We start from the raw sequence: 42,382 nt of genomic DNA, 5'->3' as shown, positions 1-42,382 counted from the left end.
CACTAAGGCACTACCAGACACAGTTAACTCTGCTAGTTTCTCAATATGCAATGATTCATTCATTACTGATTTATTCGAAGTCAAATTTGTAATACTCAAAATAATCAACAGTAATACCGGTGGAGCAAGCATTAATAAAAATTTATAGGTGATGGGTAAACGACGAAGTAGAGAGAATTGCGTCCCTGACATATACATTCCTTTTTAAAAACAAATAGCATAGAGGCTATCGGCTAGTTTATAAACTTATGTAGGGCTAAGCCAACTATTTTTAGTCAAATTCATTCAGTTATTACCGAATATAAGTGAATAAAATCATACTACTTATAACAAAACCTGAATGTATACAGTCCTAAAACTAAAAAACCACAAAGTGTTCCTCTGTGGTTTTTTCAATACAAATTAATTGTAAATCGATTTTAGCTTAAAGCTCTGTTAAATCTTTATTAAGTACTGCCTTCGAAATAACGTTTAGGCTCTGAGTATCACCTTCAAAATGATAAGTCTTATGTAGGTGTTTGATCGAACCGCCAGGCTGTAATTCTTCAGTGTGAGACGATGACTCCAACTCATAAAATGGACCTAACTGTTCACCATTACCTAGCGGGCCATCATTATATGAGTTAATTACATCACCTTTATAGCCCCCTTCCTCGTGGTATCTCCACTCTGAATTGACATAGTCTGGCTTGCCATCAAACGTATAACTCACTATCGTCAGCATGTTTTTATCTGCATCAAAACTGCCAATATAAGGTTCAACATTTTTGGGGGGTAATCCTAATTTGAATCGTGCGGTTCCATTACCTTTAAACATAATATGTTTATCGGTAGTAGTTAATCGACCAGCCGGCACTTCACCAAAATATGAAGTATTAAGTGTTAACTCATCTTTGTATGGGATAATGACAGTGGTGTTTTCAGATGGAATATACATACCTAGTATCCAAATGGATAACAGCCCTGTTTCTTTATTCCAAGCCTGAGAGCCTGTATTAACAATTTCGTTATCAGATTGATACGCAACAAAATCAATTTTATCATTTAGGGTCAAACCTAAATCTTGTTCTATGGTGGCTTTATCAAATATGCTAACAATGCGGTTAACCTTAATATCAAACTCGAAACCTTGATAATTAACCAACTGCATACTTTTTTCGAAGGTCACCTGAGTTGATGACTGTGAAACCACATCGAAAGCTTCAGTATCCAATGCCGCTGGCGTGTACCAATCTTCAAACACAAAATCAGTGCCTTCTTTGAAAAATATTGAATACTGCCCTCCTTCAGGCCCTATCCAAAAACGGTCTTCCCCGCCAAATGGGTTGATATGTTCTTCAAATTTTCCTGAGGCCAACAAGTCATAGTGCATCCAGCCGTAACTATTTCCAGTTAACCCCGTTGAGGTACTTGTCATTACCCTGCCCTGTAACTCTGGCAAAACCACGATTTGACTGCTGCCATTGTTTTCTTTTAGGGTAATAACTTGTTGATACTTTTCTAGATAATCTAGATCGTAACCAAACGTTCCTTTTTCAGGAGTTGGATCAACTGTTTGAGAAACAGGAGCCTCTGAACAACTTGCCAACGTAATCACTCCACCAATACATAATATTTTCTTTAGATAATTCATTTTTATTGCTCTTAGTTAATTAATCCAAACTTTTAGAAGTTACTCCCAAACCAAACGATCCACACTCACGCCCCTGTTTGGCCACTCAACACTCGATATATACCAGTCACCATCTTCATCTTGGAATATTTCTGGTGCATGGCCTTCGAGGGTCGTAATTTGTTGCTCATCACCTACCCCAAAATTCATTGGATCATTTGAATTAAGTACATAAGTAGTATGCTGATAGGCACCTTGTATATCTTTACCGTCCCATATGCCATTCCAAGAACATACGAATAAATAGAAGGTATTATTATGAAAGACTAAAGTTGGCGACTCAGGATCATAAGTGTTGGCTGTAAATATAATCTTTGGTTCACTCCAATTAACTAAGTCTTTTGATGTTCTAAGGGCAACACTCTTTTCAGTGCAATACACTATGTAATAGGTACCATTGTGAAAAAGTAAACTTGGGTCTCGGGCTCCGTTTTCTTCAGAGAACAAATTTCCTTTAAGCTGCCATTTATAAAGATCAGAAGAGACCGCCAAGCGGATTGGGCTTGGCCCATAAATCATATGAAACAAACCATCTTTTTTAACTATGGTTGGTGCATGATTAGATAACGGCTCACCCGGACGTTCATGGGGTGGTAGTACTTTAGCTTTATCTAAATAATGATCAGTTTTGATTGTTTGTTTAAAGTGCTTAGCAGTTGATACAGCATGAAAAGACGCCATTTCCCCCTCATGCACACCGCTTTTGGGTAGGGGGGGAACATAAGGATGAGTAATACCGAATATGTGCCATTCGCCGCTATCTCCCTTAATAAAAGTGTGATCGTTGGGCACCCAATTATCATACCACTCACCTTTTTTTAAACGCTGTGTATCAGGACCAAAAAACGTGTCGCCTTTGGGTTTATATATCCAAACAAATTCATTAGCTTGTTTAGGTATTAATACTTTTTGCGGCTTATCAGTTTGTTCTTTTTCTTGAGAAGCGTTATTACAGCCCAATAAAAACATCGACAGACATAAGCTCACTAAAATTTTTATCTTCATTATTATTCTCTTTTTTATCAATCGTTATTGGCGAATAAGCAAATTGCTTATTCGCTGAACAATCAATTATTTTTGTTTTATAGATACGAGCAGAGAGTCATTACGTTTCATCATCAACTTGTTACTTAACACTATGACAACTTTGCCGTCAGTTAGCTCAAATTGTGAAGAAATCGTTTTACTATTCAACTGAACCAATACCTTTTTAGGCGAAGAGTTATCTTCTAAAGTAAATGCGAGTTTGTTTAAACTAAGACTACCTTGTTTAACTAAAATGCTTTCAGTTTGCACTGACTTGTTACGTTTTTGCTCAAAGGTCAACCAAGCATCAGCGGTAACTGCTGGCGCTTTAAATTTCTCAGGGGTGATTTTTGGTGAAAAAGCTAAATATCCTTTAGGGCCGTGATATTCAAATCCGCTTACCCCTGTGAAATGTCCATAACTTGCCATCGAACGAGCGTAGTGTATGCCCCACTCTACTTCAGCCCAAGGATTACGTTTACTACCATGATATCGTTGATTATGCATATACCAAACGTGCGCTAAAGAACGATGAGGCATGCCATGCCACATCATTAAAGACGATAAGGCATATTCGTAACCATTTTGAGACTCATTGTTATAAGCGGCAAAACGCGCTTCACCTTTATCTAATACTTCTGAACCACCTCTAGGCCAAGTTGCTGCTATTAACGCACCTTCACCCGGCATAGCGTACCAACGACCAGCGGGCTTTTCTTTACGATAAGGGCCCACGTCAGTAGTAAAATTGTATTTCCAAACAGAATCTAAAGCGGTAGTAATTTTATCTTGGTCGATAATACTGCCTAATCCAACATGGTAAGCCCAACTTTGACCTAACATTTGGCTGTATTCATTACCGGTATAAATTCCGGGCGAATTCTCGTGAGCAGGATCACCAATATGGAAGAAATATTCGCCATTAAAAAGATCCGTCTCAATAAAAGACTTACCTTTGTTTGCAATGTTACGATTGAAATCGGCGTATTGCTGATCTCCCATTTCTTCAGCCATTTCAACCATAGCTCTTAGCGCTGCATTGTATTGCATACTTAACCAAGCGACTTTTCCATACCAATCTGCATCGAGTGTATTGTGCTGAGCGCCAGTTAAAATGCCGTCATGATCCGGATCATTAACTTTAGTTAAACCGGCCATGGCATTTTTTAAACCTTGGTAGTTTTTCTTTAAAAAACTGTCATCTTCAGACATTTGGTGAGCCAGATAACTTCTTAGAATAATGGCAGCTTGACCATCCACGGCGCCATCATTTTCCATCCAGCGAAACTTGATCACACCATTATCCATCATTGCCCCACCTTCACTTTGTGGCACAAGATCTGTTTTTTCTCTTAAGTTAATTTCTAGCTCCGGAAATAACCGGCCTAAGGCTTTTGAATAACCCCACACATGCGTACAAGTGCCTGTGCCTTGGTAACCTCCTTCATAACCATAAAACCGATTACCTTCTAAGATATGAGAGGTACCTGAAGCCAAAATTGAAATATTTAAAAAGGTGCGATCTAAAAACCAATACGGCAAAGTAGAGTCATACCAAGTTTCTTGCCATAACCTAGTTTGGTTTTCTAACTTGGCTAAGTTACTTATCAATTGGTCCGACACATCAGCAGCATCTTCAAATCGAGATGCATAATGGCGCTTCATATTTTGCGAAAACGCCACTTTGGTATTTGGGAAATGCCAGGTTAATAAAAACTTAACGGTTTTCTCTTCACCCGGTTGTAAAGATTCATGGGCATTTAAGCCACCAACTATTTGTGCAGTAGGGCTAATCTTAGTACTTGAACTAGTTTTTGTTGTTTTAGCTAACCTGGATACAGGTAAACCGATATCTGCGCTACCAGTAGCACTGCTATTAAGTAACGCCAGCGACATAGAGCCATAATCCTGCATATCAGCCGGTTGTAACCCTTTATCAGTCAGGACAATTTGATCAATCATCACATATCCGGCCCAACCATCTTTAGACAAATCAAATATTTCTATTTGTGCTTGTTGGCCCTGATAAGCAGTTAAATCGATTTGTTTACGTGTAACAAATTCGCTTCTTTCACCATGGATCGACGCAATGGCTTTACCATTAACTAATACCCTTAATCCCGTTTCACTCACACCATTGGTTTTATAATCACCACCACCAATCAGAGCGGTTAAATAAGCTCGGTTTATGTTAAAAGGCTTCGAGGTTAATGTGCCAAGTAGGCTCATGTTAGCTTCTGGACTAGATTTGTCTTTTGCAAATCTGGAGTCTGCTAGTTTGTTACCTGCTTTTTGTGATGGCTGGTTTTTAAAGGCATTGTCATAAGGTGAACCTTGTTCGATAAATGCTCTGCCTGTAGCTGACCATTTACCCAGACCGTTCTCAAAATCATCATAAATGATGTCAGTTCGAGAGCTCATTTCATTATTAAATGAAGCAGTACTGTTTAATCTCAGTCCGCCATTTTTTAACTTAGTCACATTATTTAATAATTTGCCGTTTTGTATATTTCGAAACGTTTTAGATTCGGTAAAAACAGCATTTTCCAACCAGCCTGTTAAATCAAATGATACTGTAGCGTTTGAGGTGTTCTTAACCGAAAAATTTAAAATAGTTGCAGGGTAAGAGGAATCAGCAACATTTAAAGGCATAAAAGGAGAGAACGCTTCTAGTTTAACATCTACGGGTAACGCTTCGTCTTTATAAGACACCCGCCCTATGGGGTATTGCCCTTTAAACTGAATATTTTGAATATTGTTTCTATCTAAAACTTTACTAATTGTTTTACCTTGAGAAGTCGTCGTTAAGACAAATCCATGCTCAATTTCTCTGGCACCTTTATCATTGCCCTTGCTACGTTCATAAGGAAACTCATAAGCTTCTTCACCTTTAAAACTTTTGAGAATGTTGTAATTTAAATTAAATATATCCCAAAACCATAACTTGCCATCACCACCTAAATACAATTGGCCTGCGCCAATTCCACCAACCGGCATACCAATATATTCAAAATTGTTTGAATTAGTTTTGGTATAAACAATAGGCTCTCCTCTGTCGGTTAACACTTGCGGAAAGCTAGCCGGAAAGTTTTTTACTGTTGGCGTTTTTCCTTCGCTACTAAGGGTTAAACTTTTCATAATTTCATCTGATGAAGATGCTGCGTTCGTTTGAATACTGGCAATAGTTAACCAAGCTAATAATGAAAATTTTCTCAAAGGACACCCTATTCTGTTTACACTATTGTTTAACTACATTGCAACGTCTTACCGCCATGAGCATGCAATCAATCATATTGTATTATTTTATTATGTGTAATTATTTGGATATTAAGTATCATTGTCAACAGGTCAAGATAGAGCTAATGACTAATTCCAATCAACACTCTAAGTAACATTATAGTTTTCAAAAGGTTAGGGAATAAAAACCAAAGTTATGAAATTTAACTTTTGCATTACTTTAATTTAGTACCAAGGAGCCAACACGCCTCAATCGGTCATCTATTGTCACTAAAAAAGGTTCGCAGGATGGATCTTGAAATGTTAAATACTAGAGTAAATGACGCTAACCATTGCAGTTAGCGCCTTTTTAATTATTGAAGTTAAAATACAGAATGTATGCACTTAAGCACAATGCCTGGATCAACTATTAATCTTTCCTAATAAAACTCACTGAATAAATATGCGCTACCGCTGTCTCTGGTTTCGTGTCTGGGGTTTTGACGACCACTACTAAGGGTGTTTTGTTACGCATTAGCTCGATGCCCAATTCAAGTTGAACGTCTTGCCAATTTTCCAATTTGTTGTAATCAAACTGACCTTTAGCTAGTAGTTTTCCATTCGCTTTACCCACTCTTATTTCAAAAACAGATTCAGCGGGTAACCAATCTAAGTATTTTTGCTCGATTTTAATTGCGCGAACACCTGTTAAATCAAACTCACCTAAAGGTAACGAAACCCGTTCACCAGACATCACGACAGATTTAGTGTCAGCGCCTGAAAGTACCAAGCCTTTAGCGCCGTTAGCGTTGGCAAACAGCGATTCTGCAAGCAGCACGGGTTCACGTAAAGTATAGGTTTGTTTAGTGGTGATAGCCGATATGTTGTTTGATCCTTCATCGGTATACTCTGCTACCAATTGGTAGCTGCCTTGCGCTTTTACCTCAGGTAACTTACCTGTTAACGGCAAACTTGGCGCTTTAGATTTTAATAACAATATATACTCGGCTAACTGAGTTCGTTCTTCATTTGATAAAAAGTCATGAGCTGGCATTTGGTGTTGCCCCCATTTTCCAGTGCTTCCTGCCGCAATTGAAGATGCTAAATATTCAACTGGTTTTTCCAAAGACTTATATTTATCAGCCACAGATTGAAATGATGGTCCTACCGATGCGTCTTGTTCTTGGTGACAACCTACGCACAAACGTTTTTTAGCTGCGGCTCTACCCGGCCCTAATGGATCTTGTGCTAAGTGTCCTACAGCTTGCGCTGCAGGTGTGTCATTTATTTTATTAAACCCAATACTCACTCGACCAAAAGCTGCTGAGTCTTGGTTAATCACACCATCTTCATTATCGTGGATAACCACTTCATATTGATGATCTGCTTTGTTTGGCCAAATAAAGTCTTGATTACCTGCCAATTTAATTTCAATAGTTGGCGGAGCATTACCCACTTCAACCAATTGTAAAGCGGAACTGGATTCACCTTCACTATCAATCACAGTCAATTGAACCGCGTATTTACCATTGTGATCAAATAAAAGCTCAGTGCTTAATTCTTTAGTCACTTTAGCTTGAGAGAAATCAGCTTGTTCAAGTGTTTGCTCGGCTGATAACTTAGCCATACGCCATTCATAAGTAAGCGGGTTATTATCAGGATCAGAAGACTGACTAGCAGACACTTTGACACTAAGAGGCGCCACACCTTGAGTATTGGTAGCCTGCACTTTAGCAATTGGCTTACGATTTCCAGGGCCGGTGTAAACGATTCTAGACAGACGAGCATCTTCATTATTGTCATGCCATTTAGAACCGTACTCTAAAATATAAAGCTGACCTTGATGACTAAAAGTAATATCAATAGGTGCAGCAAACTCAGAGTTTTCTGCAAACTTATCTATTTTATAAATATCCCCATTGTCATCGGTAAACACTACTTTTACCCAACGACGCATGAAGTCAGATATAAATAAGCCCCCTTCATAATAAGCCGGTAATGCTGCCTTATCTTGCTTAGTACGGTATACCCCCGCCACTAAAGCATTACGAGATCCGGCACCTAATTCTGGAAATTGATCTGAACCTTTATACGGATACCAAATAAAAGCTGGCTGCGCAGGTGGTAAGGCTTTGAGGCCAGTATTACGTGGAGAGGTATTAATTGGCGCTAGCGGGTTATTCCATTTGCCTTCTTTTTTCTTGGCATAATCAAATTGTCTGTAAGCTTTATTGTTGCCAATAAATAATGGCCAACCAAAATTACCTGCTTTTCGAACTCGATTAACTTCATCAAATCCTTTTGAACCATGCAGCTCATCGTCACCTTTTGCATCGGGTCCTACATCACCGTAGTATAAAGTTTGTTCTTTATCATCAAAGGCAATGGTATAAGGATTACGTGTACCCATGACATATATTTCTGGTCTACCGTCGTCAGCATTTGAAAATAAATTTCCTTCGGGAATGGTGTAGCTGCCGTCAGCTTGAGGCGTGATCCGCAATATTTTACCACGCAGATCTTGCGTGTTACCCGAGGTACGGTAAGCATCGTGAGCTGCACGACCGTCTCTAAAATCAGCGGGGCCCACACCAAATGCTTCAAATGGATTAGTGTTGTCGCCTAAAGCAATAAACAAGTTTCCTTGCCCATCAAATTCCATATTACCGCCGGTATGGCAACAAGTATCTTCGTTTGGTGTGTCTAACATGTCTACAGTCAGAGAATGATCTATCTTGCCATTAACCAAAGTAAAACGAGATACCCGCTGCAATGGCCCTGTATTTTCTTTTTCAGATGGCAAGTTGTACATCATATAAAGATGTTGATTAACGGCAAAATCAGGATCTAGCGCCACAGTTAACAAGCCAAACTCACCAAAACCCTTGGCCGAAAAGATGTCTACCTTTCCTAACTTTGACAGTTCGTTTGTTTTCAAATCAAACCAATTTACTTGGCCTTTACGTTCGACATAGATCACACCAGAACCATCTTTAGCAATGTCTAAACTAACAGGTTCATTTAAATTATCGAGTAAGGTTTCTTTTACAAAACGATTAGGTTCAGGCCGAGACAAAGCGTAATCACGCTTGTTGGCGCCGATTGCGTATTCAACAGCACCCAACAAATGTTGTGTATATAAAGGCTCGTTAAAGTTATCAGCGTTATGGCCAATGCCCGTATAAAAAGCACGACCTCCATCAAACTCATGGTACCAAGCGATAGGATGATATTCTCCATGGCCGCCACCACTGTAGGTGGTTTCGTCTACTTTCATAATATCGATTCGACGGTTAGACAAACTCTTAAAGTCGTACCATTCATCAGCCATTAGAAAGTTATCTGGCAGATGTGCAGTAGACGGATGAGTCTTATCCATCACTTGAATACGAGCAGTTTGCACATTAGACGGGGTATTAGGGTGACTAGCAAAAACACCGCCCACTAAGCGGCGATACCAAATCCAATCCCCTTTCCACTCTGTATCTGTTGCTGCATGAATACCCACAAAGCCGCCACCCGCTTGAATGTATCGCTCCATAGCAACCTGTTGAGCTTCATTTAAAATATCACCAGTGGTATTTAAAAATACCAAAGCAGACATCTCTGATAAGGTTTGATCGGTAAACAAAGTCGCATCTTCAGATACCACCACTTCAATACCTTTACTAAGTAAGGCTTGTTTTAACGCCTCTCTACCAGGCTCTATAGACTTATGTCGCCACCCTGCGGTCTTTGTAAAAATAAGAACCTTTTGAGGTGCCACCACATTCGAAGTTTTAGGATCTTGACTGTTGTCAGTACCACAACTCACTAAAGATAAACTTGCAATAAAAAGGCTTGTTACAGCAAAAGCCCGCGACCAATTTTTCATATAAACCCAACCTATGATAACGATTTCATCATTCCTATAACCCTTCATAGTAAGGTGAAGTTAACGTGAGTCAACAGTTAATAATATGTAAAAAGTAGGATTTGCTCAGGGCCTAAGTAAACAAAGGCGAGTAACGGCATTACGAAATTTAATTTACTAATGCCTTTATATCCTCAAATAAAAATAATCTTTGGTCAGTACATTAAACAAGCAATCAAACACCTTTATTACCGAAAACCATTCATTTAAACAAAGCCTATGCTAGAATCCCCTTGTTGGTAGTTTGCAACCAACGCCACTTTGGGGCTGATTTTGGATTCGACAGGATTCTCGAGGCTTTAGGTGCATGTCGAGGGGCGGTTTGCCTCGTAAAAAGCCGCAAAAAAATAGTCGCAAACGACGAAAACTACGCTCTAGCCGCTTAATAACCGGTCAAAGCCCTTCCCCTCATACTCTTTCTGCTAGTAGAGATTCGGAAGGTCATCCCAGCAGGATAGCGAGGGAACCTTGTCTAAGGGTGAACCGCGAAATAGTATTAGGCCAGCTGCAACGAAATCCTGTTTGTCGGAGTTCCACGTAGTTAAATAAATGACAAAATAAACATGTAGTACCGACGGTTGACACTTTCTGGACGCGGGTTCAACTCCCGCCAGCTCCACCACTTCAACACCACCCACGCCCCACTTAATAAGGGGCGAGGGGTTGGTGAACTACTTCAAGATCACCACAAACGCACTTCAAAATCACACAGGAATCACACATGGGGTTTTACGATCCCTATCCGTAACCTAATACAGTTAGCCAAAAACCATCTTTTCAAGTACTGTAATTAAACCGGAAAGCCAAACAAAACAAAATAGGTGATTTATGGATAAGAATATAAAAAAGATAAATTCTTCTGTGTCAGGTTTTGGCCCAGCTGTATCAAAGGCTTACAAAGCCACATTAGAAGCAAGATGTGCAATAATTGCCTTTGGCGGTGCTTGTAAAAAAGAGAGCAAAGAAGTTAAGCGGCTGCTAGATTGCGACAGTGTAAAACAGTAATTTTAATTGCATAATAGTAAGAAAAGTTACTGTTTAATTTTCAGCAAATAATCAACAAAAAAACCGATGGCGATTAAAGCAAAAACCATATAGATAACCCAAAATATCAACATAACAACTCCTTTGTTATGTTGAGTATAGTTTATTTTACCCCTAACCACTTTGCATGGTTAGGGTTAAATTACCTTTAAGACCAGGTCCAATTAATATCTTACCTTTGTTGTCTGTAGCAGTGTAAGCAGTCAGTTTAGTGATGTGACGACCATTGGTAATATCTAACGCCCCAAATTCCACTTCAAATCCGGTTGAATCGAATGATAAAGCGGTTGAGTCGCTATCTATGACCGCTCCACCCGCTTCAACTTCTAGCTTAATTACGTCAGCCGCTACTAAATCAAAAGGTTGGTTATCTTTATGGATAACATAGGAATTGATATTGCTACGGCCTTTAAACCCAACAGCGGTGGTCATAGTGGCTTACTCCGCTACTAATTCAGGGATTAAGAAATTTAAACCAGGTAATGTCACGCGGTCACCTTCTTCATTAGTAATTATTCGATCTGTGGCGTCTTGGCAAATAAATACCTTTTCGTTCACCGTGTCAACTGCTGCCATACATAGATCTTCAGTGTCTGCAGCAACACCACTTGGATCAACCGCTGTTTTAGCATTAGTTGTTACCCGCAAGTCATTACCTGAGTTTTCATAGTTATAAAACCAATCACCCGCGGCTAGGGCTTCTTGAGCGATTACTTTAGCCATAAAAGCAGCATAACTATCAGATTTAACAGGGGCTTTCACAGCCACTAATAAATTTGCGTTTTGCTTGGCTTCTTCTGGGCCTTTTTCTTTAATGTCGTTATGCATGAAATATACAGCCATGATCATTACTCCTAATGTAATGTGAAAATTGGGGTTATGTCTTCAATTGAAAACGTTTCGGTTATGTCGAATAAAGTTAAATTTGTTAGATCTTTGTCTGCGCCTTCAAGTAATAAAGTGACCGTTGCGGCTAGTGTGACTAGCTTGCTTGGGTTGACTGTAATACTTGTTTGCTCTTCAAGATTTAAGCTTTGCGCCTGAATTAATTGCATAGCCGGTACAACAGTTATTTCTTGCTGGCCGTCTTGCTCAATTGATAATGTCAGCGCAGTCATTTGAATTTTGCTGGGTACAGCGGTTAGCGTTTGATTGGTTTCAATATCTAGCTGACTTGCTTTAACACTCTGGATTGCTGAAACAACAGAAATAGCTTGTTCAGAATCTGATTGAATTTGCAATGTAGCGGCTTGTATATTTAATGCCGCTGGTACTATTGTAATTGCTGTTTGATGATCAACATTTAACTGACTAGATTTAAACTGCATTACAGATGGAACAGCTAAAACACTTTGTTGAGCATCTAAGTTTAAAGTTGTAGCAATTATTGCTTGTTTAGCGGGAACGGTCACTATTTGCGCTTGTGTTGCAATATCAACTTGCGAGGCAATAGCGGCTTGTTTAGCTGTCACAAGTGTTAACGCTTGATTAGAATCAATATCTAAAACAGAAGATCTATAAGTTAGTTTTGCAGGAACACAGGTTATTTGTTGCTCTGGATTACCAGCTTGCGCATCTTCAGCTATCCACCATGCACCAACAGCATTGGCATTTTGACTTTCTATTGATACCTCAGTGGCTGTAGCTGAGTTATTAGAAAGCGATAAGTCGTATACGTACAAAGTGAAGTCATTAAACAACCACATAGTACCTGACCAGTTCATGCCCGCACTATAACTATATGCCCACACTGGCACACCATCTCTGTACAATCTATGCGCTGAGCCATCAAACACTAAATCATATTGGGCAATTCCGTGTCCAACCAAAGCAGATCTAAGATTAGCAGAAGCCCCTCTTGTTCCGTTACTGTAAGAAATAGAACCTGTATCACCAGAACCACTCACACCAAATTTTGCGCCATTGCCGCCATTGAACACCGAAGCGTTGCTAGATGAACCAGTGATGTTGGCCTTGAATTTTAAGTGGTAGGTATTGTCGTCAGTTATTTGAGCGGTAGCATCACCGGTTCTTAGCATTCGGTCATTACTTAACCATGCAGCTAAATCGTCGTCATCAGCGCCAGCGGCTTGAGAATAGCTCCCACTCCCTGAAAATGTCCATGAAGTATTACCCGCTGAATCAATTGGATTACCAGAACTTTCTTGAAGTTCTAAGTTGAATACCTTACTTGCATATACCGCTTCACTGCCAATCGCGTCATCAGCTGCAGGTTGTGTTGCGACTGCGTTATCTCCCCACACGTAAAGTAACTGGTCTTCTGCAACATTACTTACAAGGGTTTTACTTAGGTTAATACCATCAATGATATGCAGAGGTTTAACTATGTCCCCTTCTTCATCTTCACTAAGCCTAAAATCATCACCATTTGTTTTAAGCTTTGCCAACATGGCGGTAGTAAAGTGAGTATCTTTGATTTTAAGAATTCGGTTAGACGCAACCAACCCACCCAGTGCAGGGACTTTTAGTGTACCTAATAACTTAAAACCATCATCGATTAACGACATTACTCTTGACTCATACCTAGTGTAAGCGGGCTAATCGCTTGTAATTCTCGATATTCAGAAGGGCTTTTTTGTACAGTAAATTCATAACTACGTTGTGGGTAATAAACGTTCCTGAATGCGCCAATATCATGCCATTCAGTCCAGTTAGTACCATCCCTGCTTAATTTCTGCTGTACCACAACGTTTACGGGCTTGAGTGGCTGAGTAATAATATTAATAACTGCTTTGTGCTGTTCGTTATTGGGGACTAAAGCAATTGGATGGCCCGTGTCTTTAGCTTCGTCAAATTCAGCTTGAGTGGCGTTTTCGTAGGGCTTGGTTTTTACTTCTGAATTAGCCCAAAAAGCATCTACCAAAGGTTGAGTAAACACGCTTGCTGCTACTAGAATTTGAGCAGCGCCGCGATTAGCAATACCGTCTTCTTCATTGGGGTCAGCGGCAAATCCAGTAGTTTTAGCACTGTTTAATATTGTCCGGCATAACGCGCCAACGGTTGTGTTCATTTCACCAATAGTTAATTTAGTGGTGCTTGAACTATTAGTTTCTAGTAAGTCTAACATTCCAGATAAACCGAAGTATTGACTGGCTTTACCTACAGAAATGTCTTGGTAAGTAGTTAACTCATAAGCTTGAGCTTCGGCTAATGTTGAAAAATCTGATAGCTTCATGCGAATATCCAATTAAGTGTAAAAATTGACGAGATGTAACCAACAAGGGCCACGGCTCTCACCTTAGGTGGTGTAAAATGTAAATCGTCTGATTCGATTGACGCTCGGCAGTGATTAACTTGTTTTACAGTTACGTAGAAAATCCAGTTCACGACTATTTCCATTCGCAAAGCGGTTTCACTACCAGCAATGGCATACGCGCCAATCTCACTGCTTATTGTGGTTTTCCAATAGCCGCCTAAAAAGCGGTTAACTAACTGGTCTTCAGCGAGTAATACAGACTTTACAAAACGTTGAAAATCTTTATCACCTGTGAGTGCGGGTGAAGCAGCTATTAACAGCGAAGCAAATTCAATTACTAATAACGCCAGCCACATAACAAAAATGACCAATAAAAATACTATCGCTTTAATCCATGCCATTATTTGTCCACCTATTTAGTTGAGTAAGGTTTGAGTTAAAACTTACGGCTGCATGCCAGGTAAAATAGTTTCGGTTAAGTACTTTTCGCATTTTTGCTCAAGTGATAAACCGTCATATGTCTCATCAGGTACAAAATTAAAATCCATGCTCATATCTGCACTGTTAGCCAATATGTATGGGGCGGCGCCATTTTCTTTGGCCGCTGCATTCACCCAGTAATAAACTGAAAACGAAATATTGGCCGACACTTTTGTGTCGGGGTTAGTCACGGTAGTAAAATCGGTTGTATCTAATGCGTAATATTCACTTTCGTTTTTATTGCGATTTGCTTGGCGTAAGTGAAAAACGGCATCAGTATGGTTAGTGCCTTGCGGGTCAGTAAAGGTTGCAGTGATCATGTGTTGTTCTCCAATGTTGTAATACGTTCGGTTAACGCCTCAATGCTTGCTTGCTGCGTTTTGATAATTTCGTTTAACTCATGCATAGCCGTGTATAACGGGCTGATCATTTGGGTGTATTCCATGCCTACAAGTTCGTTTGTGTCACCACGGGCGCTAGCATGGGGAAAGATAGGATCGGTTTCTTCTAGTGCAAAGCCATATTTAATAATGTTTGGGTTGGCTTTTGGCGTGTATACCAATACGCCTTTTTGCCCAACTTTACATACGTCGTCTAACGTGCTGTAGAGTCTTTCTAATACATGTTTTGACTTTAACGTTGATGCTTGGGTAAGCGTAACGTAATAAAGCGTGCCAACCGATGTATTACCACTGCTATTGCGAGTTACTACCGTGTTACCTGAATTGGTAGAAGACGGTGATAAATTACTAAGCTTACTGCTATTTGCAGCGGTACCCGTTGTACTTAATGCGCCAATGTCATTGGCTGTTGTAGAGTCTGGCAACGCACCAACTTGCGCGGCTGTGGGTGTCCAGCTACTACTTCTGTAATAAGGGTCGGTGACTGTTGATCGAAAAGACGATGCACTAGTGGGCCGCAAATAATTGTCAGCCCCATTTTTTGTCATTATGTGAACAGGGCTTGCGTTGTTAGACGTAAGTGAACTATTAAACGCTACCGCATTAATGTGACCTGATCCGTCACGCTTTGCCAAAGTACTAGGTGTGGCGCTGGTTGACGATGTTTCACTGCCGCCAGGTGGTGGGTTGTTAGGCGAATAAACCCGTGCGCCTTGGTCAAACACTCCAGCCGCACCAATATAACTCACCAAACTGTCTGTTGAATTGGTGTGAAAAAAGCCGCCTAAACTCATTGTGACATTGGTTGACTTTCCGCCCACAATGCCAACCATACCTTGTTGATCTTGGCTTATAGTGTGGGTACCTATTCCGCCTGACGATTCAATGGTTAACACATCACCTTGCACGTAAATGTTTTTACCATTTTTTTGAAAATCATCTGACGCGCCCATTGTAAAATTAATGCCATTACCAGCAATAATTTCAAACACCGTAGAAGGGCTATGAGTGACAAGCTCAAGCTTTGGCGTGATTTTAGCGCCAATACCCACAGCATTAGCATTATAAAACTCTGCAGTGGCGTAAGGCGTTGCGTTGTAACCAGAAGTGGTGGCCTTAAACGCTGTTCTTTCTAAGGATACAAATTCTCCCGCCAATCTAGGTGAATGAGCATAAATACAAGGCTGAGAACCGGTGGTGCCTCGTTTAACTAAAAGGCCAATGTCATTGGTGCTGGTTGTGTCAATAAACATTTTTGTGTCGTATGAAACGGCATCAACAACCACACCATCTTCATCAATTTTAATGTCGCCCAAATCTAGTTTTTCAGCGGTAATTTGCCCCGCCCCCAAACTTTGAATAATAACTTCTGAATTAAAAATCCAGTTGGCATCAATAACGACATCAACGCTTATCCAGCTTGAGCCGTTCCAATGGCGGGTTTCACTAAAACTACTATTTGAAATGGTAACCCTGTCACCAATTACATTGCTGCCAGTGGTGGCAGCATTGGCCGTTGAATCACTCCAACTGCTACCCGTTGCATTATAAGTGCCTGCACCTCTATCGCCACTATCGCCTTGTGTGCCACTTTGTAATACACCATTTACCGATTTCACCACCCAAACCCCGTTACCTTCAACGGTTTTAAGGCGGTACCAGATGTAATAAGTTTGGTTTGTGGTGCTGGTAATGGTTAACGATTTACCAGCGGGTATGGTGTAAAACAAACTTACAGAATCGGTATTAGGATCAAGCACTGCGCTTGTTGTCCAAAGCCCCTCATAAATATTGTTAATGTTGCCGGTTTCAGGCGGGGTTAACACAATCACACCAGGGTTAATTTGTACCGATGGTGCGCCAACGGGTGTTGGCGGAATGATGACATCAACGTTAAAATCTAACGGCAAAGACAACCTTCCTAACCCGCCAATTGCATACAAACTGGCTGAATAAGTACCTATAGGATAGTTTTTAATTGAAAAGCTTTTGCCAGCAAAGGTGGTGTTTAAGACCTGATCACCATCACTGTTTAATATCACTATTCTATGATCAGTTGTTGTACTGGCCCATTCTAAAAGCACTTGGGTAAAATCGTCGTAAGCTGCAGTTTGTACCAATGCGCTGGGTGTGGTTGGGTTTGTATAGGTTAAGTCTGTATCTGAATAATTTGGCTTGTCACCCACGTTGGCATCATCATAAATATAGGGTTGATGCTCGCGCAATTTAAGTTCAACACTGCCGTCATAGGTAGATTTTTCGGTTGATTCAATTCTAAATAACTTGCCATTCCAACCCAATGCCGCGCGGGTAACTGGCACTATGTCACCCACTTCTAATATAACGGCTTCTGGCCCCCAAACAACAGATGTTCTTAGTTGTTCACGGCTTATCAATAGCATTGTTTTAGCGTGATGGGCGGCTTCGTGATAATAAATGCAGGTATCAAGGGCAACGCTTTTTTCTAAAACAACACCGTTATCTTCTGTTAGAAAATCGGTTTCTTCTTGGCTACCGGCTATTGGGTAAACAACTTCTTGTTTCGTCCAGCCTGAATCGGGCTCGATGTATCGACACACTACCCTGTTGTAACGGTTTGATTTTGAACTGTTACTTACGTCACCCCATTCAATAAAACCTTGGTTGTTTTCGTCTATCTCAAAATCAACGGGGCTATCATCTTTTTCAATGAGTAATTTTAATTTACCGTCACTATGAAACAGCATGCCCCGCATGGCTTTTAACAAGGTGTTGGTGTTGTCTAATACCGTTTCTGAGGTTTCAAGTTTGATATTGCTTGTGAATAAACTTCTGTATTCACTGCTGCCCGAATAAGTTTCGACTTGCTGATCACAAATTGCGCGCTCTGCTTGAAAACTAGTAACGTCGATAAAAGAGGTGTCTAACCCTTTACCGTAAATGGGGGATTTTAAATAATCATAGAGTTGTGAAACGGGGTTTTCTGAAACTGTTTTTGCCCCGCCTGAAGGCGTTGAAATTAACCTACCGTTAAATTCTGCTTTATGACTTGGTTCACCACTAAACACATCTTTGTACATTTCACAGCGAATGTAAGACACTAATTTACCGTCATAGGTATCAGTATTGCGCTTACCCGCTTGTGTTAATAATGGGTCTGAATAAGTCCCCATGCCATTAGCAAAACTAAAAGCATAATAGACCTTACCGTTATTGACATTAAAACGGCTTGAGTTTGAACGCTCATCGTTAACATAATTTTTTACAACACCGCCACACTCACCTTCACTCCAAATAACAATGTCATGCAATAGATCGTTTTTAACATCGTCGCTATCATTGTCATTACTTGCCCTAAAAGCCAGCTTACCCGTGTCATAAACCCGCCCATAACAAACAGGAATAGAAGCATCTGTATTGGCTTTTGTAACATCAACACCCGTATCAGGCTTGGGTACATCTGGTTTTAACCAGCCAAAGAAGAAATTACCAATATCACTTAATACACCCATTTATGGTACTCCTGGTCCATCAAACTTACTTGTTCTGCTGTAAGTGGCGTTAGAGCTTAAACTGCGACCATTACCTTCTTTGCCCCAAGGGGTTGATTTAGTAGCTTGTGAAACATGCTCAAACCCTGTGCATAATGGGTAGTGAATTTGCTGTGAGGTAGGATTAGTTTTAATGCCGGCTTGTTTTTCAAAGTCTTTCCATACTGAAGAAACCGTGACATCAATTTTGTAGGGGCTACCGGTGCTAATATTAACTGCCGATATTAACCCGCTGTATGCAACCTCTGAATATATGGTTGAACCGTCTTTATCTAAATAAAGTTGCACTAATTCTAAGCTTTGATTCATCCATGCTTGTGCTAAAAACAAACCAATAAATACTGAATCTGTTCCGTCAATCACCACCGAAATATCATCAATTTTGGGTGTACTGGTGATTTCAATATCGTCTGTTTCAAGCAAATAAGCGGGTTGGTATGTGTTGCTGTTGTAATCTTTTGCTTTGTCTTTGTTGCTTATAAAATACCAGGTTGAGCCCAGTTTAAATTTACATAACATGGCAAGTGAGACATAACTTTTTAATTTTTCTCTTTGCTGTGCGGTAACTGACTTCATCCCTGCTCCAACAATGTAATATCAAACACAACAAATTTACCTTTACTGGCAATTACATCTATTGGTATGTAGTCATCTAAACAGCATTGAAACGCTACATCTTCACCGTATTTAATCACCTCACCATTTGTGGTGGTGGCTTGTAATTCTGGTGTAATGTTGGCTATGAGTTGACTTGAACCATCAAAGTTATCGTCATCAATCACTTGATATACTTTTTGATGATTAGAACACTGCACAAAATCACCGGCTCTGACGGCATTTTGTAAATTAGGGATCACTCCTTCAATGCTTAATTGATTTGAGTCCTCAGAATTTGGTGAGTAATTTGTAAAACTCACACCGCTTGTTAACTCTGGCAGTGGATTTGGAAAAGGAAAAATCGTCAGGCTACTTTTTAGTGAATTTAAATATGCTGCAGCTGCCATAGCTTCTGCGTACTCTAATGGAACAGTGGTTAGTTCAATCTTCCAATAAGGCGCTTCATTACCTTCTACGCGAGAGCGCTTGTAACGAGCTTTGGGTGTTCTAACGTCAACCACTTGCGTGATCGATACGCTAGAAAATTCAGTTAATCTAAATGTCATTTACATTCCATAAAAAGCAAAAACCCGCAATTAAGCGGGCTGATTAGGATTAATGTTGATTAAATAGGTGCGTTTCTTACGCTTTGAACTAGTCTAGAAAACTGCTTAAACTTGCGTTTTAATTCAGGGATAATTTCATCAGGATTAGAACCGTGAAACACTGGAGCAAAAGACATTTCTATATTGCCAGAAGATACACCTTGCTTTTTATGATCAATAATTGATTCATCAGGGTGTAAAATATGCATTTGACCACCCTTACCATCAACACCACCAGCCCTTGCTCCGTCAGGGATGTAACCACCACCAATAAACGAGCCCACACCCTTAATACCAGATATATTCGCTGCGCTTGATAAAGTAGCCATAGCAACAGCAGGTATATTGGCGGGAAACGGTAGTGAAGCCCACGCTTCAGATATTGAGGTAAAACCATTCACAATAGCCATTTTCAATTTAATAGCTTTTTGAACAGCCGCAATTTTTTTACTGCTGCCAATTTGAAGGCTTGCCATCTTTTCTAAGTGAGATTTCTCACCGGCTTCTTTCTTTTTGTTATCTGACTCTTGATTATTCTCATCTAATACTTCAGAGGGATTTACAGTAAGTGATTTTTCACTTAACTGCTGTGCTTTATTTGCAATTTTTTCAGCGTTTTCAGAAGCTAATTCAAATATTTCATTGAGCTTATCCTTCATACCTTCGCTTGGAATTGTTTCCAACATAAGATCTTGTAACTCACCTGAAGAATTTTTTAAATTTTCAGTCATTTCACCCGCGATATTTCGCAAGAACTCAAGCCCCTCGGCTTTACCAAGTGAATTAATTGAATCAAGCATGCCCTGTGCTTTATCGCTAAACTGGGCCGCGAATTTTAAAATACTCCTGATAGGGGCTAAAACGAAATTGCTTACACCATTTGCAAATTTAACCATCACATCATTGATCATAAATTCAAAGATATTTGCAAATAAAGCACCAAAGCCAATAACACCAGTCTCAACCGCTTTAAATATTACTTTTATTCCATGAATACCGTCTGCAAACACGCCAACGAAACTAGTAGCTTTTGACATTACAGATTTCATTTTCACACCGAAACCATCACCAGCAACGGCAGAGTCTGTAAATTTATTTGCTACAGCCTCCAAGATTGGGGCTAATTGAACACTGGCTTTTAACGATACTCCTTTAATGGCTTGCTGAGAACGCAATAAAGCATCATTTGCAGCTTCTATTTTTGCGGCATCAACGCGAGATATTGCCAGCCCGTATTTCTCAACTTCTTCTTTGGCTTTTTCAAAACCTTCAGAGCCTTGATTAATAGTATTTAATAAATTAATACCACTACGGCCGAAAATGTCTGCTGCTGTACTAGCTTGTAATGACTTATCCCCCAAACCTTTGATTCGATCACCAATAATTTGAAATTGTTCAGCCGGATTTTTATTTTGCAAATCTTGAACTGATATACCAAGATCTTCAAAAGCCTTTTTGCCCGTTCCTAATCCCCGGTGAAATTCACCAACTGTTCTAACCATCTTGGTCATGGATTTATCAAAAGATTCTGAAGTTTCACCGTTTAGCTGTGTTAGATGCTGGAAAGCGGCTAAATCTTCAGTTGCAATACCCAATCTATCAGACATTTTAGCTAATGAATCAGCTGAGCTTAGTGAACTTTTAATGAGCATTCCTAAGCCAGCTACACCCACCAAACCAGCTACACGGGCTTGCATACCGCCCATAGATTTAGAAGCTGAAGCCAAATGCTTTCGCATAGTGGCAACGCGAGCATTTACGCGCTTAACACCGGCTTCAAATTTCTGTGAAGCTAGGGTTAAATCAACTGTTAACCTGCCAATATTAGCCATTTGACCTCGTTACTAAGTTTAATATCTGAGCGGATCGAAAATCGTCTGTACTTTCAATTTTCTTTTGCCATTTCTGCGGATTTAGCCAAACATCCCACTCAACCAACTCTTTTGAGTCATGTGAATGTAAAACTTGCCTTGGTGACATTCCCAACCTTTCAGCGATTTGAAAAATCAATTGTCTCTGAGGTTGGGAATTTAGTTTTTTGCTATTTCCACCTGGTCTGTTTCATTAATGCCATTAATACGGCTAGAAATATCAAATAAACGATCTAAAACCTTAGCTGATTTTTTCCCAAGTTCTTCAATCTTCGCTTCGGGGAATATGCGCTTACCATCTTCATCAACAAGGCATCTAGCAACTAATTTTGCCCGGATATTCTGCATGGTAGGTTTCATTTTTCCACCTTGAAGATTCGCAACACTTAATTCATAAGAGTCACGATCTGCCGCGGTCATTGTGGCAATATATACATCACCACCCCATTCAGGAACGTTTACCAGTTCTCTTGGTAAGTCTTCAGTAGAAACTATCGATTCAAAACTAAGTATTGCCATTTATGCCACCGTAACCGCGCCCGTGATACGTAAAGAAGCGCCACCATTAACCGTAGCGTCAACACCACCACTAATTGAATCAGCATTTTTCACTAAAGCGCTGAAGGTTAAGGTTCTTCCGTTTGGAAGGGTCAATCTGAACGTTTTAACGTCACCTGAAACCCCAGCTGACCGCAAATCATCTTGACCAGCATCGTCAAAATCAACATGATATTCAATACTGAAATTACCGTAGTCTTTTAAGCCTAATTTGTATTCTTTTGCTGTAGATGAAAGACTAGTTACGTCAATTTCTGAAGCCTCGCCATCTAAGCCAGAAAAACTAAAAAGATTTGCAATTTCTGTGTCCGGTGTTCCTGCAGCTGCAACATCAATTTCTAACGTGCAACCTTGTGCGCTGATAGCTGTAGAAGCCATATTTATATCCTCTTAAATGCAAAAACCCGCAATTAAGCGGGTTGAATGGTGTTTAAATTAGTGGGTTTTAGTAAAAGTGAAGCCTGAAAAATAGCGTAATATGATCTAAATCAGCAGCCCTATCTTTTTCAACGTTGATATCATCTAATGAAGCAGTAAAATTAGCTCTTTCTGAAGTAAATTCAGTAATTATCGTTTCTTTCATCTCGTCTAAAGATGCGTAGTTATTGCCAGTTAGTTTTACTGACCACACTTCGTTTTTTAGATTTGATGCGCCTTGAAGGGTATTTATTGGCGTTGAATCACTAAAAGCATAAACAATAAAAGGTTTAGCTGTGTTTTCTGGTTGCTCACCAAGGAAAATGTTATTTGATGTGGCGGTTGATACTGATTCAATCGATTTTATTTTTTCATTTATCTTTTGGGCGATCATTTTAACTTACTCAACTCTATTATTATTGCCTTGCCAGCCTGTTTTACAGCTTCATCTCTTGAAGCAATGAAAGCCGGTTCGATGAAAGGTTTTGCATTTGTGCCAGGGTGCGTTACTTCTGCTGCATTTCTACCGCCAAAACTAAGTACTTTTCGCTTGTTTTTTGGCTTGATTGAGTGTCGTTTGGTGCCTTTTTCAATAAAGTTGGCATAGTAAGCACCATTAAACGCACCTACGGCAGCGGTAAACCCTCCAGCTTTAGATCTGGTGATTTTGTATCTTAATTCTTTTTTAAGCTTTCCTGATTTCCTTGGGGCGCGTTTTCTCATATCCTTTCTAACTACTTGCGCCATTTTTGCAACGCCTTTACGCACTACTTTGGCAGCAACTTTAGATTCCATTGCTTTTAGCGTTTTACTGATCTCTTTAAAGCCGTCTAACTTAATCATAGTTAGACGCATATAACGTTATTTCTCTAGCTGACTCGTATGGATCCGTTTCAACAATCAGATAGCTTTTATTATTAATGGTGGCTCTATATTGACTTGCTGCAATATTCTTTGTGCAAGATGTTTTGTTAACGACTAATTTTATATCACTTATTATTAGGTTTGCATCATCTTCATTAACGGTGTCTATCTTGCTTTTTTTTATCTCACACAGAGTATTAAACTCATGTTGCCAATTTTCGACAGACTCACCAATAGCATTTTGTGTAATTACTTTTTTTTCAAAAATAACCGGGTGGCGCTTTTTGCCAGCACTCATTTGCATATTGACCTGTATGGACCCGCTAAGAATTGAAAAGCGACAGGAACATTTTTGATTGTTGATGAAGATGCTGTTTCTCTATTTTCAAACCAATGAGCAATCATCATTAACATTGCGTGTTTTAAGTCTTCCGTAATAACCATGGCCGTATCAAGTGAATTGTCGTCATCTTCTAATTGACTTTTTGCAGCATCTAAATCAGATTGATTCGCAAACAATTTTCGATTTAAATATGATTGTAAAGCGGCTGTTGCTGCAAGAATAATTCGCGCAAACCAAGGATCAAAATCAATCAACCCCTCTTCAATGCTACATTGTTGCTTACACTCAGATACAGTTATCATTTTTATTTACTTCTCGGGGTGCTTTTTGACTTATTAGCAGGTGTTTTTTTTGCTTCTTCAGCATAACCATTTTTCATGGCGTATTCCTGAGCAATTTCTGGAATGTCTTCACCCTCACTTATAACGGTTAACGAATTACCGTTTAAGTGATATTTAAATTCTTTTAATGCTTTCATATTAAAAAGGGGCTTTCGCCCCCTCCTATTTAGCTAGATGCTTGAGTTAATACCTTGATAGCGTTGCTATCAGTCAACATGCCGCCAGTTCTACGAGTTGTGTAGAAGTGAACAAATGGCTTATTGGTGTAAGGGTCGCGTAAGATACGTGTTCCCATACGGTCAACGATGGTATAGCCACGTTTGAAGTTTCCAAACAAGATACCATTTGCATTAGCCGCTAGATCTGGAAGATCTTCATTTTCAGTAATGCCATAACCTAGCAAAACAGAAGAAGCACCGGCTTCTAATCCAGGCTTCCAAAGGTAGTTTCCATCAGAATCTTTCAGCTTACGAAGTGCGGCAACAGTTAGGTTATTCATCATAAACCCAGCACCTTGACGGTACCCACGCTTAAGCGAATGAATTAAATCAATGATTTCATCACCTGTCACTGCAGTAGCTGAAGCGGCCACTTTGTTTTGTAATTGTCCGAAAGTACGAGATGCATCAACGTCAGTTGATAACGTGTAAGCTAAAATACCTTTCGGCTTATTGGTTCCGTCACCAGATAAGAAAGCTGCACCTTCTTTTTCTGCAAACTCTGTCGCAACTTCACCAGAAATCCATTGTTCAGCATTAAAGAATATATCGTCCAATGAAGTTTGAGTAGCTGCTGGATTGGCGTAAATCTCACCCATAAACGGGGTTAATTGCGCTAATGATGGGCCGTTTGTTTTCGGTCTCGGGTCTGTCTCACCAACCCAACCAGAAGAAGCACCACCAATATTAACCAATTTTTTGTAATCAGCTGATACGGTCATGGTGTGACATAATTGACGCATTGGTGAAGCGTCACGTTCCAACTCTAAGATGTTACGATCTAATTCTTCAGGCACTGCAAAACCGCCATCTGAATCTGAACCAACATTCACATCTTTAGTTTCGATTTGTTCTGTATCACCTTTACGTAAGAACTGAAGGAAACCTTCTTTATATTCTTTTTGGTCTGCACCGGTAATACCTGGTCGGTTTTGCTGTTTCTGCAAAGTTTCTAGATCAGTTTTGATACCGTCAAGTTCACTTAACTTCTCGTTTAGAGAGTCTACCGAAGCTGAAAGTTTAGACTTTTCCTGATCAATACCAGCGATACGTTTGTCATTAGCTTTTTTAAACTCGTCAAACTTGCCACCAAGTTCATCTGCAACGTCTTGAATATCTTTTAATTCAACACCCATAATAATTTCCTATAATTTATAAAATTGATTTAAGCGCTGCGAGCGCCTGTTGTTTATCACCATCTGCATCTCGCAGAGCCTTATAGCCTCTAGCCATAAAGGCTTTTGACTGTGAACGTGTTAAACCTACATCTCGCAGGCATCTCTCAAACAAGGCAGGTTGAGGAATTTCACCGGTTTCAAGGGCGCTTTTTACGTCCGAAATTCTTGCTTCATCATTTGCAGGAAAGGTAACAAGTGATACTTCCCACAAATCGATTTCTTTTAATTCAAATGCTTCTTTTGCTGAATCATATTCCCAATCTTTTAGGGCATAACCGATAGATAACCCTGATAGTGATCCCGCTTTCATGTGGGCATGAGCCCTCTTAGCTAGGGGATCATCATCAATTAACAAGCGGCCTTTTACATAAAGCCCTTCATCGGTTTCTTTCATCTCGGTATAAATACCAATCGGCTCATCCATTTTGTGCATCCACAATAAAGCTGGAAGAGAACCTTTTTCTTTCCATGCATCCAAGGACTTTTGAAAAGCTCCTTTGATAACAATGTCACTGTATGAGTCTTTAACCCCAAACACAGAACCTAAACCTTCAAACTCACCTGTATCAGAAACAGACTTGATCTTTAAGCCTGCATCAAATCTATGTTTTGTCATCATCTGCTTCTTCCTCTGGTTTTTTGCCATTTACATTCATGTTCATTGGTGTCAGGTAAATATCACCACCTTCTCTTGGGTTCATATCTTCCTTAGCTCTGATTTCATTTGGAGATAAAGCGCCAGCTTGTTCAAGTTTTGTGTAAAACTCAGCTCTAGCTTTCATGTCTCCACGCAATAAGGCGTTAACGTTGAATTTAGCGAAGTATGTTTTCCAATCATCACCCGTTAGCAATGACGTTCTAATGCGGTTTTCAATTCTTGTTAGGTAAGGCATTAGAGAATCAGTTACAAATTCCAGTCCTTGATGCTCAATATTGCTAAATGTAGCTTTTTCTAAATCGCCGATTTTATGAGGTGGCACCCTGAATAAACCGGCTATCTCTGAACGCTGAAATTTTCTTGTATCTAAAAGTTGCGCGTCCTCTGGTGTAATTGATACCTGAACCCAATCAAGCCCCCCTTCAAGAATGAAAGGTTTGAACTCATTACCTGAACCTTGGTGATCTTCCATGCGAGTTTTAAGGGTGTTATATTGTTCGTCGCTTAAATTGCCTGGGGTTTTATATCCACCAGCTGGTTTAGCACCATTTTTAAACACCGAAGCGCCATGGGTTTCAGCGGCTTTGGCCAAACCTAAAGAATGACGGGCTTGAGAAATTGGACTAAGACCGTTTACCCCGTCAATTGAAAATAATTTAACGTGGAAAACCTGACTTTTATCTAGCGTTTTTACGGTGCCATTTTTAAACTTAACTTTATATTCAACTTGGTATGAATCATTAAGTTTTGGGGTAACACTATCAGGGGCTAAAGGAAGTAATTCAGATACCCCTTTTCTAGTTCTATTTATAAAGCTGTAGTGATTTCCCCGAAGACACAAATGAGCTATTACAAGCTCCTTCCACTCTTGGGCTGTCATGTAATCATTTGGAGCCAGAGTAAAAAGCTTATGAAGATTATGATCAATGGCCTTCTCTTTAATGGCTCCCTCTTCCTTCATCATGGAAAGGGGCAGCATTCCTACAGACTCAGCCAGAACTCTTACACACTGATACACTGAAATTAATTGCAGGGCATTAGCTGGCGTTATCGATACCCCAGAAGAAGTGTCATACCAACTACCCAAAAAGGACGCGAGCTTTTCAGATGAATCAATTACAACTGCTTCTTTTTTACCAAAAACCCTATTAAATATGTTCATTATAATGTTCTAAACTGTATTTTAACTTCGGTTGGCTGTGTGATAATTCGATTTACCGCCATAAATAATGCCACCATTCCATCAATTTTATTGTCAGCATGGTCTTTGTTAGGAAAGTAATTTTCGTTTTTGTCCACTTTCACCACCACGTTTGAAGCCATCCAATCAAGGACGGGGTTTTTATCTTTATATAAGTTGCCAGAAATAACTTTTGCTTCAGTTTCTTTCATGGCTTCGGATAGGTTTTTGACTGTTTGCGGGATTTCAACCATTGGCGCACCATCAGCGCTCAATCTTATTGACAACTGAGTTGAGCCCCATGGATCAAAGCCAACCGCTTTAACATCAAAGTCACGCAACATCTGACGAATATCAGCTTCAATTACTTCATGATCAATGATGTCACCATCAGTGATCGTTATATGTTCTTGCTTTGCCCAGGTATCGTATAAATTGCCAATCGTTCTGGCTTTTGTGTAAACAGTGCTTTCAGGCAAATAAAATTTTGATAAAACATGTATTTTGTCACCGTCTGGAAATGCGGCAACGACAGCCGCCAAATCAAGCTTATTTGCTAAATCCAAGCCAATGTAACAAGGCAATGTTTTTAAATGTTCAATATCAGATCTGTGTGGTAACTTTTCCCACTTGAGCATATCAAGCCAAGCAACTGCAGCATTCACCCAAACGTTTAAGTGTTTAGTTAAAAAGTTATTGAGCGCTGCAGGTATTTCTCTGGCTTTTTTGGCCAATCTTCTAAGATCATCTAATTTTTTAGATCTTCCCAAGTTGGGGTTGGCTTTTATCCAATTGTTTTCATCAAAGGGATCGTCATCTTCATCAATAGTGAAGATGATCCCAAAGTAGGTATCATCATCAACAACCTTGTCTAAAACTTTCTGAACATAGTCACGCTGTTCAAAGCCAATACCTTGCTTGTTAAAACCTGCTGTAGTGATGGCAAGAATTAAAGCTTGTTCTCTGGCGCCTGTTGCAGTTTCCACAACGTCCCAAACTTCACGGGTTTTATGTGCGTGAATCTCATCCAGAATGCCGCAGTGGACATTTAGACCATCAAGCGTACCAGCGTCACTAGATAGCGGCTCAAATTTGCTTGCGCTCGCCATGTGGTGAATATTTAACTTGTGAACTCCAAACACCTTTTTAAGTGGTGCGGATTTCTTAATCATGTTCTGTGCATCACCAAACACTATTCTTGCTTGGTCTCGAGTTGTAGCTGCGCTATAAACTTCTGCGCCACCCTCTTTATCAAAGGCTGTCATGTAAAGAGCTATCCCAGAACAGAACGTAGATTTTGAATTTTTTCTAGCTACTTCAATGTAAGCGGTTCTGAATCTTCGTAATCCACTTTTCTTATGAACAAAACCAAAGAGGTTTATTAAAATAAAACCTTCCCAGTCCGATAGCTCATAAGGTTGACCGGCCAACTTTCCTTTAACGTGCCTTACAAAATCAGGGAAAAACTCTAGAATTCTGGTTGCTGCTGCTTCGTCAAAGCCCCACTTACCTGAATCAAGATCATCAATAAATCTTTGGCACGATTGCTTAACTTGTTTGCAAGCAACTACATCACCCGCCAAAACATCAACAGCATATTGGCAAGATGATTGAAGTGTAGCCACTTAAACCCCGTATTTTTTTAACGGGTCATCAGGATCTTTATCAGGATTAATTTCTAATTTTGTTCTTGAGCTTGGTGTTAAACCAAATTCAGTTAAGTAGCTTCTAAAAAGGCTTTCGGCTTTTTCAAGCTGCGCCACTTCAGGGTAAGCTTTAACTGTCATATCACCAGCAGTACTAGTGGTTTCATAAGTCGTGCACCCGTATTTTTTAACGGCCTTTTGTAGATCTCTAATGCGCGCATAAACACTACAGAGAATTTCTAATGCATATTCATCAGCTAAAGTTAGGACACCCATTTGATCTAATCTTTGGCAAAGTTTTTTCCATGCCGTTTTAGCTTTGGTGTCCAAGTGTGCTGGACACTTGGGGATCCCTCTTTCGGGTTTTGGCTCATTCTTATTAATGGCACGTTTACCCGGGTTCCCCTTTATCAGTTTCAAAACTGTAGGTGTGGGCTTCGGGGTAGACATTTAAGATCCTAAAAAAAAGTTTCGAAGTTGCGGAGGTGTAAAAAAGACTTGGCAGCGGTGTTGTATAGCAAAGGCTGTAGACTTTTAACCCGCCCCCCTTACTTCCTTATCCTTTCTGTGGCTGTTTTAGTCCTGTGGCAGTCATTACACAATAATTCAAGGTTGCTATGTTCATCATTGCCGCCTTGTTCTCTCGGCTTGATGTGGTCAACCTGAGAGCCTGCCTTAAAAATTCCTTTTCGCTTATGCTCTTGACATAAACCTTTATCTCTTTCCTTTATGAGTTTGGATAATTTTCTCCAAGCCCAACCATAACCTCTGGCTGTGTCATTACCTTTATCCCTTTCGTTCCCATACCAACCACCACGATCTTTATGCTCTTCACAAAAGCCGTGATACTTTGAAGCGCTGGCTATGTTTGGGCATGATGCAGCCCTACATGCTTTACCTGGTCTAATTGGCATTAGTTACACACAAACTGCAGTTGATAGCTCAATAAAATCATCTGGCAATAAAGTGTGAGACATACTGTCATCTACATTGTCTGCTGCAATACCTACAACTTCACAACAGAAGTAAGCTTTAGGGTCTTGGATGCTATAAACTTTAAAGCCCATTCCCAGTAAACCCTTGTAATCATAAGGCTTACCGACTAGCGCTCTTGATTTATTAACATCACCTGGCATTTCTCTATACTCATATGTGGGATAGAGACGCTTAAATACTTTTAGTGGTGTCTTTACAACTCCCGCTTCGGGTCTCGCTTCAATTACATTATCGCCATCAACTACAACTACATGTGTGTATTTGCAGTTTAGTTTTTCTCTTATAGCTACTGACATTTCATGCTGGTTTGTAGCGAGTATAATTTTCATTGCTGCTTAGTGGAGGTGAGCTTATTTAATTGTTGTTCGGCAAACTGCCGATAAGGCTCTAATTCGCCTTCTAGCTTAGATATTTGGTCTTGCAAATGATTGATAGTATTTGTTTGATTATTAACTTGAGTGGATAACAACCCTACTTGTGCTGTTAATGATTCAGTAGCACTCTTCACCATCTTAGGTAGCAAAATCATATAAGCTAAAATGAATGCCAGCAATGCACCAATAGCAAACCCTATTACAAACTCTGGTGTTTTCTCAGAAAGCAAACCAAACAACTCAACGATAATATCCACTTACTTTCCTTCTTAACTATCTATCTTGCCATCACCGGCAAAATCAAAACTGAATTTAAAGATTGCCGCGATTGGCGTGAGAATAGCCGCTATAACACCGGCTTGCGCTGCTGTTACATCTTCAATATTGGTTCCTAACGCCCAAAGAACGGTAATAGATATTAAATAACCAGTGAATAACATTACCAGGCATGAAATAACCCTTGGGAAAGTGCTTAATTTGACTATCTCACTCATTTTAAACGAATCTTATCTGCTATTTTTTCAACAGAACGGCCAGCTACGTAGCCACCTAAGCCGATTTTTAATAAGGTCCATGCGTCTTCAGACAATCTAAACGCCAATAGGCCAAAGCTATCTAATACAACTAAAACTAAAAATGTAAGCATGGTGATTGGGCGCCAATTTCTCTGTATCCAACTTTGCCCATTTGCTTCAGCGGTGATTATTTGAGTCTTACTTTCAAGTAACTTAGTTTCATAATCTAACACTTTGCTTAAAAGGTCGTTCTCGAGCTTAGTGAAAGTGTTTTTTAACTTAAGCTTTTCTTCATCACTGGTATGAATATCATCAATAAGCTTTGCGGCCGGTTTGAAAATATCTGATATAAAAGAAAATATACTCATTGCCATTCACCTGTTCGCATTTGATCTGACATTTCTTGAGCTCGATTTGGCGTATCTTCTCTAAACCAAATTGAATCAAGCATTTCATCTGCACAATTGTCATATTGCTTAGCATCAGCGTACTTTAATGTATTGCTGAATTTAAGAAGTCCACCAGCACCCATTTGAAAGGCCATGTTTATAAATACGGCTTTACGGGCATCATTGTGCTTGTGCATATCAATGATTCGGTGACAATTTTCTTCTACATTAGTTAAATCATTAACTAACAACATCTCAACTTGCTCTTCTGTTAAAGACGTGGTTTGTAACTCTTCAATTACTTGATCTTTAGATAGTGATTTTCTAAATATTGTGAAGCATTCCGAATCACTTAAACCATTGGTTTCAAGGTTTCTACCTACGCCAATAGTCCAATATCCTTTGGTGCATTTGTATATTTCAAGTCGAGTTCCTTCATGTTCACGAATTTGAGCAAATAGCTTTTCATAATTCATTGGATAACTCGCATAAAAAAGCCCCGCACATTGGCGAGGCTGAAATAGGGAAACTTACTTTATTTTGAACACAAAAAAAGCCGCTCTAATTAGGCGGCTTTGTAATCTTGGGCACTACTCCGAGATTGGTAAATTTATACCCTTTTTTGTCAGGTCTAGCAAGTGTTTTTTCACCCAAACACGTTTAATAACATTCGGGATCATAAACTACTAAAGCTGATTGACGTATGTCGTTGGTTTACCATGCTCTATATTTATAAATCCAAAGCACTGCAACCTAATAAGATTCTCCCTTAGAGTAATACGATCGTACCCCATTTTATCAGCCAAAATATGTTGATTTGGTAGAGCATCGCCAACTTTGAAATTACCTTTAATGTGTTCACTTAACTCCCTTAAGTGAATGTACCTTTTCTGCATTTGTAAAAATCTACTTAACATAGTTGTATTCCTAATAAGGAATGAGCTACCCTGTAATTCTCAAGTCGCAGGACTCATTCCTGTTTCCCGTCCAGATTATTCTGGGCGGGTGCTTTTAAAAAGCCTGTATATAATAACAGCTTTAACAACTCCGTCCAGTTATACAGAATTCGATTTCCATTCATGAAATGAATAGTGGTCACGATTTAACTAGCTTCTTTTACCTCACCTTCAGACAAAGTGCCTCTTAAATGATGTTGCACCATTAAATCTAACTGAAGCAATTCATCATAAAGCTTGTTGTATAACTCTCTATGCTTTTTAGTGAAGCTTTGGCGCCCAATATTGAGTAATGCTGATAACTGACTGTCCTTTAATTCATAGCGCTCATGCTCGCGGGTTTCTTTGTTAAATTTTAATAACGAGTGCTTGTAATTAATTACCGAAACTCTGCACAGGTTATTAATGGTTTCTTCTTTAAATTTATACCCCTGCTCTTTTGCAAAATTAACTAATGTTAGGACCAATACTTTTTGGCAAGAGTCATCAAAACAATATTTAAACCTACCCAATGCTTCAGCTTCTTTTTTTAGTTTCTTTTTAGTGAATGGATGAGGAAACGCCAAAGCCCCTGCAACTTCTAGATTATCTGGTGCAGTACCACCAAAACCCATACCGTCTATTTGCTTTGATTTTGTGGTTAGCCTTGCTAAAGCTTTAATTGGGTTTGCCATCGTTTACAGCCCTCTATTTCACAAACTTAGTTAAACAAAATTTACATTCATGCTGTTGTTTTTCGTTTTTATATCCACGCTTTACAATATTCCTGCCTGTGCACCTTGGGCATTCACCTTCTTTAATTTTTGGGTAGTGGCAACCTGTGGGGCCGTTGTGGCCTATATTGTTGATGCGAACATTGGTGGGCCAGTCTTTTAATGTTGGGTATGTCACGCTGCTAGCCTCTACTTAAATTCAAAAACATGGAAAACCAAACTTCCGTTTTCGAGTAAGGCGGTACCTATGAAATCAAAGCCTTTAATTGTGATGTTGTGGCCTGTGCCAAATACATGAAACTCCCTTGCTTCAAGTTCTGCATTAGGATCCACTAAAGCCCAAAGGCAAATTTCATTATTTTGCTCAGCAACAGAAAGTATCTCAGCGCCTTTCGGTATTTCGATCAAGATTGCTGGGGTTAGCGTATATTTCCAAATTACTTTATTCATGCCACCAGCCTTTGTTCTAAAAACTTACACTTCTCTTTATATTCAACTTCAATGGCTTTTAGTTGTTCACATGTGTATTTAGTAATTTCTTTATTACTCTCCAACTCAACTACCTTTTCTAAACCAATCTTCTTAATTAGGTGAATGCGATAATTAGTTAGATTGCCTGATAGATTGTTATTACATGCTGAACATTGTTTATGAACATTTAGCTCATTGAATTTAAGCGCTGAATTAATGCCTGCAGGTTTATAGTGGCCAGCATGGTATTGGCCTGTGTGATGGCGTTGGCAACTTATACACGGTTCGTTAACATCTCTAAGCCTGATAAATTTATTAAACGCTGTTACTGCTTCCCTACGTCTTAAGCTTTTATCATTCAGTTTGAATTTGCGTTTCTTAGCTGCAAACTCTTTGTTTATTATTTTTTTACCTTTAGCAGCTAATTTTTTGATGTTCTTAACACTGTACTCAACCCAACCATCTCGATTACAAAAAGCTTGGGTACCATGAATAAACATTGTGCCTGCTTGTTTACGCTCTCCACAGTTAGCGCATTTACGTTTTGAGTTTGCCATTAGCCTAGCGCCATGTATAAAAGAATAATTGGCCAGAAAAGCACATAAATAACATATGAACCCTCTGGTTCCTTTTGTGAAGTAAATGCTGTCAGAGCGCTAAATAATTGATTAACGCCATGACCTAGAAGTAAGTAAAAAATCACTGTGAGAATTATTTGGTAAATCATCAAACCACCCTCCTATAACTGCCTTCTGTAATCATTCTATTCAAACCTACTTACTCCAAGCAAAAGGTGGGCGCTCTACTATGAACAAATGACGTACATTCTCTAATTCAACTGAATTAACATCCTCTGGGTAACACTCAACAGCAAAAGCTTCGCTATAACCTATCTTTGCTTTTACTCGTTGAATGTTTTCCCATGAAATAGCATCTATAAAAATGTTGTTTGTGGGCCTTTCCCTTTCAACGCTTATTCTTACTGCGTGTTCTTCGTCATAAACATGAACTAGAAAATCATTAACAAGAAACACCTTAATCAAATCTTTACGATCATTAGGCCATTCACTCTTAGGTAATTCCTTAAACCTTTTCACTTATTCACCCCCATGCACTTGTTAAGTATTTCACGAAATATTGATTGCTCATGTTCTGGTAATTCTGATATTTCTTTTTCTATGGTTACTCGAGTAATTTTGTCCTTTAATCTTTTAGGGGGTGTTATCCTGTGGATCCTTGCTTGGTGAACTAGAAAGGTAGCTCTACGCTTAAGTGATTCAATACGATTTTCTTCTGGTGGCTTGTTAGCTAGGTTATGGGTCATGCTGCTTTATTCCTTAACTCATACACATTTACACTTTGCTTCTTCTCTAACGCTTCTAGGGCGTCGGCAGCATCACGTAATCGCTGAACAAGGCTGTTAGCTGTCCTGTTGTGGGAATATTCAACAAGTACTTTCCTGTCTTCTTTAAGAACGTATTGGTTAACACCATGAGCAGGTGTATGTTCTGGTGATATGTTGACTATTGAAATCATGCAGCCACCTTCTTGTTTTGGCCGTATTGCTCCCTTAATTTCCTAGCGTTTTCACACTCTTCAATTTTTGCGGGGCCCTTAGAAGATGTTGTTGCCTCTGCGTGTGTAAGTGCTGGCTTGGTTGCTGGTGGATTTTTAGCGTATATCGTTGGATAACCAGCAATGATGGAATCGTTGATTAACTCGGTGACGTTCTGACCTTGATTTGCCAGTCCAATAATTTTGTCAGCCAAAAGTTTAACGGCTTCATGATCCATTGGTTTTTTGATTCTTTTTCGATGAAGAACAAAACGATTTAACGATTCAATTGAAAAACCAACACACTGACTTAGTGATTCAATGACAGGTTCAGTAATGACAGGTTCAAGAGTGACAGATTCGGGCGTCATTTTGACGCTAGGGGGTGGCGTCAAATTGTCGCTAGGGGTAGCGTCATTTTGTCGCGGGGGTAGCGTCATTTTGTCCCCCCGTGGGGCGTCAGATTGTCGCCCCTTATTATGGATAGTTATTTTGTATAAGTTGCTTTGATTTCCTTGTTTACCAGGACGAAGGGTCTTCTCAATTAAACCCATTTCTTCTAACTTTGAAATATGGCGCTGAGCAGTCTTAACGCTACACTCACAAACCCTAGCTATGGTTTCATAAGATGGCCAACACTCTCCTTTGTCATTGGCATTATCAGCAAGTTTAACAAGCACTAGCTTGGATGTTGAATTTCCAACTACAGCTTCCATAGCAGCGATCATCATTTTTAGGCTCATGGGGTAACACTCTTGTAAAAATCAAATAATTGGCTCATACTCTTCTCGTTGTTTGAATTAGCCCCTGAGAGATTGCGACTCTATGACGGGGCTTTTTTAATGCTTGAAATTAAGTAACGTTATTAACGCTTACAATCGCTTCTAAACGACCAATAGAACATCTAAGCTGCTCTGAAATACTCTCTTCAAACATCTCTGCAAAACGGGTTAAAACTTTTATTTCTGTTTCTATGCCATTTAAATCAGTTAATTCGTTTGGTAATCGGGCTGGTGGCTTTAAACGCTCTTCTATCTTGGTTAGTTCTAATTCAACTTTGCACGGTTCAGGTATGCCTTCTGGTGCCTCCCACTCTTCAACAGAGCCAAGTTGTTCAACTAAAGTCACCCACACTCCACCAGCGGATTTTTTAATTAAGAGATCGTTTTTCATTTTTCCTAGTTCACGACTCACATTAGCCAAATCAACTTCATCAACCTGATCAGCCAATTCTTTACTAGTTAAACTAGGGTTTTCTTTTATCGCTTTAAATAAATCTTCTCTAAGACTCATAGTGTGTTTCTCTATCTGCTATGTAGTAACCCCAATTAGCCAGTGAAAGACTAACTGCAGCGCTAATAAGTGTTCGGTTCATCATCTATCTGTCCAGCCGTCTCGCATAAATCACCTATATAGTTAAATGGTTAATACACCGGCTAGTTACTTATCTAGCGCCCGACTGCAGGCAGATTTATTAAAAACAAAGTTTCTATTAAAGACTCGGCCATTCAGTGTATTGATAGTGGCTCTTAAATTTACTGTGGCTGTAACCCTAGCTCTGCCCCATATCTGAGAACAGTTACCGTTAGCACCTCTCTTCGGTACCTCTGTCGCGATTTAACTAACCACGAACCACTATCAATACACCGCCACTAACGGTGGCGAATCGCTAAACTAAAAAGTGCTTGGTTGTGCAATCCCACGAATTGCAGACATAAAACCTTTTTGTAAGTCAGTCTTTCCCGTAGCAATCCAACGTTGATCTAAGGACTCTTTAGCCTGTAATTTGTCGATGTACGCACCAACCTTTACTGAAAGCTCTTTTCCTTCATTCATCAAGTCGATTTCTTCTTGAGATAAATCTCTATAGCCTTTGATTTTTTTATGTTGGTTATCCATTTTTATTCCTAACTAAGTTGGCGTTAAAAAGCCGGTAGCCTTAACCGGCTTTTCGTTTTCTACTCAATGCCCAAATAAACGGGTTATTTTTCTACTTTTTATTTTTACTAAAACTTATATGCGGTTACTTTTTGCCAACCTACCTTTTCAGGAAGTGCGGCATTTTTTACGTAAACCATATTCACTGCTGTATGTTTAGAATGAGCTTTATTTGAAACAAGCTCGGTGATCATGGGCCTTCGTTCTTCAACCGTTAATTCAGTTAATTTAATGGTGTTAGCCACAACGTTAACTTCTGTTAGTTCAGTTGGTTTAGAAGGTGTAATTTCCCCAACAATTAATTCGGTAGCCGGTTGAATTAAACCGGTTGCTTCATTAATTGGAGTGGCGTTGGCAAAAGCGCTAACCAAAGCCAAAGCGGCTACAGCTAAAATCTTTTTATTCAACATGGGTGTTACTCCTTTTTGTTTTAGTTAATTACCAGTCTTGCAGTCTGGTACCCACTTAGCCGCAATTAAGCGGCTTGAATGGTTACTAAAGTGATGTGAATCACCACATCAGTAAGCAAAACAATATAAAAATAACAATCAGCTCAACTCTGCTGTTTTTGTCAGTACATCGATAATTGCCATTTCTTAATTCTCGATCTAAGTTTTTAGGCTTATAACTTTGGCCAAACTTTTTATTATCCGTAGGTATACAAATCATAAAGTGGTGCTCCAACCCAAAAAGCTAAATAAGCCAATCCGACATACAACACTGGCTTCCATATGTATTTAAAAGCTCGCATAACTACATCGTGATAATTCATGCTATGCAGCGTTTAAAGGTGTTGGAGGTAAAGTGCTGTCATTAGCGGCTCTAACGTTCTGTAAGTTAGTTAAGCTAAATAGATTTAGTGTTTTAACGATGATGTTATATTTCATGCTGCGCCTCTTTTGGTGGGAAAACCTCTTCAACTGAGCAATCAACCCCAAGATCATTAAGTCCTGCTACTATTGAATGGCAATCTGTAATATTTGGTGTGCGTATATCTCTTTCATAATTAGCTATACGGGCTTTTTGATAGCCGATTTTAGTCGCTAACTCTTTTTGAGTTATTTTGGGTGTTCGCTTTTGTCTGAATTGGCTAATGCGGTTCATTAATTAAGTTCACGTTTCGTTTTCTTTACAATAATCGCAACGTGGACTTCTTGCAAGTATTTTTACTAATGTTTTAAATTTTAGGCAATAAAAAACCCGCTCGAATGGCGGGTTTGATTTTTAAGTGGCGTGGTTAGGAGTCGTTATTTATTACTTCCAGCAACTCTTTGAGTTTTACTTTTGAATATGTGTTTCCGTAACTATCACTACTGACGTCAAAAATAATATCTTCATACGTATCTATCATTAAAACTCGAATTTTGACTGATTCCCCAGCGATCATCTTTTTGAGGTAGCTTATTGGAATAATAACTGGTGCAGAACTTTTCGTATAAATAGTTTTGGTTACAGTGTTGTAGCTTCCTGATGATAATGCAGTACTCCTGGCAGTTTCGAAGGAACGAAACTCACCATCAATATTAACCTTCATCCCAGTAAATGTTTCGTATGCGTCACCAGACGATACAGAGCCGTTATAGACCATGTACAATATTATCGACTCTGGATTGTTACTAGTCCATTTTGCAGCAAACATGGTGCTGGGGCCAAACGTCTTACTGTTATAATTTCTGGAGTTGGATAACTCAATTATTTTAGCGTTATCAAAATCAGAAACACTCTGCGTAATATTGCCAATTCCCGCCAGTTCATCCATAGTGCTAGCGCAGTTAGACAGCCCAAATATTGAGATGGCAATAATTGCTAATTTTTTAATAAAACATGTTTTCCTTTCAATCATATTAACTCCTTTTGCAACTTAAAGTTGCTGAATCATGTGGAATGTTTATAATGTCATAAAGTACACGTAACGTATATACGTATAATTAATAAGGTGATACGTGGATAGATTTATATTAGGCGAAAGAATTAAAGAGCTTAGAACGCAAGCCGGCTTAACTCAAGAATCTTTGGGTAGTCAATGCAACGGCTGGACAAAAACTAGGATCTCTAATTATGAAAGCGGGGAAAGAACCCCATCCAACGAACATTTATTTGTTATCTCGGATGTATTGAAAGGATATATTGGGGATGATGCTATATTCTATCTTCTTACTGGCAAGAATATTCCAGACTATCTAGCTGATTCTAATTATAAAACGCCATTCGTCTCTTTTGCGCCTAAAGATGCGGTTAGCATATTGAAAAATGTTTTAGACTCAGCGGTTGAATTTGGCTTAATCAATACTCCTGACAAATCAAATGTGACTAATATAATTTCTACATATTCTAAAAAATGTAATGACTATATTAACCGCCAAGATAATCAGAAAACCGTATAACCTTACCTTCATTCTTAGTATGCGCTCTAATTTTAATTTTCATTAAATAGTCGCGCATTTTACCCTGTAAAACTTCCCTTTCTTCCATCAATATTGATAAATCTTGTTCAGAATCTACAATATTTATGTACTCTTTTATAAGAAGGTAGGCATCTTTATCTTGATCATAAGTCTCAATCGGCACCCTTCGAAGGTAGCTAATTAGAGCTAGTGAACTCACTACCCCGATACATAAAACCATACCAAATACAACGAATTCCATAACTACAACTCTCCATTTTGGTTATTTAGTTTACCAAACATTGTGGTAAAAACAAAAATAATAACAGTTATCGTAATACCTAAATTAAATGTTGGGATAAGATGTTTATATATAAAACCAAATAAATCTGATTGTAATAGCACCCTATCAGCATATCTGATCATTTGTGTAGCACCCAACAAACCATAGCTAATCAATATAAAACTACTTGCTTTATCTCTAGGTAAGTTCATTTTAAGGCAGCAAAAAATTGTAATTATTATAAATAGAAAATCAGTTAGCCCAAACCCCATATACCATAGAGTTCTTATGGCGTTTTTTGAAAGTGATTCGGATAACGTTTCAAGCAAAAAAACCTCATACCACACATGGAAGATCTGAAGTACTACTGCAAATAAAAGTGTTATTCCAATAGATGTTCTTTGCTTGGCCATCAAATATATTGCGAATAATGCCGCTACATTAAGTAGCAGCAAATATTCACTAATTAAGTATAAAAAATCATACATTCATTTATGCTGGTTCTCTTCCACTTCCATTCCCTGCAAAAGCATTTACTTGCGAGCTAGCGCTACAGAAGTAAGGGATTATAGAGCAGAAAAAACCATCTCCCGAAGTTGTGGTTGATATTGCCGGCTCCCTCCCACTTCCATTCCCTGCCGCTAACACCGAAGAGCTAACTAACAACGCTGTAAGAAGGGTAATTGCGCCAGTTTTAATTAATTTATTACGTTTCATATATCACCTAAATTCAAATTAGCTGCGACCTTGCAGCAAGCTGAAAATACTACCTAGCGACATATGAAACAATGAAACTGTAAGGACAATAGCAAAATACTTTACAAAAGTACACGCTATGATTTGATTTAATAAATTATACGTGTACTATTAAGTTATCGAAACGCAACAACCAATTAATCGCAACGTTAACTTTCGTGTTTATTTATTGTCCAGTTGGAGTAGATATTTACACACATTAAGCCGCTGAGCAATGGTTAAGGCAAACAAGGTTTCAAGGAAACATTATGACTACTTTAGCAACCGCACAAATTGTCGAGCACCGAATGACTGAGCCAGTAAATAATTACCAAAACACTGTTGATTATTTCTATGAAGAAATAGTTAAAGGGCTAACCGACTCTGAATTTTATGCGCTGCAGTATTGCGCTACTGAAAAGATGAATGCATTAGATCAGTCAGATATTAAACATACAAGTATTGAAGACATAGCAAAGCATTATGCAAATGTTGAAGCAAAAGCTTTTCTAACAATCCACCAGCAAAAAGCAGCTTAAGGAACAGTTATGGCTAAAACATATGAAGAAAAACTTATCCATTATGCTACCGCGCCTAGAGCTTCAGCAGGGAAAATCACTCAAATAGTCAACGGGGCTTTTGTTGATTACTGGGTGGGCAAGTTGAGAGGAAAATTTGTGAAAATTGGCGATGAATTTAAATTTAATAACAAGCAAGACGCAATAAATCTAGCTAGACGTTACCGCGAAGATTGCAAGCAAGAAGCTATTAAAAAAAGCTTAATTTAATAAAAGCCCTCTTTCGAGGGCAGTGTAAAACCGACTGGCCAAAGTTTTCGACGACACAAGCCAGTCAAGATTAAACAAATGGAGTTTAACTGAAGATGAAAATATATATAACAAATGAAGAAAAAATTTTAAATAAATCACTTTCTCTATTAATTCAATCAATCAATTCATTCAACAAAAATAGCGGTGGTTACGCTAGGTTTCAGATAATCGCTGATTCGGTTTGTGTTACTAGAACGCTTAGTAATGGCTCTTGCAACATGCAAAAGTTTACTAACGATAAGGTTGGGTTTTCTAGAGCTATTCACTTTATTGAAAGTTCATCTGCCAAGGAAGGCAATCTTCAAGAGGTGGCAGCGTGAGTAGTAAAGGCATAAACAAAGTAATTTTGGTGGGTAATTTAGGTAAAGATCCAGAAGTGCGTTTCACACCAAATGGTAAAGCAGTTGCTAACTTAACATTGGCCACTTCTGAAAGTTGGAAAGACCAAAGCGGCCAAATTCAAGAAAAAACAGAATGGCACCGCGTGTCAATGTTTGGAAAACTGGCCGAGATTGCCGGTGAATATTTACGTAAAGGTAGCCAGGTTTACATTGAAGGTAAATTACAAACCCGTAAGTGGCAAGATCAACAAGGCCAAGATAGATACACAACAGAGGTGGTGTTAGACCCGTTTAACGGTGTAATGCAAATGTTAGGCGCCAAAGGTAATCAATCTTCAGTAGGTGGATCTCAAGGCCCACAAAATCCAACACCGCAATCGGCACCACAACAAAATCAAGGATTTAATCAAACGCACCAAGGTCAACAGCAAGGGCAAAAGGCAGCACCTATGGCAGAACCTGATTTTGATTTTGATGATGACATTCCATTTGCGCCTATCGGCTTGCAGCATCCAGCCTTACTTAATTGCATTTAAGGTCATCTAATGAATAAAGACAAGCCTAAAAATTTATCAGCTAACCAGTTAAAAATTTATGACCTGGTTAGTGACTCTACTCATACACCAACCAACATTGCTGATCGTTGTGGTTATTCACTCCCCACAATTAGAAAGTGGATGTATGGAGAGCTTGAACCAAATGAATTTGCTGTTAGATGCATGATTGACACAATTGAAATACTTAAAAAAGTACCTTCTGACAAAAAAGTTTATTGGTCCTCAAGGGTGAACGAAATTAAAAGGTTTTTGGATAGTGGTATGAATAAAGCTGAAATAGCTAGAGCTATGAGCGTTAGATCATCAACTATTCATTACGCAATTAAAACTTATATGCCTGACTATAAAAGGGCCGCTTAATGAAAGATTAC

The 42,382-nt window shown here is 39.2% G+C and carries 54 protein-coding genes, 1 other RNA gene and 1 pseudogene; 8 read left to right on the top strand and 48 right to left on the bottom strand.

The features are described 5' to 3' along the window. From ACSHXM_RS09380 to ACSHXM_RS09360, 5 genes and pseudogenes are all read right to left on the bottom strand, one after another. Nucleotides 1-192, bottom strand: a pseudogene (locus ACSHXM_RS09380) (hypothetical protein); the annotation flags it as partial. Nucleotides 193-424: 232 nt separating this feature from the next. Beyond that, on the bottom strand, nucleotides 425-1,633 hold the full coding sequence (locus ACSHXM_RS09375; protein ID WP_435688498.1) for a DUF6786 family protein: 1,209 nt from the start codon (nucleotides 1,631-1,633) through the stop codon (nucleotides 425-427). 39 nt (nucleotides 1,634-1,672) lie between these two features. Next, on the bottom strand, nucleotides 1,673-2,677 hold the full coding sequence (locus tag ACSHXM_RS09370; protein ID WP_435688497.1) for a family 43 glycosylhydrolase: 1,005 nt from the start codon (nucleotides 2,675-2,677) through the stop codon (nucleotides 1,673-1,675). A 66-nt stretch (nucleotides 2,678-2,743) separates the two neighbouring features. Then, nucleotides 2,744-5,914, bottom strand: a complete 3,171-nt coding sequence (locus ACSHXM_RS09365) for a GH116 family glycosyl-hydrolase (protein WP_435688496.1) — start codon at nucleotides 5,912-5,914, stop codon at nucleotides 2,744-2,746. 430 nt (nucleotides 5,915-6,344) lie between these two features. Beyond that, nucleotides 6,345-9,788 carry a ThuA domain-containing protein gene (locus ACSHXM_RS09360; protein WP_435688495.1) on the bottom strand — a complete coding sequence of 1,148 codons (3,444 nt, stop codon included), beginning with the start codon at nucleotides 9,786-9,788 and terminating at the stop codon, nucleotides 6,345-6,347. A 302-nt stretch (nucleotides 9,789-10,090) separates the two neighbouring features. Here ACSHXM_RS09360 and ssrA point away from each other — a divergent pair. Both ssrA and ACSHXM_RS09350 read left to right on the top strand, forming a co-directional pair. Next, nucleotides 10,091-10,449: a transfer-messenger RNA gene (gene ssrA / locus ACSHXM_RS09355) on the top strand. Between the two features lie 206 nt (nucleotides 10,450-10,655). Further along, entirely contained in the window at nucleotides 10,656-10,832 is a 177-nt protein-coding gene (locus ACSHXM_RS09350) for a hypothetical protein (RefSeq protein ID WP_435688494.1), read from the top strand. A gap of 153 nt (nucleotides 10,833-10,985) precedes the next feature. Here the strand turns inward: ACSHXM_RS09350 and ACSHXM_RS09345 are convergent, their stop codons facing one another. The 41 genes from ACSHXM_RS09345 to ACSHXM_RS09145 form a co-directional block, all read right to left on the bottom strand. Next, a complete protein-coding gene (locus tag ACSHXM_RS09345) occupies nucleotides 10,986-11,303 on the bottom strand; it encodes a hypothetical protein (RefSeq protein ID WP_435688493.1) in 318 nt (105 codons plus the stop codon). A gap of 6 nt (nucleotides 11,304-11,309) precedes the next feature. Continuing rightward, complete coding sequence (locus ACSHXM_RS09340; protein ID WP_435688492.1) at nucleotides 11,310-11,714, bottom strand: hypothetical protein; 405 nt, start codon at nucleotides 11,712-11,714, stop codon at nucleotides 11,310-11,312. Nucleotides 11,715-11,725: 11 nt separating this feature from the next. Further along, nucleotides 11,726-13,399: a hypothetical protein gene (locus tag ACSHXM_RS09335; protein ID WP_435688491.1), complete on the bottom strand. Its 1,674-nt coding sequence runs from the start codon at nucleotides 13,397-13,399 to the stop codon at nucleotides 11,726-11,728. Continuing rightward, nucleotides 13,399-14,067, bottom strand: a complete 669-nt coding sequence (locus ACSHXM_RS09330) for a hypothetical protein (RefSeq protein ID WP_435688490.1) — start codon at nucleotides 14,065-14,067, stop codon at nucleotides 13,399-13,401. Before ACSHXM_RS09330 ends, ACSHXM_RS09335 begins: the two co-directional genes overlap by 1 nt. After that, nucleotides 14,064-14,489 (bottom strand): hypothetical protein, encoded by a 426-nt coding sequence (locus tag ACSHXM_RS09325; RefSeq protein ID WP_435688489.1) that lies wholly within the window; start codon nucleotides 14,487-14,489, stop codon nucleotides 14,064-14,066. Before ACSHXM_RS09325 ends, ACSHXM_RS09330 begins: the two co-directional genes overlap by 4 nt. Before the next feature lie 42 nt (nucleotides 14,490-14,531). Next, on the bottom strand, nucleotides 14,532-14,888 hold the full coding sequence (locus ACSHXM_RS09320) for a hypothetical protein (protein ID WP_435688488.1): 357 nt from the start codon (nucleotides 14,886-14,888) through the stop codon (nucleotides 14,532-14,534). Further along, nucleotides 14,885-18,460: a hypothetical protein gene (locus tag ACSHXM_RS09315; RefSeq protein ID WP_435688487.1), complete on the bottom strand. Its 3,576-nt coding sequence runs from the start codon at nucleotides 18,458-18,460 to the stop codon at nucleotides 14,885-14,887. The genes ACSHXM_RS09320 and ACSHXM_RS09315 overlap by 4 nt, the downstream gene beginning before the upstream one ends. Then, nucleotides 18,461-19,075: a hypothetical protein gene (locus tag ACSHXM_RS09310; protein WP_435688486.1), complete on the bottom strand. Its 615-nt coding sequence runs from the start codon at nucleotides 19,073-19,075 to the stop codon at nucleotides 18,461-18,463. Continuing rightward, a complete protein-coding gene (locus ACSHXM_RS09305; protein ID WP_435688485.1) occupies nucleotides 19,072-19,662 on the bottom strand; it encodes a hypothetical protein in 591 nt (196 codons plus the stop codon). The genes ACSHXM_RS09310 and ACSHXM_RS09305 overlap by 4 nt, the downstream gene beginning before the upstream one ends. 59 nt (nucleotides 19,663-19,721) lie before the next feature. Beyond that, the gene (locus ACSHXM_RS09300; RefSeq protein ID WP_435688484.1) at nucleotides 19,722-21,374 is read right to left on the bottom strand and encodes a hypothetical protein; all 1,653 of its coding nucleotides are present in this window, start codon (nucleotides 21,372-21,374) and stop codon (nucleotides 19,722-19,724) included. Nucleotides 21,375-21,731: 357 nt separating this feature from the next. Continuing rightward, nucleotides 21,732-22,091, bottom strand: coding sequence for a hypothetical protein (locus tag ACSHXM_RS09295; RefSeq protein ID WP_435688483.1), 360 nt, complete (start codon nucleotides 22,089-22,091; stop codon nucleotides 21,732-21,734). Next, nucleotides 22,092-22,508, bottom strand: coding sequence for a phage tail tube protein (locus tag ACSHXM_RS09290; RefSeq protein ID WP_435688482.1), 417 nt, complete (start codon nucleotides 22,506-22,508; stop codon nucleotides 22,092-22,094). 67 nt (nucleotides 22,509-22,575) lie between these two features. Continuing rightward, nucleotides 22,576-22,941 carry a hypothetical protein gene (locus ACSHXM_RS09285; RefSeq protein WP_435688481.1) on the bottom strand — a complete coding sequence of 122 codons (366 nt, stop codon included), beginning with the start codon at nucleotides 22,939-22,941 and terminating at the stop codon, nucleotides 22,576-22,578. After that, nucleotides 22,938-23,390: an HK97-gp10 family putative phage morphogenesis protein gene (locus tag ACSHXM_RS09280; protein WP_435688480.1), complete on the bottom strand. Its 453-nt coding sequence runs from the start codon at nucleotides 23,388-23,390 to the stop codon at nucleotides 22,938-22,940. The genes ACSHXM_RS09285 and ACSHXM_RS09280 overlap by 4 nt, the downstream gene beginning before the upstream one ends. Further along, on the bottom strand, nucleotides 23,383-23,709 hold the full coding sequence (locus ACSHXM_RS09275; RefSeq protein ID WP_435688479.1) for a phage head completion protein: 327 nt from the start codon (nucleotides 23,707-23,709) through the stop codon (nucleotides 23,383-23,385). The genes ACSHXM_RS09280 and ACSHXM_RS09275 overlap by 8 nt, the downstream gene beginning before the upstream one ends. Continuing rightward, nucleotides 23,706-24,056 (bottom strand): head-tail connector protein, encoded by a 351-nt coding sequence (locus tag ACSHXM_RS09270; protein WP_435688478.1) that lies wholly within the window; start codon nucleotides 24,054-24,056, stop codon nucleotides 23,706-23,708. Before ACSHXM_RS09270 ends, ACSHXM_RS09275 begins: the two co-directional genes overlap by 4 nt. Before the next feature lie 2 nt (nucleotides 24,057-24,058). Then, on the bottom strand, nucleotides 24,059-24,232 hold the full coding sequence (locus ACSHXM_RS09265) for a hypothetical protein (RefSeq protein WP_435688477.1): 174 nt from the start codon (nucleotides 24,230-24,232) through the stop codon (nucleotides 24,059-24,061). 29 nt (nucleotides 24,233-24,261) lie between these two features. After that, complete coding sequence (locus tag ACSHXM_RS09260; protein WP_435688476.1) at nucleotides 24,262-25,449, bottom strand: phage major capsid protein; 1,188 nt, start codon at nucleotides 25,447-25,449, stop codon at nucleotides 24,262-24,264. 16 nt (nucleotides 25,450-25,465) lie between these two features. Next, nucleotides 25,466-26,110 (bottom strand): HK97 family phage prohead protease, encoded by a 645-nt coding sequence (locus tag ACSHXM_RS09255; RefSeq protein ID WP_435688475.1) that lies wholly within the window; start codon nucleotides 26,108-26,110, stop codon nucleotides 25,466-25,468. After that, on the bottom strand, nucleotides 26,094-27,311 hold the full coding sequence (locus ACSHXM_RS09250; protein WP_435688474.1) for a phage portal protein: 1,218 nt from the start codon (nucleotides 27,309-27,311) through the stop codon (nucleotides 26,094-26,096). The genes ACSHXM_RS09255 and ACSHXM_RS09250 overlap by 17 nt, the downstream gene beginning before the upstream one ends. Beyond that, nucleotides 27,311-28,954, bottom strand: coding sequence for a terminase large subunit (locus ACSHXM_RS09245; RefSeq protein ID WP_435688473.1), 1,644 nt, complete (start codon nucleotides 28,952-28,954; stop codon nucleotides 27,311-27,313). Before ACSHXM_RS09245 ends, ACSHXM_RS09250 begins: the two co-directional genes overlap by 1 nt. Then, nucleotides 28,955-29,425 carry a phage terminase small subunit P27 family gene (locus tag ACSHXM_RS09240; RefSeq protein ID WP_435688472.1) on the bottom strand — a complete coding sequence of 157 codons (471 nt, stop codon included), beginning with the start codon at nucleotides 29,423-29,425 and terminating at the stop codon, nucleotides 28,955-28,957. 98 nt (nucleotides 29,426-29,523) lie between these two features. After that, nucleotides 29,524-29,889: an HNH endonuclease gene (locus ACSHXM_RS09235; protein WP_435688471.1), complete on the bottom strand. Its 366-nt coding sequence runs from the start codon at nucleotides 29,887-29,889 to the stop codon at nucleotides 29,524-29,526. 3 nt (nucleotides 29,890-29,892) lie between these two features. Beyond that, nucleotides 29,893-30,300 carry a hypothetical protein gene (locus tag ACSHXM_RS09230; RefSeq protein WP_435688470.1) on the bottom strand — a complete coding sequence of 136 codons (408 nt, stop codon included), beginning with the start codon at nucleotides 30,298-30,300 and terminating at the stop codon, nucleotides 29,893-29,895. Then, entirely contained in the window at nucleotides 30,297-30,602 is a 306-nt protein-coding gene (locus ACSHXM_RS09225; RefSeq protein WP_435688469.1) for a hypothetical protein, read from the bottom strand. The genes ACSHXM_RS09230 and ACSHXM_RS09225 overlap by 4 nt, the downstream gene beginning before the upstream one ends. 12 nt (nucleotides 30,603-30,614) lie before the next feature. Further along, nucleotides 30,615-30,839 carry a hypothetical protein gene (locus ACSHXM_RS09220; RefSeq protein WP_435688468.1) on the bottom strand — a complete coding sequence of 75 codons (225 nt, stop codon included), beginning with the start codon at nucleotides 30,837-30,839 and terminating at the stop codon, nucleotides 30,615-30,617. Next, entirely contained in the window at nucleotides 30,836-31,228 is a 393-nt protein-coding gene (locus ACSHXM_RS09215; RefSeq protein ID WP_435688467.1) for a 3TM-type holin, read from the bottom strand. Before ACSHXM_RS09215 ends, ACSHXM_RS09220 begins: the two co-directional genes overlap by 4 nt. Beyond that, nucleotides 31,225-31,725 (bottom strand): glycoside hydrolase family protein, encoded by a 501-nt coding sequence (locus tag ACSHXM_RS09210; protein WP_435688466.1) that lies wholly within the window; start codon nucleotides 31,723-31,725, stop codon nucleotides 31,225-31,227. The genes ACSHXM_RS09215 and ACSHXM_RS09210 overlap by 4 nt, the downstream gene beginning before the upstream one ends. A gap of 210 nt (nucleotides 31,726-31,935) precedes the next feature. Further along, nucleotides 31,936-32,145 carry a GntR family transcriptional regulator gene (locus ACSHXM_RS09205; RefSeq protein ID WP_435688499.1) on the bottom strand — a complete coding sequence of 70 codons (210 nt, stop codon included), beginning with the start codon at nucleotides 32,143-32,145 and terminating at the stop codon, nucleotides 31,936-31,938. Nucleotides 32,146-32,351: 206 nt separating this feature from the next. Continuing rightward, the gene (locus ACSHXM_RS09200) at nucleotides 32,352-32,879 is read right to left on the bottom strand and encodes a hypothetical protein (protein WP_435688465.1); all 528 of its coding nucleotides are present in this window, start codon (nucleotides 32,877-32,879) and stop codon (nucleotides 32,352-32,354) included. A gap of 228 nt (nucleotides 32,880-33,107) precedes the next feature. Further along, a complete protein-coding gene (locus ACSHXM_RS09195) occupies nucleotides 33,108-33,368 on the bottom strand; it encodes a DUF7352 domain-containing protein (protein ID WP_435688464.1) in 261 nt (86 codons plus the stop codon). Further along, nucleotides 33,365-33,946, bottom strand: coding sequence for a recombination protein NinG (locus ACSHXM_RS09190; RefSeq protein ID WP_435688463.1), 582 nt, complete (start codon nucleotides 33,944-33,946; stop codon nucleotides 33,365-33,367). Before ACSHXM_RS09190 ends, ACSHXM_RS09195 begins: the two co-directional genes overlap by 4 nt. Before the next feature lie 216 nt (nucleotides 33,947-34,162). Next, entirely contained in the window at nucleotides 34,163-34,486 is a 324-nt protein-coding gene (locus ACSHXM_RS09185; protein ID WP_435688462.1) for a DUF7694 domain-containing protein, read from the bottom strand. Beyond that, nucleotides 34,483-34,713: a hypothetical protein gene (locus ACSHXM_RS09180; protein ID WP_435688461.1), complete on the bottom strand. Its 231-nt coding sequence runs from the start codon at nucleotides 34,711-34,713 to the stop codon at nucleotides 34,483-34,485. Before ACSHXM_RS09180 ends, ACSHXM_RS09185 begins: the two co-directional genes overlap by 4 nt. After that, nucleotides 34,710-34,925, bottom strand: a complete 216-nt coding sequence (locus ACSHXM_RS09175; RefSeq protein WP_435688460.1) for a hypothetical protein — start codon at nucleotides 34,923-34,925, stop codon at nucleotides 34,710-34,712. The genes ACSHXM_RS09180 and ACSHXM_RS09175 overlap by 4 nt, the downstream gene beginning before the upstream one ends. Then, nucleotides 34,922-35,686: a helix-turn-helix domain-containing protein gene (locus ACSHXM_RS09170; protein WP_435688459.1), complete on the bottom strand. Its 765-nt coding sequence runs from the start codon at nucleotides 35,684-35,686 to the stop codon at nucleotides 34,922-34,924. Before ACSHXM_RS09170 ends, ACSHXM_RS09175 begins: the two co-directional genes overlap by 4 nt. Before the next feature lie 109 nt (nucleotides 35,687-35,795). Next, nucleotides 35,796-36,236 (bottom strand): hypothetical protein, encoded by a 441-nt coding sequence (locus tag ACSHXM_RS09165; RefSeq protein ID WP_435688458.1) that lies wholly within the window; start codon nucleotides 36,234-36,236, stop codon nucleotides 35,796-35,798. Between the two features lie 381 nt (nucleotides 36,237-36,617). Beyond that, nucleotides 36,618-36,842, bottom strand: a complete 225-nt coding sequence (locus ACSHXM_RS09160; protein WP_435688457.1) for an Acb2/Tad1 domain-containing protein — start codon at nucleotides 36,840-36,842, stop codon at nucleotides 36,618-36,620. A gap of 107 nt (nucleotides 36,843-36,949) precedes the next feature. After that, nucleotides 36,950-37,291: a hypothetical protein gene (locus ACSHXM_RS09155; protein WP_435688456.1), complete on the bottom strand. Its 342-nt coding sequence runs from the start codon at nucleotides 37,289-37,291 to the stop codon at nucleotides 36,950-36,952. A gap of 466 nt (nucleotides 37,292-37,757) precedes the next feature. Continuing rightward, entirely contained in the window at nucleotides 37,758-37,985 is a 228-nt protein-coding gene (locus ACSHXM_RS09150; protein ID WP_435688455.1) for a helix-turn-helix transcriptional regulator, read from the bottom strand. Between the two features lie 133 nt (nucleotides 37,986-38,118). After that, complete coding sequence (locus ACSHXM_RS09145) at nucleotides 38,119-38,724, bottom strand: hypothetical protein (RefSeq protein WP_435688454.1); 606 nt, start codon at nucleotides 38,722-38,724, stop codon at nucleotides 38,119-38,121. A gap of 100 nt (nucleotides 38,725-38,824) precedes the next feature. Here ACSHXM_RS09145 and ACSHXM_RS09140 point away from each other — a divergent pair, with 100 nt between their 5' ends. Continuing rightward, on the top strand, nucleotides 38,825-39,265 hold the full coding sequence (locus ACSHXM_RS09140; protein WP_435688453.1) for a helix-turn-helix domain-containing protein: 441 nt from the start codon (nucleotides 38,825-38,827) through the stop codon (nucleotides 39,263-39,265). Here ACSHXM_RS09140 and ACSHXM_RS09135 read toward each other — a convergent pair. Then, entirely contained in the window at nucleotides 39,234-39,527 is a 294-nt protein-coding gene (locus ACSHXM_RS09135; RefSeq protein ID WP_435688452.1) for a hypothetical protein, read from the bottom strand. The genes ACSHXM_RS09140 and ACSHXM_RS09135 overlap by 32 nt on opposite strands. 2 nt (nucleotides 39,528-39,529) lie before the next feature. Next, nucleotides 39,530-40,036, bottom strand: coding sequence for a hypothetical protein (locus ACSHXM_RS09130; RefSeq protein ID WP_435688451.1), 507 nt, complete (start codon nucleotides 40,034-40,036; stop codon nucleotides 39,530-39,532). A gap of 516 nt (nucleotides 40,037-40,552) precedes the next feature. Here ACSHXM_RS09130 and ACSHXM_RS09125 point away from each other — a divergent pair. The 5 genes from ACSHXM_RS09125 (at nucleotide 40,553) to ACSHXM_RS09105 (ending at nucleotide 42,371) form a co-directional block, all read left to right on the top strand. Then, a complete protein-coding gene (locus ACSHXM_RS09125; RefSeq protein ID WP_435688450.1) occupies nucleotides 40,553-40,822 on the top strand; it encodes a hypothetical protein in 270 nt (89 codons plus the stop codon). Between the two features lie 9 nt (nucleotides 40,823-40,831). Then, a complete protein-coding gene (locus ACSHXM_RS09120; protein ID WP_435688449.1) occupies nucleotides 40,832-41,071 on the top strand; it encodes a hypothetical protein in 240 nt (79 codons plus the stop codon). Nucleotides 41,072-41,166: 95 nt separating this feature from the next. Beyond that, entirely contained in the window at nucleotides 41,167-41,433 is a 267-nt protein-coding gene (locus tag ACSHXM_RS09115) for a hypothetical protein (protein WP_435688448.1), read from the top strand. After that, complete coding sequence (gene ssb, locus ACSHXM_RS09110; RefSeq protein WP_435688447.1) at nucleotides 41,430-41,990, top strand: single-stranded DNA-binding protein; 561 nt, start codon at nucleotides 41,430-41,432, stop codon at nucleotides 41,988-41,990. Before ACSHXM_RS09115 ends, ssb begins: the two co-directional genes overlap by 4 nt. 9 nt (nucleotides 41,991-41,999) lie before the next feature. Beyond that, nucleotides 42,000-42,371, top strand: a complete 372-nt coding sequence (locus ACSHXM_RS09105) for a hypothetical protein (RefSeq protein ID WP_435688446.1) — start codon at nucleotides 42,000-42,002, stop codon at nucleotides 42,369-42,371. Nucleotides 42,372-42,382 lie beyond the last annotated feature (11 nt).

The organism is Paraglaciecola sp., from assembly GCF_051252315.1.
Lineage (GTDB): Bacteria > Pseudomonadota > Gammaproteobacteria > Enterobacterales > Alteromonadaceae > Paraglaciecola.
Note: the sequence above shows the minus strand (reverse complement) of the source record. Positions and strands in the feature narration are given on the sequence as shown.

What these genes read in the sequence shown, in the direction of transcription:
- ACSHXM_RS09215 (WP_435688467.1), bottom strand. Translation starts at nt 31,228, where the DNA reads ATGAGTATATTTTCTTTTATATCAGATATTTTCAAACCGGCCGCAAAG.
- ACSHXM_RS09270 (WP_435688478.1), bottom strand. Translation starts at nt 24,056, where the DNA reads ATGATAACTGTATCTGAGTGTAAGCAACAATGTAGCATTGAAGAGGGG.
- ACSHXM_RS09335 (WP_435688491.1), bottom strand. Translation starts at nt 13,399, where the DNA reads ATGTCGTTAATCGATGATGGTTTTAAGTTATTAGGTACACTAAAAGTC.
- ACSHXM_RS09330 (WP_435688490.1), bottom strand. Translation starts at nt 14,067, where the DNA reads ATGAAGCTATCAGATTTTTCAACATTAGCCGAAGCTCAAGCTTATGAG.
- ACSHXM_RS09120 (WP_435688449.1), top strand. Translation starts at nt 40,832, where the DNA reads ATGGCTAAAACATATGAAGAAAAACTTATCCATTATGCTACCGCGCCT.
- ACSHXM_RS09345 (WP_435688493.1), bottom strand. Translation starts at nt 11,303, where the DNA reads ATGACCACCGCTGTTGGGTTTAAAGGCCGTAGCAATATCAATTCCTAT.
- ACSHXM_RS09235 (WP_435688471.1), bottom strand. Translation starts at nt 29,889, where the DNA reads ATGCCAATTAGACCAGGTAAAGCATGTAGGGCTGCATCATGCCCAAAC.
- ACSHXM_RS09265 (WP_435688477.1), bottom strand. Translation starts at nt 24,232, where the DNA reads ATGAAAGCATTAAAAGAATTTAAATATCACTTAAACGGTAATTCGTTA.
- ACSHXM_RS09210 (WP_435688466.1), bottom strand. Translation starts at nt 31,725, where the DNA reads ATGAATTATGAAAAGCTATTTGCTCAAATTCGTGAACATGAAGGAACT.
- ACSHXM_RS09240 (WP_435688472.1), bottom strand. Translation starts at nt 29,425, where the DNA reads ATGTCTACCCCGAAGCCCACACCTACAGTTTTGAAACTGATAAAGGGG.
- ACSHXM_RS09200 (WP_435688465.1), bottom strand. Translation starts at nt 32,879, where the DNA reads ATGGCAAACCCAATTAAAGCTTTAGCAAGGCTAACCACAAAATCAAAG.
- ACSHXM_RS09230 (WP_435688470.1), bottom strand. Translation starts at nt 30,300, where the DNA reads ATGAAAATTATACTCGCTACAAACCAGCATGAAATGTCAGTAGCTATA.
- ACSHXM_RS09205 (WP_435688499.1), bottom strand. Translation starts at nt 32,145, where the DNA reads ATGCAGAAAAGGTACATTCACTTAAGGGAGTTAAGTGAACACATTAAA.
- ACSHXM_RS09250 (WP_435688474.1), bottom strand. Translation starts at nt 27,311, where the DNA reads ATGAACATATTTAATAGGGTTTTTGGTAAAAAAGAAGCAGTTGTAATT.
- ACSHXM_RS09150 (WP_435688455.1), bottom strand. Translation starts at nt 37,985, where the DNA reads ATGAACCGCATTAGCCAATTCAGACAAAAGCGAACACCCAAAATAACT.
- ACSHXM_RS09165 (WP_435688458.1), bottom strand. Translation starts at nt 36,236, where the DNA reads ATGAGTCTTAGAGAAGATTTATTTAAAGCGATAAAAGAAAACCCTAGT.
- ACSHXM_RS09315 (WP_435688487.1), bottom strand. Translation starts at nt 18,460, where the DNA reads ATGGGTGTATTAAGTGATATTGGTAATTTCTTCTTTGGCTGGTTAAAA.
- ACSHXM_RS09370 (WP_435688497.1), bottom strand. Translation starts at nt 2,677, where the DNA reads ATGAAGATAAAAATTTTAGTGAGCTTATGTCTGTCGATGTTTTTATTG.
- ACSHXM_RS09160 (WP_435688457.1), bottom strand. Translation starts at nt 36,842, where the DNA reads ATGGATAACCAACATAAAAAAATCAAAGGCTATAGAGATTTATCTCAA.
- ACSHXM_RS09130 (WP_435688451.1), bottom strand. Translation starts at nt 40,036, where the DNA reads ATGTATGATTTTTTATACTTAATTAGTGAATATTTGCTGCTACTTAAT.
- ACSHXM_RS09285 (WP_435688481.1), bottom strand. Translation starts at nt 22,941, where the DNA reads ATGATCGCCCAAAAGATAAATGAAAAAATAAAATCGATTGAATCAGTA.
- ACSHXM_RS09155 (WP_435688456.1), bottom strand. Translation starts at nt 37,291, where the DNA reads ATGTTGAATAAAAAGATTTTAGCTGTAGCCGCTTTGGCTTTGGTTAGC.
- ACSHXM_RS09135 (WP_435688452.1), bottom strand. Translation starts at nt 39,527, where the DNA reads ATGGAATTCGTTGTATTTGGTATGGTTTTATGTATCGGGGTAGTGAGT.
- ACSHXM_RS09290 (WP_435688482.1), bottom strand. Translation starts at nt 22,508, where the DNA reads ATGGCTTCTACAGCTATCAGCGCACAAGGTTGCACGTTAGAAATTGAT.
- ACSHXM_RS09340 (WP_435688492.1), bottom strand. Translation starts at nt 11,714, where the DNA reads ATGGCTGTATATTTCATGCATAACGACATTAAAGAAAAAGGCCCAGAA.
- ACSHXM_RS09375 (WP_435688498.1), bottom strand. Translation starts at nt 1,633, where the DNA reads ATGAATTATCTAAAGAAAATATTATGTATTGGTGGAGTGATTACGTTG.
- ACSHXM_RS09350 (WP_435688494.1), top strand. Translation starts at nt 10,656, where the DNA reads ATGGATAAGAATATAAAAAAGATAAATTCTTCTGTGTCAGGTTTTGGC.
- ACSHXM_RS09115 (WP_435688448.1), top strand. Translation starts at nt 41,167, where the DNA reads ATGAAAATATATATAACAAATGAAGAAAAAATTTTAAATAAATCACTT.
- ACSHXM_RS09255 (WP_435688475.1), bottom strand. Translation starts at nt 26,110, where the DNA reads ATGATGACAAAACATAGATTTGATGCAGGCTTAAAGATCAAGTCTGTT.
- ACSHXM_RS09145 (WP_435688454.1), bottom strand. Translation starts at nt 38,724, where the DNA reads ATGATTGAAAGGAAAACATGTTTTATTAAAAAATTAGCAATTATTGCC.
- ACSHXM_RS09260 (WP_435688476.1), bottom strand. Translation starts at nt 25,449, where the DNA reads ATGGGTGTTGAATTAAAAGATATTCAAGACGTTGCAGATGAACTTGGT.
- ACSHXM_RS09275 (WP_435688479.1), bottom strand. Translation starts at nt 23,709, where the DNA reads ATGAGTGCTGGCAAAAAGCGCCACCCGGTTATTTTTGAAAAAAAAGTA.
- ACSHXM_RS09280 (WP_435688480.1), bottom strand. Translation starts at nt 23,390, where the DNA reads ATGATTAAGTTAGACGGCTTTAAAGAGATCAGTAAAACGCTAAAAGCA.
- ACSHXM_RS09220 (WP_435688468.1), bottom strand. Translation starts at nt 30,839, where the DNA reads ATGAGTGAGATAGTCAAATTAAGCACTTTCCCAAGGGTTATTTCATGC.
- ACSHXM_RS09295 (WP_435688483.1), bottom strand. Translation starts at nt 22,091, where the DNA reads ATGGCAATACTTAGTTTTGAATCGATAGTTTCTACTGAAGACTTACCA.
- ACSHXM_RS09310 (WP_435688486.1), bottom strand. Translation starts at nt 19,075, where the DNA reads ATGAAGTCAGTTACCGCACAGCAAAGAGAAAAATTAAAAAGTTATGTC.
- ACSHXM_RS09170 (WP_435688459.1), bottom strand. Translation starts at nt 35,686, where the DNA reads ATGAGCCTAAAAATGATGATCGCTGCTATGGAAGCTGTAGTTGGAAAT.
- ACSHXM_RS09180 (WP_435688461.1), bottom strand. Translation starts at nt 34,713, where the DNA reads ATGACCCATAACCTAGCTAACAAGCCACCAGAAGAAAATCGTATTGAA.
- ACSHXM_RS09305 (WP_435688485.1), bottom strand. Translation starts at nt 19,662, where the DNA reads ATGACATTTAGATTAACTGAATTTTCTAGCGTATCGATCACGCAAGTG.
- ACSHXM_RS09190 (WP_435688463.1), bottom strand. Translation starts at nt 33,946, where the DNA reads ATGGCAAACTCAAAACGTAAATGCGCTAACTGTGGAGAGCGTAAACAA.
- ACSHXM_RS09125 (WP_435688450.1), top strand. Translation starts at nt 40,553, where the DNA reads ATGACTACTTTAGCAACCGCACAAATTGTCGAGCACCGAATGACTGAG.
- ACSHXM_RS09320 (WP_435688488.1), bottom strand. Translation starts at nt 14,888, where the DNA reads ATGATCACTGCAACCTTTACTGACCCGCAAGGCACTAACCATACTGAT.
- ACSHXM_RS09360 (WP_435688495.1), bottom strand. Translation starts at nt 9,788, where the DNA reads ATGAAAAATTGGTCGCGGGCTTTTGCTGTAACAAGCCTTTTTATTGCA.
- ACSHXM_RS09325 (WP_435688489.1), bottom strand. Translation starts at nt 14,489, where the DNA reads ATGGCATGGATTAAAGCGATAGTATTTTTATTGGTCATTTTTGTTATG.
- ACSHXM_RS09175 (WP_435688460.1), bottom strand. Translation starts at nt 34,925, where the DNA reads ATGATTTCAATAGTCAACATATCACCAGAACATACACCTGCTCATGGT.
- ACSHXM_RS09105 (WP_435688446.1), top strand. Translation starts at nt 42,000, where the DNA reads ATGAATAAAGACAAGCCTAAAAATTTATCAGCTAACCAGTTAAAAATT.
- ACSHXM_RS09195 (WP_435688464.1), bottom strand. Translation starts at nt 33,368, where the DNA reads ATGAATAAAGTAATTTGGAAATATACGCTAACCCCAGCAATCTTGATC.